The organism is Rodentibacter mrazii (genome assembly GCF_001998825.1).
GTDB lineage: Bacteria > Pseudomonadota > Gammaproteobacteria > Enterobacterales > Pasteurellaceae > Rodentibacter > Rodentibacter mrazii.
In genome coordinates this window covers 1-50,908 of sequence record NZ_MLHG01000044.1, presented here as the reverse complement: position 1 = coordinate 50,908, position 50,908 = coordinate 1, and the positions used below count along the sequence as shown (strand labels likewise).

Sequence of the window (50,908 nt, the reverse complement as noted above, 5' to 3'; positions counted from 1 at the left end):
TGAAAATCGCTTGTGAACATCCATTTGGAGCAATTTGTAGTGCTCATTAAAAGTCGACGTTGTCTTTAATAATGCTTTGGGCATCGGCACTAATTGACCAAAGTCAAGATAATATTGACCTCTTTCATCAAGTGAAAAGAGCTTTTTACAAAATAGCGCCCGTTGCTCATCAAAACATTCAATAATCAGTACATTTTGACACCAATTTGGCATAGTGTAATCTCCTATTAAGTTAAAAATAGAAGGGATACACTATGCCCACAGGGATAATGTATCCCTGTTAGGGTAAATAAAATCTTAAGCGGCAAGGCTCTCTTCTTGATTGAATTTATCAATCAGATATTGCGTTGCTTCCCGTGCCTGTGATGAGGCACGAAAAATCGCTTTCTTATCGGATTTCAATGCTTGAACCCAATGATCGATATACGCCGCATTTTGCGAAATATTGTTGCAAACATTCATATGTGCACAGGTAAATGCACTAGTCAGTTCGGCAATCAATTCCTCAAAGGCATAACGTTCAGAACCAAATTTATCAAATCTGGCGACACCATCACGATCTAACCGGTCTTTATGCCCGGTTGCATGACCACATTCATGTAAAAGTGTGGCGTAATAATCGTCAGCCGTATTGAATTTTTCAAAATCCGGCATCACGATACAATCCCGCTTAGGGATATAACAAGCCCGATCTTGTACTTTGTTATATAACTGCATCCCCATTTTAGCGGGTAACACGTCTAAATCCGGACGTGGGCTCATCGCTGATGAAGTTTCCGGTGCAGGAAAATCTTCATAGTATTCTTCTAATCCATCACACTGCTCAATATTGAACACATGATGGCCGCGAATGAACACTGAAGATTTCATTTTCGGTTCACCGTTTTCATCAAAAATCACATTACCGTCATCATCTTTTTCTTCAGACATATTTTGTTTATAGAAAATGATGACTGTACTTTTCTCACCTGAGCGAACTTGTCCGCCTAAGTGATTTGCCCCTTGAAATGTGACCCATTTACGTTGTTTGAACCCTTTTTGAAGGGAGCTCATCCAAAGTAAAAGCACGTTGATACCGGAATATTGACGCCCACTTTCGCCGTTACACGGAATCGACATTTGTGGCCAACCATTATCCCAAGGTCTTTGCCAAGGCATTGTTCCCTGTTCTAGGGCTTCCACAATTTGATCAGTGATTTGTTGGTATAAATCTTTAGGTTGAGTTTGTTTTTTCATGGCTGTTCTCCAAAATAAAGGGAACAGCCTCCCGATGGGAACTGTTCCCATCAGGGTAAAATTTGCCCAAACTTAAAAAGTGCGGTCAAAATTCATTATGAATAAAGATTTCTCTCCTAGAAACACATTCCCAAAGAGACAATGAAAAAAGCCTCTATCCCTGAATATAGCGGGATTAAAGGCTTTGGTAAAAAGTGCAGAAATTAAATCAATAATGCTTTAACTTCAACTAATGTGTTTACGCAAACCATCTTTACGCTTTTACACTTAACAAGTCCTTTCGGTTGCCATATAACGAAACAGTAAAGAAATGATAAAGCTGCCCATGCTCACTAGGAATATTCACTATAATGCGGGTAGAATTTTCATCCTTCCCCCGCTTTTCCCAGGCCTCAAGAGCTTGAGTCTGAATATCTTCGATAAACGCTTCAGGTGAGTGATGTTGGGCTAAAAAAGCGTAACAACTATTGTGTAATGTCACTTTCATCAATTATCTCCTATAATAAGGGGATACTTTCACCACTAAGGGTAAAATTCCCTTTAGGGTTGAAAATGAATGGATTATGCAAAATCAATGCATAAGATAATAAAGAGTTACCACCGTACCGACGATCCCCACAACAAGAAATAAGAGGCTAAATAACGTAGTTCGTTTTAACCACGTTTTTTGCACATCATTAATCATTGCTTCGTATTCTGCTGCTTGGCTATCTAACACCATCTGCAATTCAATGAGTCGGCGAGCCTCTTCATCTTCAATACTTTGATTGATGCCTGATGTGACCTGTTTGTATTTATCCGTTGCTTTGTTTTTAGCTGCAACGAAAAAACGTCCTAGGTATTTACCAATACGAAATGAAAATGTTGGTTTGTCGATAAGGGTACTTGATGGAACATCATATTGTTCCAAATGGGTAGATGAGGACATAATCATTCTCCTAATTGTGAAATAAAAAAATTCCTCAGAAAAATGATATGCCCCAAGGGAATCATTTTCCCTCGGAAGGTCTTTTAGGTGGCATTCCTACATATGTAGAGTATCCTTTCAGAATGCTGGATAACATTTTGGCTGTGATTCTACTTACTCAAAGGCAAGGCGTTGCTTTTCAAGAATCATGCAACTTATAAGGGCTGATTAACAGCGTCTTATTACCTCAAATCATACCTAATCACATCGTTTCCTCACCATGAAAAATTGTTTTTTGGAAATGGATAATTTATCTCAAAATCAAAAATAATTTACCCTATATTCCCGCTCATCATTTCGCTAATGTGGCAACTATCTAGATTGAATAGTAAGGGATAGTCATGCTTACAAAAAAATCGCTGTTTCTTCTCACGTTACCACTATTTGTTTTTGCTCAAGAGAACCCGACAATCATCGTGTACTCCACGCAATATTACCCTGTTTCTCACACAGACTTGGCAAGTCAGGTCTATTACCTCGATCAAGTTGAACAATGGGAAGACAAGGTTAGCCGACAGTTAAGTACGAACCCGTCCACTGCCACACGACAAGCCGAGCAATTTTTTCAATCAGCGGAATGGAAACAATCAGAAATCCAACTAAAACAGTCTTATCAAGGGCTCATAAGTGGCTGGCAAAATGGAATCCGTAAAGTTCCGGCAATTTTATTTCGGTCTCCGGGACAAGAAGATAGCGTCATTTATGGAGAAATGAATGTCTCTAAAGCAAAACAACAATGGCAACGATGGATGAAAAACGGAGGTAACGATGAACCAAAATAATTTTTTTGCTAATCCGGCTATATTCAAAGGGCAAGAAAACCGTTGTAATTGTCCCGACTGCGATGAGCCACTTTATTTTGCTTTAAAGGATAAGCACCATTCATTTAGCTTACCACTTTCAACACTTCTAGAATGTTTGAAATTTGCAGAAAATGAAGGGGCTATTCCTCCGATTGACATAACCTGGTGGTGTGAGATTTCAAACCGTTTCAAACGTTCCAATCCACTAAAAGATAACACTACGTAAATTTAAATCCGTAATCCGATGCAACACTTTGGGCAATTTCTAGTAGTGTTGCATTTTTTTGTTTATGATATTCGCTTATATTCTCTAGTATGTAATTTAGTAAGTTTTCGATATGGTTATTATCAAAATCAAGTTTCTTCTCATAAATGTCTTCACCATCATTAAAGCTGCCCTGAGTAATTTTAAAAACAATACTTTCGGAAAGGTGGTGCTCATTGAGATGGGTTTTATGCTCAAGAAAATAAAAACCGGCGTTGGAATATTGATTTGATCTAATTTGAGAATGCTCATCAATATACAGATTATCTGTCCGATTGATGTATCTTGTAAGCTCATCAGAAAAAACTTTTCTTCCAACAATACTCGTGTTCAACGAAAAGTACGCTAAAATTAACGGCATATTCCGTAATGTCGCACCATGATATAAATAGGCTTTGGCATTAAAAAAATCCCTTAACATTTGTTCAGCTAAAGTCGGGCTGATGAAGAACCCTATTTGGGATTGCAATAAGTAGATAATTTTATCAAAATAAAGCACCATTCTACGGATAATTTCAATGGCGACCTCATCCAAACTTCCCTTTCTGCTTTCTTTCGTATAATGCTTTCTTTTTGCTCGATATGGGCAATATTCATAATTAGTGTTGTTATAGCAACCAATTCCCGGAACCGGTTTCCCACAATGTTTGGCAAATGGTTTTTCGGTATGATTAAGTGATTTATATAATCCTATAACTTGTACAGGATTATTGCATTCCGGGCAGACAGCAAACTGTGACGTTTCATTGTGTTTTGTATCCTGATAAAAAGGTGAACTTTTTCTTGTTTTCCTTTCAAATAAATCCTTCTCGACCGGATAACTTTGTTTTTCAGTCACAGAAAACTTAATTCTATCCATATTAGAATAACCTCTTAACTGTCCCAATGTATTAATAATTCTCTTGAATTCTAACACAGTTTCTTCTTCATTTTGATAATCAGGTTTTGTAGTGTGTCCCTTGACTCTAAATATAAAAATGGAGAGAAAAACAATGAAAAAATACCGCACTTTATTTGCCAAATGGCTTTCTGTTGCGGCTATTGCCTCATCCTCGGTTCAGGCATCAATAAATACAGCTTCAATTATGGCATCAAGTGCATCAACCAGCTGCCTTGACTATAAAGTGGTAGGCACCTGTTTTTGGTTATTCTGCACCCAATTTGGGTGTAAAGTAAGAACCTCTACGAAAGTAAAACATTATCTTCCCGAAGTCGTGGTATCCAGCTATAACCATGAAGGACAAAATTCTTGGTCTGAAATGAATATTGTGAGCCAAGGTGTAAAAGGTGGCGATTATCAATCACCTCATAAAAATTACTCGCAAGCAACCTTTAAAAACGTCGATGTGATTGGTCATCCTCAAGGCGCAATTAGTCAACTGCTAAACAGTATCGGCTACTATTGCAAAAGCCAAACAACCCCATTTGTTCCTTATTATTTAAGTAGTCTTGATTTCCTTGCTTGGCGATTTGGCGTACCGGAAATGGTTTACCCTGAAGCATTGATCCCAGGCATGAGAGAAATTCGGGTCAATGGTGATACATGGGGAAATATTTACCCACGTGCAGGTACGGTAACCCAAGTTCATGACTACAAAGCTTCTGCCGTCACCGCACATCGTGTTGCTGATGTCGTGACAAATACGATCCAACCCCATATCTACATTCCCATTGCAAGAAAAGACAATCCAAGTAATGGAGAGTGGTTCCCATCGCCTGTAAAAGAAGGTAATGCTCAAACTCATAAATGGCAACAGCTTCATCCTCAAACATCTCAGTCCTGTGCCATATTCCCGGATAATCCGCCAAGTATGCTTTCAGAAAATGGAAGCTATGCCTGGGCATTATGGCGCCCTTATAAATGCTGTAAACGACGGGGACAAACATTTTTATATAGTGTTGATTGGTCTAACTAATAAAGGAATTGAATATGAAACTCCATCATGCTGTGAAGGCATCCTATATTGCAATATCATGCGCAATTCTATCTGCAACGATACCGGCATCTGCATCAAATGATGCATTCAGTTTCAATAAAGCCGATTCTATTTTGTCAGATAAAGTATTCTATCAAATTGGCGGCGGTGTCGGTTATATGGCTCCACCTAGCCGTGGCTCAATTCCGGCAGCCGAATTTGGTATTGGTTGGAAAGCCAATTTAATGTGCGGTAATTTTGATATTAAAACGAGTATCAAAAACCAGTTAAACGGTTTAACGGAAGGATTTAAAGATCTTTACAGTAACGTTATTGAATCTGCAACAGGCGCTGTTGCGAGCCTTCCTGCCATGGTTATTCAACGAGCTAACCCACAGCTCTACGATATTCTTACCAATGGTCTTTATCAAGGTAGAATTGACTTTAATAATCTAAAAACAAGTTGTGAAGAAATGTCGAAAAAACTGGCTGACTTGACGCTAAATGGGCGTTGGTCAGAAAGTGCGGATATGGAATCCTATAAAAAGATAACTTCTGATGAGCCGGATGCGACCCGAGCCAAGAAAAAATTGGAAGAATCACAAGGTCGAGAGGGGAAAGAATGGGTAGGCGGACAAAAACGAGGCGGTCAAGGACAAGAGCCCATCAAAATTGTTGAAGATGTCGCTAAAGCCGGCTACAACATGCAAAACAAACGTAATGTACTAGATACCGGAAGAGTATCGACAAGTAATTGTAGCGGTTTACTTTGTCAAACTTGGGATAACCCGAAAGACATGACCGATTGGCTCACAAACGTTATTGGTGAAAAACAGATTACAACCTGTAAAACCGATTGTGGTACACCAAGTAGTTCCCGTGCCGGCGTTGGGCTTACTCAAGAAATCGAGCAAGAAAACATTAAAGCAGTTACACAACTGCAAAAAGCACTCAATATGAATACGCCATCGGTTGAAGTCCTTGCTGAATTGAGTTCAACCACCGTTCCGGTGACACGAGGCTTAATTGAGTCGTTACGAGAAGATCCGGATGCACAAGTATTAGGACAACGCTTAGCCAGCGAAATTGCTGTCGCCAAAACAATGGAGAAAATGCTTCTTGCACGTCGTTCGGTATTAACCGGTATGCGTGAACCTAATGTGGCTAATAACCAAGATGCACAAGTAGAATTAGAAAAAGTATTAACATTAATTGACCGTGAAATTGGCCAAATTAGAATGGAAATTGATTTGCAAAAATCACTTACCGGGAATTCTGCTGTGGCCATTCTACAAAACAAAGAATTACGTGAATACAATGCCGGCACCTCAAATGTCGCACGTGACAGCGTCGATAAACGGATTAGCGATTTAGCCAATGGTATTAACCGCAATACAGCCGAATTAGCTGAAGCTGATAATATCCATATTCCACGAAATAATGTCATCCTTGACATTCCTCAACCATCAAACTCATACTCTTACACAGGAACCGGAGGTACCGCTAATTCTACCGGAATAGGAAATTCAACTTATCCCTCAATCTCGGCTATTGAAGGAAACGCATTTGAGCAAGCCACCGGATTGTTAAGAAAATTTGAAGGTTTTATCAGCAAAGCAGATTGGGATGTGAATGCTCATCGTGCCGGCTATGGATCAGATACAATTACAAAAGCAGATGGCACTATCGTAAAAGTGACACCGGGAATGAGTGTATCTCGAGAAGATGCAGAGCGGGATTTAGCCCGCCGTACCCAAGAATTTGCCAATCGGGTAAAACGTGATATATCACCGGAAGCCTGGGATAAATTACCACCAAAAGCGCAAGCAGTATTGACGTCATACGCCTATAATTATGGTTCCTTAACGAGAACTAAAAGTGTCATTACGGCTGCTCAAGAATCAGCGAGAACCGGTGATATGACGGCATTGGCTAACGCTATACGTAATCGTCAGGTTGATAATAATGGTGTCAATGCCAGACGTCGAAATCAGGAAGCTGATTATATTCTTGGCAAGTAAAAGCGAGTATAATTTGACGGAATCATTCAATCAAAAAAGGAGAATGTATGAATAAAAAAGCATTAAAGCTCTCGGTATTAGTTGGCACGCTTTTTAGCGCTATATCCGCACAAGCTGCCGTCAATCCTATCTTTTCGTGTACAGCCAAAAACGGTAAGCCGGTTAAGGTTGAAAAAGTGGGGGCAGATTATGTTTTATCCTATCAAGATTTAAAGGTTAGCAATGTCTTTGAAGAGATGAAAAAGCGTGACAATACTCATGTATCCAATCGTTCCGGTTACATCTTGTTTTCGCTTGAATTTACCGATAAACAAGATAGCTATTATGTTCAATATCGTGAATCAATGGGTGATGCCAAACCACTTTATGCCGGCGTATTCAAGGTAACAGGTGATGCCAATCCGAAAGAATATGTAGTATGTAACACGAAAAAACCGGTTATACGAAATTTTGAGCTTCAAATCGACGAATAAACCTGACATAGGTTATTAAAAACGAAAATAAGCGGCTTATCCCCGCTTATTTTTTTCAAAGATATGGATAAAATTATCTAAAATTTTATGTTCTTCTTCATTGCCATGGATAATATTCAGATCGTCATCGAGGCATGATATGATCTCATCAATACCGAGTTCATTAACCATTTCTTCATTTAAACCAATAAGCCATTGTTTGAATTTCCTTTTCATTTTTTCCTCCTATCCTTCTAAGAACAATCGTTAAAATAAAGAAATAATTTAAAGCTGTCAGGTGTAAGGAATAAAATTTGCGATATGGCTCGCAAAATTTCTACTTTTTATAGAAAAAACCGGGTTTTAATGGAAAAAAAATTAGAGTATACTGGGGAAAAGTTAGTATATTTATCGAACAGGAGAAAATCATGAATGCACAAAAATTTGGTCATTCTGTGGGGCGATTCTTTAAGAAAATTGACCGCACTTTGTCCTTTCTCCCGGAAAAACCACGTAAAGTTGCTGTAGCGGCAACTGCGCTGGCTGCAAGCCCTGTTTTAGCCGGGGTCATTATTTCTCAAGCAAAAACATCAAATCACACTGACTATGACATCGAAGATACTAATAAATCAGTAAAAGAAATATCGTTGTTACCCGAATTACTTAAAGATGGCGCATCACCTGAAGAAGATGGTTACAGAGATGGTGCTGAAGGCGTTGGGTTTTATGCCAATGGAACAAGAATAGATACAGAGGATGATATAGATACATTTAAATACATGGATGAGTTTTATGAGATAAAATGAGAAAGGGGATATCAATCCCCTTTTTGCTATTTTAGTTTACTTTCAATTATTCCTGCCCCTTTTCCACCAGCAGTGCTCGCCTGATTAGAACCTTGTCTTAATGCTTGAGACATTGTACCGCCCACGTTAATCCCTGCCCAAGTCATAGCCCCAAACCACAACCCGGGTAAAATAATAAATAAACTCCCCATCACAAAATTTGAGATAATGTCATCTTGTGCATTCTCTAAGAAGTGAATATTCAACATATCGTGTGAAGGTGAGCTATACATGATCTCAATCATAAACGAGTCTAGCCACCGGGCTAATTCCCACCAAAAAGAGGTGGTGACAAGCGCAAAATACACAAAACTTAACGTCACCACTGTTTTAATTGAAAAGCCACTTAAAATCGTGATAATCGGGATAAGAATGATTAATGCCATTATCATGAAGGCTTGTACCATAGGCAGTGCTTGACGCATCGCATCTAATCCGGGGAAGATTGCTAAACTGCCGACAGCCGTTCCCACTGTTGATGTTAAACGGGTAACGGCATTCCAAAATCCGGCATCAACACTCCCACCATACCCCTGATACATTTTCCCTTTTGAAATATCCATATTCTCAGCGCGCAGTAACGTTCTTAACAAGGCTTCATCTCGATTACTCACCGAATTAAAGAAATCACTGACTTGAGCTGAAAGGTTTTGACGCATATCGGTAAGTAAACGTGATTTTAACCCGGCATTACTTTCATCCCACCATTGATCACAACTTGGAAATCCACCTCTCCCGGAATCCGGTAATGCCGTATCTCGCGTGCTATCATAGGGGAACGTGCTAATAGGCTGTTGCGCGCGAAAACGTGGATACAGCTCACTGTTGGAAATAAGCAGTTTTCCGCCTAGCCAGGACGTTTCGCGAACTTGTGCCGGTGTTAATGATACTTGGCTAGTTTGTAATTTTTGACGTGCGGGAACGTAGCATTGTTGTACAAACTGTTCAACTTCAGTTAATAATGCCGGATTAGTAATTTTTTGATGTTGCACCTCAAACCGCACTTGGCGTAAATCGCGTTGGCAAGGTAGAACGGCCGTCATACCATAAGTAAAACCTTTGTCGATTTTGTGCATAAACATCCACCAAATCGGCATTCTTGCCTGTCTGTTACTAAATGTTGTGGCAAATGGTGCATAACCGGATTTTTCCGGTGACGGAACTTTATAACCACATTGAATAGAGGCTCGCTCATTATATTCAATATTGTTTAATGAGATCGTAAACATCGGGGCAAGAGTTAAAACGACAATAAACATGGCCGGGATGAGTTCCAATGACAGCCAACGAATGAGAAGATCGCCTTTCTCACCTTCATCATCCCCTTGTTTGGCCACATCACGCCATACTTTAAAAATCATCCCAACTAAAGGAATAAGCCACACGCCGGTTCCAACAAATAAAGCAAAAACACCGTTATTAAGCAGCCATCCCAATAATGTCAGGAAGTATTCCATATAACTATCAACTGAAAATGTCATATTTCCTCCTTCAGGATAGGGTAATTTGTGTAATCGCTTCGGCAAAGATTAAAACCATGGCGATTAACCATTTGGCTTTTGCCGGCATCGAACCAGGATGACGACGGGAAAGGGATAACACCATGAATCCAATCACGCCATAAAGCATCAACCGAACCGTAAACCATATCCACTGTGTTTTAATAAACCAGGCGCGAATATCCACATCTTGTAAATATTCTGCAGCGAAGACTCCGATAACGATAAGTACCAGGAATAAAAGAATCAGGAAGAACATAAAACGGAGTACATTTTTAAGCCATCCTTTTGATGGCATCTTTTCTCCTTGTGACATCACGCCTCCCTATTCATTATTAACAATGTTATCCCCAAAAACTGGGGATAAGTCGGCAGAGAGACACCACGTTGCATTAAGTTGCCAAAGCAAATACTGAATTAACCAATAGGCATCAACGTGATCGCTTAATTCGATATTCAAACGTGCCGGCCAATTTTCTGATGGGAGTGAAGGCAATTGAAAACGTCCTGAGATATTAAACAATAAATGCACCTCCCCCAAACTCCCTTCAGCGTGAAGTTTCCAACTCGACTGAGTGAAAATACGCTGAGGGAATGCACTTAACGAACAATTGGTGCCAATTCTTGCTTTAATTTGAGCGATAAAGTGCGATAAATGCGCTTTCACTTCATCTGAGGTGAAAGACAAAGATTGAATCCGTGGCCCGATCTCAAAAATACGATGAAAAACCAGATTAGGCTGCGATTGAGTTAAATTCGTCATTGACTACAATCCCCCGTTTTCTATCTAAATCTTTTGCAACCATTAATGCGGCATCCAATTCACTGCAATGATGTTCAATCATCAATTGTTTCCGTTGCGCTTTCTCATGTTTTTCCGTCATACCGAGTGCCAAGTAAAGACTTGGCGGTACGACGCGGAACAAGGCTTCCATATTGGTTGCCAATACAACGCCTTCCGTGTATTTTTTATCGGCTTTTTTCGCAGAAAGTAACATGATTTTTTGCGCTTCAGATAAACGCCGGAACCGATTGACCTGCTCCACTTCATCATTAGAAAGGTTGAGTAACTCCCACCATTCAATCATGCTCAGTAATTTATCGGATTCATCCGGGAAGTCAGTCATATTTTGTGTGGACAGCCACAACCAAATACCCAATTTACGCCACATTTTGGAACCTTTAACCAAGAATTTAGCTAAGAGCGGATTGACCGTAATAATGTGCGATTCATCGGTAATATTCACAATAGGGCGGAAACTGTGTTGATATTTTTCGCCCAATGAGTTGATATGGTTGATGAGAGAAATATACGCAATCGCTAATTCTGCCTCATAACCCTCCCGGGCAAACATGGCCAAATCCACAAGCGTAATATCCGCTTCCGGCCAAATTTCCCCCTCACGGTTAAAGAAACGACCGTTTACCCCGGTACAGAACATATCCATCGCTTCAGCCATATCCGCAAGACGAGATACACGTTCCGGACGAATATCCTCCCGACGGCTTAACTCTTCAAGAGCAGCTTTCACATCGCCGGTCAGGACTTGACGAGGCGGCATTTCTTTTGAGGTTTTTTCCGCGGCAAGTAAAATCGCTTGTCGAATGGCAGAGCGGTCAGCCCGGCTCATTTTCTCATCTTCTTTCGCCTCACCGCCGGTTATCATCAATCGTGCGGTCAACTCCATTTCCGCAAGTAAATCACGCTGCTCTTCGCCCTCATCATCGTTATCATCGTCATCTTCGACTTCAAGCTCGACATCCATCTCTAACAGGCGATGTGCTTCAGAAAAAAGTGGCAAGGCAATATTACTACTTGGCTCAAGTGACACACGATTAACAGTCAGTCCATAACGCTCTGCATAATCTGCGAATAAACCAAAAGAGTTCCCTGCTTCAACGATAAATAACCGGGGACGATGAACCGCCGTTAATTGCGCCATCTGAGCCGTCAATGTCGCTGACTTTCCCGAACCGGTCGGTCCCAAAATAAGTTTATGTGCATTTTTAGTCCGATCTTTAGGATTGAGCGGATCAAAATCAAATGGGCTCCCACCACGATTGAAATAAGTAATGCCAGGATGACCTGTTCCGGTTTCACGACCAAAGACCGGCAACATATTCGCAATATGCTGTACCCAATAGTATTTGGTGTAGAAACGTGATTTCGCATCGAGTTGGGGATTGAAATTCATCGGCAACCAGCGCAAATAACTATTCAAGGGGGCGACTTCATTTCCCTCTTTAACCGGCACAAGATTATTACTGAGTAACACCGTTCTTAATTCTCTTGAGCGGATTCTTAACTCTTGTTCATCTTGACCGCGAACATAAAAAGCGAGACCGGCTTGATATAACTTATGCCCATCTTTAAAGTATTGGGTTGCTGCTTTCGCATCTTGTTTTAAATAAATGGATTCGTAGTTATTCCCTACTGCCCGACTACTCAACGTATCCAAATGGGTTTGCAATTTATCTTGCGGATGGATCACCACCGTCATCGCCATAATGGTCGATTCCGGCAGTAAATCAAAAAGTGCATTAATATTACGACCACGTGTGACCTCACCGGTCATGTGGCCAACATCAGGCTGTTTACGAATATTATCAACGATAATCACCTCATGGGGTTGTTCATTAAAATACCAGTAGCCATTTTTACTTTCCGGTGGGGTAAAAAAAAGATTCTCACTAAAATCCTGATCTTGTAACGATAAATCCGCCGAGCGGGGAGAAAGTGATAGCAAGTCGTAACAAGCCTTATCATCTAGCCCATTAAAATAGCGTGACGGATTCGGATTAAACCATTCCAATAACCAACGATGAATCTGTGCCTCATTTTGACGCTCTAATGTTAATCCGGCGGTAATAAAGGCACTTTGAATACGATCACAGGCGGTATTTAATTTCTCAATTGTATCGGTCTCGTTATTCCCCGCATAACGGTAAATCACCATACGGGTCTTACGCACTTTACCGGCCCAAGCGGTATTGGTCACCCGATCATCAATAAAAAGCCCTCCGGGTTTTCCCACCGCTTTTAAATGCCGTTCCATTTCACGGAGCCATTGCTCAGTAAATTCGCTACCATGAGCTTCCGGCGAATTTGTTTTAATATACTGTCTCAGATTTTCGATATAACCGCTTAAATCTTTGTCATCTTGACAATAAAACTGCACCACATAAGGGTTCGTATCCAATTCATCAAAACTGTCTTGTAATGCATCTTTCACTAAAGAGCGAACACGATTAAGATAATCGCTACTCCGCCCTTCCGTTCCAATGGGCTTGACGTCAAATACCACGCCGGCACTTTTGGCATCATCAAATAGCATGACGCTTTCTTCAGTTAAATATTCCGCATAAGGAAGGTGTGTGATAAAAGACGGATCACGCCCATAAAGCGTTTTAATATGCTGTGCTTTGGTCATTTTCCGATTACGTAGAATCGGTTGAGGAATCTCGAAGTCCTCTCTCGCCTCATCTTCATCCGGTGTAGATTGTCGGTTGTCCTTTTTGACTGTTTTTTTCGCTTTAGGCTGATGAGGCGGTCTCTTTTTATTAGGCAAGAAAGCCTCTAACACATCATTAAATAATGCCATTTTCCGTTCCTCTTCTAGTACATTCTTGTCCGTTCACCGGGTTGTGCATACTGAACACGCCCATAAAATGGAATAACAGAAGAATAGCCCGGTACCGGCATTTGTTCGGAAGAATCGGTTAAGTGCGGATACACATACATGACTAAATCCGGATTAGGTAGACGAGGAAAAAGATTTTTTACCTCGTTTTCTGCGGTACGTGTATAAGTTTGCTGTTCACGCGAAGAAACATAGTTTGGCGCATCAATAAGGCGACCATCCGATGTGCGATACGCACTAATATTACGGTTATCTCCGCCCCCCTTATTCCAAATATCTTTCATTGTGGCATCACCGGTCGGCAATAAATCACGTTGAGATGTTGAACAACCCGTTAAAACACCGCTTACCGCTAAAATCATGCCCATCATCATTAATACTTTCATTATTGCTCCTTAATCCAAGTTAGCTTGTTTTGACACCTGCCCGTATTTCACTTTTCGAGAGGCACGGTCATAATCAATTTCAATTTGTTGATCAATATGAACAGCCACTTCACGACCGGGCGGAACATAAACAGCATCAAAGGTTTGACCATAACGCTGACGGAACCAGTCGGCCGTTTCTTTTAATCCGCCGCCGAGTGCCTGTCCGAGAATATATTTCCCATTATCACCGGTTACGGCACCAATGACGGCACCGCCATCAACAATCGTGGTCGATTGAGAGGAGGAAAGCCCTTGTGCAGCGGCAGACGCACCGGTGAGTAAAAAATTCGTCGTGAGGTATTCCGGTGCGTTGGTTTTACGCTCACCGGGAATACAAGGCACACCATGTGGATCAGATAACCAACCGATATCACCGTTTTCTTTACTACTATTTGCTTTCGTTGAAACAATACGCCCATCGCTGAAAACAAAGGTTAAACTTTTTACATCCCCCCGCACACAAGATAACGTCCAATCACCGCTTGCCGTACCCGATACAATCGCCCCCTCAACATCCGGAAGTTCAATCCCATTTGCGATTAAATTGTCGCGACCAATGAGTAACTTAAACGGATAAGGCTCTGTGACGTTGTTATCAATCGGGACACGACCAACCAGTGCAGTCATCGCAATCGAATTTGTTAGGGTTGAATTGGCTGCAATCGTAAAAAATGGCGTGGCTGTACTTAATCGTGAGGCATTCCCGGTATTTGTATTTAATCCCGGATTGGCCGCATTTTTAATCTCATTGACATCGTTATTGAAGGTCTTTGGGAAACCGATACCGGCTCCGGTGGATCCTATCGGTAACGGATTACCTTTATCATCAACAGTTCGCATATCGCTTGGATTGACCCAACTCATTCCACTTTGTGTTTCGGCTATTGAATTTGATGAAGCACCATTAATCGGTAAAGGCGCATTATCCGCCGGTATTTGAATATTCCCGGTCATTTGCTGGCCGGCTTGCAATACTTGATTTTTTAATGAATTAATTTCGGCTATTAATGCACCTGTTTCAGCTTGTACCGCTTGCTGAATTTGATAGTCCGTGTTGCTTGTTTGATTTTTAAGACGTTCGTTTTCTTTTGCTAAACGATTATTTTGTGAAATCACTTCATCAAATCGTCTATTATTTTCTTTCACTTTACCGATGAGTGTACGCACCGTATCTTTTGAAGTATCCCCTTCAAGCCCCATCGCACGCAACTCTTCCGGTGAAAGATCATTAAGAGAAATATCAAGTACATTTTCTTTTGTCTCTGCCGAATTTGAACTTCCGCCGGAAAAAAGAAAAACCGCCATAACTATCACAACAAAGAACGTGATCCCCCCAATAACGTAGAACGCCTTATTTGCTTTCATCTGCATACTAAGCTCCTTATTTCATTGTGGTTGTTACTGTTGTCGTAACTTTTTTCAATTTTTTAGGTTTATACGCATTTGACTGAGGAATGATAGATTGATTAGGGTATCCCTCCGTCACTAAATACAAGGTTGTGGTATCCTCCGGGGAACCGTATCCCCCTAGCCAATGATGCTGAAATGTCGCGGCATAAAAGCGACCTTGTAACTCACGTGGATCTAAATCAATGCGTGACTGACCTTGGTTTTGTAGGCGAATTGCCGTCACCACATAATTATCAAGTTGCCAACTGAGTAAAGGGGTGGCGCGAACAGGCAATGCCGGCAGTAAGGTTTTAATCGGCGTAGGAAGACGGTGAGCCACTTGACGCGCGCCCTCTAACGGCTCAACAGTTCGTAATGGTGCATAAAACATTTGGGCAGCATAACGAGTTAAGGCTGCGGGTGCCGGTAATGCAGGACGGGCATTTGGCATCGGTTCATCGCTAGGTTGTGCATCTTGGTTATAGGTGCCCCCTTGATTTTCAACCTTATTTTCATAGACCAGACGGACTGGCTCATCTGCATTCGCAACGGAGGCTTTCGCTTGCACATCTAACAAAATAATTTCATTTGTGGTGACATCCACTAAATGTAAACGTGTTTTAGGAAAATCTGCGGTTGCTTTAAGGTAAACCGCACCACCGGTTGATTGAATACGGAGTTTATTGTCTAACTCCGGCGAGTAACCTACTCTCACATTTTTATCCACAAATAGAATGCGCTCTTTTTCGATTTGTAAGTCAATCGGCAGTGGTTTACGCGCCCACTTCATGAGAATATCGGCTGAGGCAATCGGTGAGAATACAAACATTGCACTGAATAATAAGGTAAGTTTTTTCATTATTGGTTACCCTCTTTAAATTCTTTTGCTTCTAAACGTAATGGAATTGAGCTGTAACAGTTAAATCCCAATCCCCAAGGGTTGTTCTGCAAATCACTTTCCATGCGCACAACGCTAATAGGAAAGCGAGTTAAAACCCGTTTTACCGGCTCATCTTTAAAGTATTCATCCACACTCAAATCAAGATTCACCGTCCAACTGTCCGGACTATGAACAATGACACTACTGTCTTTAAATCCACGCCCCACAATCTCATAAACCCCACGTGCACGATCACGTAATTCCCCGTTGGATAAACGGTCGTAATAATCTTCTTTTAAAAACTCTTGGCAGCTTGGTGTCAGGAATGCCTTATTTTTTTCAATATTTGCTTTATATTCTTCTTCCCCATTCTCCATCCAACGATTTAACTGCTGGAATGTTTGATAGGCGAAGGCATAAACATTCGGTTTTGGAATTTCCCACCAAGGGCGCAAGCTACCGGCTTGGCCATTAGGTGGGCTATATATCATCAATCGGTTTGGGGCGGTAAAAATGATGGCACACTGTACCAAGCAAATTACCGCCAATGCCCCAATCGCAATTCGTCCGGTCATAATTTCGCGATTTTTTTGATGAACGATCCCTTTTAATCGACTCATAATACCCATAATGAATCCTCTTTTATTTACATTTAATTTGTTTATTTACCCGACGAATAGACCAAGTTCCTTGACGGAAAATAAATTGATTACCACCGAATAATCTCTCAAGTTTCACCTCAATTAATCGATTCAAATATGCCTCCGGTTTTCCTCTTTTTAGACGAGCAAATAACGATTTACCAATAACAATAAATAAAAGACACAAAAACATTGCTAACGAAGGAATGAGGGGCCAAAAATCACCGATACCAAACATAAGGCTAAAAAAAAGTCCCAATCCGGCACCGACAATAAATCCAAAGATTGCAGCCATTGTAAATTCGCTCATTGACATACCACCGAATACTGTTGACTCCCGATTGAGTCTTGTAGGTAAAAACGGTATTGTTTGATCTTCATTATCAACCATCATAGGACCTCAACATTAAAATAAACTAATAACCCATTTCACTAACCAAACATCGAAGAAAATCATGACAAAACCGATCATTAAAGCCAGTAAAAATGGTCCCCATCCTTTTTTATCATTTTCATCCGTTGCTTGGTTATACGTTCTAATCAATGCTCTTGCTACACTAAGCCCACCCCATACGATAAATACAATTGCGACGAGTGCGATACCAGATTTGAGAACAATGAAGAGAATTTGCATAGGATCGTTTGTGTTACTATCGACCCCCGGAATTTTAAAATCCGGAATTTTAGATGTATCAATACCATGGACACCTCCAGCTGCAACGGCATTGTTAACCGATAACAAAAGCAAGGTCATTAATACAGAAAAGTGACTCGAAACAGTCTGAAAATAGGGTTTAATCAAATGCATGATATATCCTTACAGGTTTAGTAAATAAAAAATGTTATGACGCAGATTAATAACCCTGCGCCCCATAGAATTAATTTCAAGTATCCCCAAAAATCACCATTCGTCTCAATCACCTTATAACCATGATTTACTGACCATATATAGGCAAGAACCAATAATGAGGCTAAAAAAATGCCAAGTAGAATTTTCAATGACGCCGGATTAATACCGCTTACCGCTGCAAAACTGGCCAAAGGAGAAACAGAAGGAAAATTCGCGTTACTCATACACTATTGACTCCGAAGATTAAGGTAATCTTCTTTCAAACTGCGAACGGCTTTAGGGTTGCGTGGAATGGCACGAGAGGGATTAATGTATTGTTTAATGCCTTCTTGCACCGTCGAAATATCTTGTCTTGCCGCGACATAATCAAAATATTCCCGACTTTTTGCCGACACCTTAGCACTCGCTGCCGCACGCTGTAATGAGAGTTTGGCCGCATCCAACTGTTTAATCGCTTGAGCTAATTGTTCTTGTTCCGTGGCATAAACGCTTGCGGCACAAAATAAAAGCCCCAATGAGAGCGGTAAACTGAAAATATTTTTAGTCATGGAAAACTCCTCACTTGAAACAAATTCCACGTCAAAGAGTGCCAAAGAAGAAGGGGAAATTTAATGAGAAACTCTTTTTGAATTCAAAACAGTTTTTACCCATAAAAAGAGGCATTTATTCTTGAAAAAAATAAATGCCCGGGTAGATTTAGAGTGGAAAAGATTAGAGGTATTTTTTAAAGCTCGCTGCTGTCACACAAATGGATAAGCCAAATAAAAATGCGGCCGGTACTAAAATAATATTCGGATAAATTGACACAGGAATTGAAAGGTATAACACCCACGCAGAGAGCATGATAGGTCCGATTAACCGGCGGGCGTGGTGATAGAGAAAACTGGATTCCCGTCCTGCACCAAATTTACGACGATCCCGCAACATCAAGCCTTCCGTAAACCCGGCAAATGCCGCCAATAAGAATAAAGGTGAGGTAAAGACAATGACAATGAGACGAATCACGAAAGTAATAAAAACGTAGATCATGGATTCAATATAGGCACGTCCATAATGATAAGCCCACAACTCCGCACCACTGTGCTCACGAGGATTGGCTAACCAATCTTTCACACCGGTTTTCACAAAAAGCCATTCATGAAGTGATAAAATAATTTGCTCAGCGAGTTCGCGAGGTGAATGATAGAAGAGCCCCCTAGTTAAACCATCAGAGAGCCAGTCTAACTCCTTAAGCATCATCTCCTGGCTATGCAAATGCCCTTGTTCTGACCACAAAAAGGTGATACCTAACCATTCAAAGATAATACTGAGTATGAGCGAGCCGAACAAAGCAGCTAAGACAACATTAATGTAATTAAGAATACGGTTAATGAGTCCTTTTTTCTTTTTTCCTGGTTCTTTTTCTGCCATTACTGCAATGTTCCTAATGGTAATAATTGACAGTGAAAGAAAAGATACCCTTTCACGTCCCCTTCTAAAAAGACTTGGATCGCGCTAAAACCACTTTCTGTTTTTTTCACCTCATTTGCCGTCCAAAGTGAAATACCTTTATCTGCGTGTTTTTTAGCAAACTCATGGATGGAATAACGATTACGATTCCACTCTTCAAGATAGGGTAAAAAATAATGAAGTAATTCATCTGCATTTTTCAGTGCACAAGAACAACTTGTTGTGACATCAAAATTCACCGCCATATCCGGCATATCTAACCAATTCATATCAGGTTGATTAATCTGTTCCATCGTCATTGTCTCCATCATCTACATCCTCCGTTTCGTCATGTGGACTTATATCATCCTCTTCCTCAATCTCCTCTGCAACCGGCATATCGACATCACCAAATTGTAACTCTTCTCCGGCATGTCCCGGTGCCCGGTTTAGCGACATAGATTGAAAAGCCACAGCAATATCACGGCTTGGGGTATAGTCAGAAAAGGCAGATTGCCACCAGTTAGGTGAAATATGGTAGTTTTTTCGCATATACGCCGTCAATTCCTGAAGAGATTCCGGCATCACATCATCTTTATCTACGGCAGGTAGCGGCATTCTGAGTTTATAAAGCGTACTCCCTTCTAACAGCGCAAATGCCTGACCTTTGGGTAAATTGGTAATGTGTGCAGGTGAAAGCATTGGCACCATTTTCTCAGAAATCCGCTCACCGGTATTTGAGGTAAAGGCTTTATCATCGTCCGGATTACTGTTATCCGTGGTACTTGAGGTCACCATACTCTGATAAATCGTCACATCATTGAGCTGGCGAGTTAAAAACTCCGCCGTAGCAGGTTCTTTCACACGGAACATTAATAAAGTATTAAAGTTACCGGTCGTTTGACCGGTCTTTGCCTTACTCCCGATTCGCGCCTCAATATCCGAAAGGGTTTGAGTATAGGCGGTCACTTGCATACCGGCACCCCGACCTTTATTGATAAGTGGAATAAATTCATCCCCCATCAACTCGTTAAATTCATCACAGTGTAAATTGATTTTAGGCGGTTTACCCTTGGTTTTGAAGGCATCCGGTAACCCCTCATCAACACCGAACTTATAGATATGTCCGGCCATCGAAACCAGATCAGCAAACATTGAATTCCCCACTGCTGCGGCAACTGTGGCATCCGATAACGCATCTAAACCGACATACACGATACCGCGTTTACGAATAATTGATTCCCAATCAAAAATTGGGCGTTCATCATGAATATCCGTATAATCCGGGGAAAGCAATTCCGCTGTTTTTCCCGTTGTCAGTTTTTCAAGGAGCGGTAAAAGTGAGGCGACGATTTTATCAAAATAGGTTTTATCATAACGTACTGCACTAGAAAGCCCTTCAAGGATTGGATCAAATATTTTGTTTTCTAAAATATATTGGTTGATTACTGCAATAAGCGGTCTGTCTTTCATTGAAAAAGGCAGGTTACGCACATCAAGATTGGCGGCAATTGTCGCCAAACTTGGCCAGATTTTTTTATCTTTTGCGTCAAAATGTACTTTGGCATAATCGAGGAAAAGTGAGTCAATATTTTGTACAAAACGGGAAATTTGCACATAATCCGGACGTTTTCCCATTTCAACCAAGGCACGAGAGACGATATTGACAAAACGCCAAGCGAACTCTTTAAATGCGGCACTATTGCCCGCCCCACTTAATTGACCGGAAATACGACCGGCGACCTCAGAGATACGGCCAAAACGCCCAACCGGGTTATAACGTGCAGAAATTTCAGGATGACCTAAGTGGAAAACATAAAACTCATTCTCACGTCCTGCACGTTTTGCTTCAGCATACATCCGTTTTAACATATCCGGATCGCCTTTCGGGTCAAAAAATACCACAACTTCACGCTCTTCCGGTGTTGCACCTCGATGAATATCCTGCGTAACCAACACTTCCGCAAAACGGGTTTTACCTACCCCGGTCGTGCCAAAAACAAGGGTATGGCCGCCCCGATCTCCTAAAGGGAGCATAATATCCCGTTCATTCGGCTCTACCCCGTGCATCACAGGAATCCCCCCGACAGGCGGCAGCGGGCGTACCGGGTTAAACGGTGAATCTTTTGAGGTTAATTTAGACAGCCAGTTATCATGAATTTTCTCATAGTCACGGGCTGCTTTAAACCACTTCCCGCTTTTCCAATAGATTTGTCCGTTTGCGGAAAAGCAGTCATAGAGTCGTTGGGTATGTTTCGGTTCCCATTCAAACCCACGTCCTAAGAATAATCCTTTTTTACTTACCGGAATTTGACGACTGGTCAACGCATAATGCGGTAACCGACGTAGATTTCGGTGATAACGGAGGATTTCCATTCCCTGACGAAAACGTATTACCCCAAGTCCGGCAAATCCTGCCCCGATGCCATAACCAATCAACGGATTGAGAGCCAATGACCAAGGTGCGGCACAACAGACTAATGCACAGGTACTATGAACGGCAGCCGGAAAAAACTCAACCGGCGGACGAAGTAGCCCTTCAAGAACGTGTTTCTGGCTCATTGTGATAGCCCCTTTGCCGTTAATAATGCCGGGTAATGCGCAAGGTTTAGCCTTGAGGCCAAATCATCCCCCGGTGTCGGCATTAAGGTGAGTTCAGGCACTAATTGTCTTAAGTCCGCCAATTCTTCTTTTGTTTTAACACTCACCACCAATCCCATCGCCCCTATTTTACGAAGGTAGTGATAATTATCCCGTAACCAATTTTGAGATAAATTATCAGTGCCTACGAGAAAAATCGGCAGCATACCCGGTAAATTCATTTGAACAGGTTGCACTTTTCCCGGCGTCATACGATGTGAAACAATCGGTAAAATATCGCTTTCAGACAAGGTGGCCGGCACGCTATTTGGATAGGCTTGAACCATTGTTTCATCCGGTTGTAACGCCTCATAAAAACGTACCGCACTTTCACCACCCAAATCCGCAATAACGTTTAACTCAGCATGACTTGATGACATGACCCCACCTATTCCGGCAAGAACAAGAAAAAGAGATTTATATTGCATCATTATTATTCCGTATTAATTCGTTGGATTTTGCCAACGTATCACTTGTTGATTGGCTTGATTTGAAGATGGCTCGACCCATCTCATGGCTGTCTCCGTTGGCGAAACCCAATGTAAATTAGCCGGTAATGGTTTATTTTCAATCCGATAAATCGGCGTATTGGTACGAGAAGAAGCACGTTGAAAATTAGCGATTTGTTTATTTTGATTAAACCGCTGACTTTGATACACCAAGAAACCTCTCACGGACATTCCGGGTTTCATTCCATTACGTTTCATATTGCGAATATCTTCAGCGGTTGCCTTTCCTTGTAATGCGCGATGCAACCCCTCAATACCGATATTATGGGCAAGATATAAATGTTCGTCAGTGAGCTTAATACCACGTTCGTAAAACTGTCCGATATGCCACCGTGCTAAAAGAGCGGTAGCCAATGTATTTAAGCGTTTATTCTTCCGTGGGTCGAACCTTGTTGTAATGGGCTGCATGCCTAATGCCCGCCCTTCATCAGTTGTCGCAAGCCAATTCCAGGTTTTTCGGGTAAATTGCCCGACACCTGTCGCACCGGTTGGTGAAATTTTGCCATACCAACCATCTTCAATTTTTACTAAACCTCGGAGCATTGATTCGCTCACCTGATAACGGACCGAGGCTTCCTGGATATAGCCATCTACCTCCGCACCGAACCCACTAAAAGCGGAAGCATACGTTGCCAATCCCAAACCGCTCACGCCCAATACAAGATTTAATAAACGATGCTTTCCCATTGCCCATCCTTTTGAATCTGAAATGCCGAGGGCATTTTGCCGCCGGCATACTGTAACCAGGCACCATTATCATGATTTAAGGTGATGAGTTTTTTATTAACCTTATTTGGATCGATGTGATGTTTTTTAGCCCAGGCATAAATTTCCTCATTGGTTTTTACCCCCACAAAATAAATATCAATGGGCGTTTTATCATTCACATGAGAAAGTATGCGGTCGGCATTTCTATCACATCGTTCACAATTATCTAAACGCGTAAAATAAATCACCCGACCGACCCGTTCAGAAATGTGAGGTTCGACTTTAAAAGGGAGCTCATCCGGGTACATCTCTTTAAATACGCGATCATAAGTGCGCTGAAATTCTAATTCACGCTGCATTCGGTCATGGAGTTTCTTCGCTAATAGCCGGGCGTAATGCTCTCTTTCCTGTTCGCTACGAGATTCCACGCCGAGCGTTGTTAAAGGATCAAGTCCCGGCGACCATACACCACGGGCACCTTTGTTGAGTTCTTCATAACGTTGCCATTCCCGTTCTGTTAAATCCCATTCTTGCGCTTTTGTTTGAAGCGCCTGTTGGTTTAATTTTTCCGTGAGGAGATTCTGTTGATTGAGTGCCTGTATTGAAAGCCTATTCGCCGTTGAAGCTGTATCAGCTAACACAATAGGCGAAAACAAACTTAACATCACCGCAACTGCAGAGAGCTTCTTAAAACTAACCATTTAATTATTCCTCAATAATTTCTGTTGTTGTGGTTGTCGTCGTTGTCGTCTCTACCTTTGGTTTTTCATTTATCCGTTCTGGTACGACTGGACGTAATTTAAAACAAACGGTACGCGTAACATCATTGATGGTGATGTCGTAAGCCGGACCCGCTAACATTTGTAAAGCATCACGTAGTGCCATCGGACCGAATTGATAATGGACTTTTGGCAAGGAACGGGAATAAAGTGTAGAAAGGGTGGATTCGTTTTGATTGAAACTTTGGCAAAGTGACAAACCGGTATCTTTTAATGTTGTACGTAAACCTTGCTCCACGGTTGCCGTTAGCGCTTGTTTTTTCTTTCCAAGCATATTGACGGAGACACTTTGGTCAAGAAGGTATTTTTGTCCTTCTTCCGGTGAAAAATTAATTAAAGTATAGCGCCCCTCACGTAAGACTTCTGTACGTTCCGGCTGATAGTCAGTGTAAATATCCGGACGGACAATGCGCTCTTCCGGTTGAACGAATTGAGGTTGAGCAGGTTGAATACTTGGGTTTTCTAATGCGAGTTGTTCATCGGTGATTGGTTTATTTACACAACCGGAAAGTGCGGATAATGTCAGCGTGGCTAGTAGTATTTTTTTCATAATGAGGCTCCAATTAAGGTTTTAAATACTGCCTTAATATGGATAACTCTCAACTGAATTTGAATAATTTATTCTTCTTGAAGTAAAGATAGAAAAATTAGCCGATAAAAAAATGTTTTATCGTCATAATAATGAGTAAATGAAGCGGGTAAAACGCATAAAAGACGATCTTTTTCATCCTTCTTATCTTAATAGCGCTGCGCCGGATACCTTGAGGGTAAAAAAGATAAAATAAGGTAAATGTAATGCTAAGTACAATGAAAGACCATAATACAGTTCCCCATAAATCCTCAAGCATACGATGATTCACGAAAAATCCCATTAAGACACACCCTATCATCGTCAAAGACTTATACCGACCGGGTTTTAGTTGAAAAAAGAAGTAGCAAGTGACGCAGTAAAGAAGCCCACATAGCGAATAATCTGCATGATATGAAATGAATAAGAAAATCGCATAAAGCATCCCCTGAAGCAAATAATGGAAGGTATAGCGGTGTTGATACACCCAAATCACACCAACAACTGCAAAAAACTGGAACAAAACATTTAAACGATCATAGTTTGGCTGAAACGCTTTGAAACAGAATTCCGAAAGTAAGGCTGTAATAAACATCCACTGAAGATAGGCGGATAAGTTGACATTATCTCGTGACAAATTTAATGCAATGATAAAACCAAATGCTAAATATGAAAAACGGCCAATGCCTCTGAATACTAAAAAAATAGGATCAATCTGTTGAAAAACGATACCGACATGATCAATCACCATTGTAATCAAAGCGAGCCACTTCAACCATTCAGTTTGAGAGGATGTTAAATAAGGCATAGGCGTAATTTCAATGAAAAAGGTTTAGCGTTCATCATACATTAAAATGAAAAAGCCTACCCACAAAAAGTAGATAGGCTTAATAGTTTATAAATTAAAATCAATACTCGTATTCGAGCATAATGGTTGTAGAACTTCGGTCAGCTTCGGTGAGCACATAAACGTATTCGTCACCAATATAATGATGACTTAATACCCGTCCACCGTTTTCTACGGCACGGTCATTTAACGTCCAATCACCGAGGCCAACCATTCCCCAATCGTAGCTGAGCTGCTTTTCAATTAATCTATGGATATGTTGCATACCCAATGATTTCTTGACTTCAGCTGTACACACGACGTTACCAAGCGTAAAAGGGCTCTTTCTTGATTGGTGTAGCATCCAGTCAAAATAACCTTTTGTTCGATCATGAGTTTCATCGGAAAAACAAACTTCCGTCCGATAAGTTTCTGAGTCCAAATCGGTTATCACTACGACGTCATGCTCACCGAATGGATAGGCGTAGTAGTTCACGACAAATTTCACATTAGGATCATAAGATATTTGACGCCATTCACCATTCTTTAACTTGATATAACCATCCCGGTGAGACGTGGTGACTTGACTAATCTCATCTGCCGTTAACTCCGCTGATATCCGACGGGAAATAATGATTTTACCTAGTTCTAAAACATAATTTTTCTGACACATGATGTTTCTCCTAAACTTAATTTTTAAGTAAAAATGTAAAGGGGATAACATCACCATTAAAGGATGTTATCCCTCAATGGGTGCAAGGTGTAAAACGTATTAATGCATTTTTTTCTGCATTCGTTGTTTATGACGTTGTAATTTTTTAAACATTTTTACCGTATCTTGAAACATACTTTCATCATTAACGGCCATACCGTTAATACAAAAATGCGTGTCAAAACCATTGATAAAAATGAATATGTTTACATCGTCTTCGTCCAGCCCGGTCAGCTCGAAAAAGAGTGACGCCAAACGATTTAAAACGAGGCTTTGATAAAGGTTACCAAAGTGCGGTATTGCTTCACTGCCTCGTACTAATGCCCAAATTTCCTCATCTTCCACACTGCAATCGTATTGATAAAGCACATTTTCCCAACCGGTTAAGGCGGGACTGATTGCGTTCATATAAAACGACGGAATAAAATTCAGCGGAAGCATGCCAAATTTGGTGCTATTCGTACGGCTATAAGGTAAAGTATTCATCGTGTTTTCCCCTAAATGATAAATCAAAGGGAAAACCCTCCATAGAGGCGGTTTTCCCCTATGGACTGGGCAAAAGTGCAGTCAAAATTGACCGCACTTGAGTATAAAGTTTATGCCCAAAGTACTTCCGCTAATTTTACTTTTTTCTCAAGCTCATTCACGGCTTTTTTAGCATAGGTGAGCGAAAAAGGATGCGCACGTTTTTCGGGATTGTCTTTCAATTCCTGATGTTTTTCTTTGGCTTTTGCCAATTCAAACTGGAAGAATTCAAGACTTTCCGGCATAGATAAATCAATTTTTCCTGCCCGATTTTCCCAATATGCGATTTTGTCATCGTAACTTTCCGCTTTTTTCATTTCCTCAACGGATTTTTCCATCCGTCGATGATTACGATCAAGCAGTGCCCGATGACGCGTTTCACTATGGTGACCAACTTTTATCGGTTCTCCCATACTCAAAAATTCCCGTCCTTCCTGGGCTGCCTCAAAATACTGATGGCTACGTTTCATCGCATTATGCGCAGCATCTTGATAGCGTTGCGCTCTTTGCTCTGCACGTTTTTGGCTATCCATCCCATCGCAGCGGGTAAAAGAATAAAAGTAGTGATCCGCACTTTGTTTAACCAAATTGTGAACTTCTACTTCAACTTCTTTACCATGTCTGCTGGTAAGAACGATAATATCGCCCTTTTTATGGGGTTCCGGGCATTTTGCAACAAAGACGTTTGGGGCAAACTTAGCATAAGTATTAGTTGTCATCGTATTTCTCCTCGATGTAAAAAAAGAAGGGAAATACGCTGCCCAAAGGGAACATATTTCCCTTTAGGGTTGTAAAAGAAAGGTAAAAGTGCGGTCAAATTTGAGCACATGTTAAAAAGTAAAAGAAAGACCAACAACATTATTGTTGGTCTTCGTCGTTTATGGGATTAATTGTCTTGTTCTGCACTTTGACGTTTTTCCAGTTGATATTTCAACTCTCCATCAACTTTAATAAAGTTGATTCGGAAGAGTCGTCCTTTCAGTGAAATGCCCGTATCCCCTTTTTTGTGATACTCACTGTCTTTGGAATAGGTGAATGTGTCATATCGCAAATCCCCCATCACAAATGAAACCAAGACTTTTTTCTTCGCCTCAACAGCTTCTTGACAGCGTTTAATCAACTGAACGGTTTCTTCCCCGGAAATATTCATATCAAAAACACGATATTCCGCTGAGTCCGCAGGGCCAACTAATGCAGCAATACGACAAGCCCAATATGAATCTCCTTTTTTCCCTTTTGTCGGTTTGATCTCGCGAATATCGCTAAGATAACCAATACCGGAAGTATGAAGATTGAAATATTTTGCTTGTTGATTGTTTTGAGTAGACATAATGTTTCTCCTAATTGTAAAAATGTAAAAAAGCGGAGAAACATCCTTGCCCACCACGGGAAAAATGTTTCCCGCTAGGGTTAAATTAAATAAGACGATGGATTAATGCCCAAGTATTAGTAGTAGTTTAAAAGCTGCAATAATTGTTACAATCATTAAAAATACTAGAACATAAGGCAATACTTCCATGGAACGTTCTTCTTCTGCAATTTTTTCCACAAAAGAAATAAATTTACGGTGTAATGAAATAAGTTTCATATTGTTTCTCCAAAGTAAAAAAAGCGGAGAAACACTCTTACCTAACACGGGAAAATGTTTCCCGCCAAGGGTTAAATTGATTAGCCTAGAATAAATGATCTTATTTTAGGTTAAGGGTGGTCTGAGGTGGCACACCTACGATAAGTCGTAGATTTTCCTCTCAGTGTGCTGGAAAAATTTTGGCTATGATTCTACTTACTCAAAGGTAAGGCGTTGCTTTTCAAGAATCGTGCAACTTTTTAAGGGCTGTTTACACAGCGTCTTAAAGAAATTGAGCTTATTAAAATCCAAATTAAATTCAAATCGTAGCAAAAACTAAAAATTGTACTTGGAGATATTTTAAGCAAAAGAAAAGGTCACCCAGAAATCTGAGTGACCTTATGTTTTTGACTATAGATTAACTAAATAAAAATTAAGTAGGCCAAACTAATTTGATTCATAAAAATACTGATACGTTCGTTACCATATACGGATTTTTATCTCTCGCCTTATCCGATTACCTTGTGGCCATTAATCGGTTATACCTGTGGCATCAATCCTGACACAAAGGGCACCCATTGTTTCACCGGTGGGCTCCGGTAAAGAGAAAGTAGCAAGTCATTGCGAATTTCTAAAATATACTTATCAATACACTTTAAAAATCCGCAATGACTGACAGGTTGAATAGTCGAGAGTGAATAAATAAGGGCGTTACTCCCGCATCACTCTGATAATTAGGTGGCACACCCCGCAAAGTGCGTTAATCAATGCAGGAAATTCCTTTCAGCGTGCTGGAATCATTTTGGCTAGGTGTGAATTGATCACCGACAATTCACAAACGGTCTTACGAAGGCTTTAGTATAACATTATTTACTTAGACTGACTATTTTCACTCGCTCAATAAATTCCGTAGCTCAGATATTTGCTCGTTTACGCTTTTATTTGGTGCTTTTTTCCCTTTCCTAGACGCTTTTTTAGCACCAATATTTTCAATATGTTGGCAGTTTGGGTAGGCTGAACATCCCCAAAAATCGCCATTTTTTCCTTTCCGTTTTGCCATTGGTGAACCACATTTAGGGCATTTACGAATTTCAATATTTCCCATTGAAATTCCCTTTTTAATACAATCATCCATTAAATGCCGCACAAAAATTTCCTGTTTTTGCATAAATACATCAAGTGAAAGGCTTCTTTCTGCAATCTGATTCAGGGCTTGCTCCCAAAGTGCGGTTAACCCCGGATCTTTCAATGTCTGTGGTAAATTATCAATTAAGGTTATCGCTTCTTCCGTTGCTAAGAGCGACTTTCCTTTCTTTTTCAGAAACCCCTTATCAATTAACCCCTGAATTGTTCCGGCCCGCGTTGCCTCCGTACCAAGCCCTTCCGTTTCACGTAACCGTTGTTTTAATCTCTCATCCGTAACAAATCTAGCCGCATTTTTCATTGCGGTGAGTAATGTCCCTTCAGTGAAATGGTTTGGCGGGGTGGTTTGTTGGGTTTTCATTTCCGTATCAACAACCCGGCAAGTTTGTCCTTGCGTTAATGTCGGGAGCGCTTGTTTAGATTCATCTTCTTCATCAAGCGTTTTGCCAAATAAGATTTTCCAGCCGGGCGCAATCAACACATTCCCCCGTGCAGCCAACACATGTTGACCGCACTTCAACACAATTTGGGTTTTATCGGTTTCACTAACCGGTAGGAACTGAGCTAAATAACGACGGCGAATCAAATCGTAGAGCCTAAACTCATCTTCCGACATTTTACTAATGTCCGCTTTTACCATAGTCGGAATAATGCCGTGGTGAGCGGTAATTTTTTTGTCGTTCCAGGCTCGAGATTTCTGATTGAGATTAAGTTTTGATGCAAGAGGCTGCAATCGGCTGTCAGATTGAATGAGACACTGAATTACCCTCGGAGCCTCCGCTAACTGTGATTCGGGCAAATAACCACAATCAGTACGCGGATAGGTAGTTGCTTTATGGGTTTCATAAAGTGATTGAGCAATATCAAGCACTTGTTGCGCTCCCAATCCATAAAGACGATTTGCTTCAGATTGTAAATCGCTTAGTGCAAATAAAAGTGGTGCACTTTGTTTTTCCCGTTTTGTCTCAACTGACTCGACTTTGGCTTGACCGATCTGACAAATTTGTTGATTAGCAGCTTGTATCACTTGAGCAGATAAACAAAGCCCATCCGCATCACAATATTGTTCAGGGATAACATATTGTGTAGCAAAAGGTTGCGTACCCTCAGAAAGAATGACTTGTAATGTAAAGTGCTGCTTTGGAATGAAATTTTTAATTTCACGGTCACGATTAACGACTAAGCTCAATGTAGGACTTTGTACACGCCCCACACTTAATGGTTTACCTTGGTAACCTTTTTGTTGGGCGAGTAGTGTAAAAAGGCGAGAAAAATTCATTCCGATAAGCCAATCTGCACGGCTACGAGCAAGTCCCGCGTAATAAAGCGGTAAGGTGTCTTCGTTATTCTTTAATGCCCCTAATGCTTTACGAATACTGGCATCATCTAATGCAGACAACCAAAGGCGTTTTATTTGACCACGAAATTTCCCTAAATCAAGCAGCTCTCGGGCAATCGTCTCACCCTCTCTATCAATATCGGTCGCAATCACAACCAATTGTGCTTGCTTGATAAGTTTCATCACAACATTGTACTGTTTTTTCGTTTCTTTTTTAGGTGAAAGCCCCCATTGTGACGGAATAATGGGTAAGGTTTCAAATGCCCATTTTTTAAAAGCGGGATCGTATTGTTCCGGATTAAACTGCTCAACCAAATGCCCAATTCCCCAGGTCACAATCAATTGACCATCCGGTGTTGATAAACAACCCTCACTGCGCTTTGTTGCCCCTAATACTTTAGCAATATCATTACCTTGAGAAGGCTTTTCACAAAGAAATAGTTTCATAAAACATTCCTCAATTTGACTATTGAGAGATATTTTCAATGCAATAAAATAAACCACAATTCAGAACTCTTTTTAAATTGAGAGTAAATAATGATAAAACGCCCCCATTTCAACTTGAGGCAAATTTTGATAACTCTCCTTTCTCATGTCGCTAAAATTTAGAAATATAAAAAAAGCCCCAACATTGTTGGGGCAAAGGAGAATGAGGTAATTATTACCTACACCATACTTTTGTTATTCTGTTACCGAACCGTTTTAAGCATTTCTTGTTTAATAAACTGGCCAAAGTCAGCTTCATTTGAGGAAGCAACCCAAGAAATTCTAACTTTCCCACTTTCTTTTGATAATGTGACATCAAGTTTTCGACCACCGGTATAACTATTAATTAAGTGGTAATAAACGCCCGGTGTCACTTCATGCGTATGACCTTCCTCATCAAGCAATTCTGCATGGCGTTGGCGTTCAAAGCCGGATAATCCGCTTAATGCTTCATCACGCGTAGAGAATTTAAAGTTTCGTTTAACTTTAACATAGAGAGTATCAATATTTTTTGATGAAACAATTGAGTCCTCAACATTATAGCGGTAAGCACGTGAACCACGAGAATATCCCCCGCTAGCACTATTTCCTCCGCCTAGTACACTACTGAGTTGACCGGCTACATTACCTACCGCATCATTCAATGAATTTAGCTCCGCGCAACCACTTACACTTAATGTTGCAGCCACAGATAAAACGAAAATTATTTTTTTCACTGGGTTTTACCTCAATTATTATGACGTAATTCAAAAAGGAATATCATCATCAAAGCCACCCATTGGAGGCTCTGGCTGTGGTTGACGAGCCTGTTGTTGAGAAGGTTGATGTTGACCTGCTGCTGAATTTGAATTTTGCGGACGAGAACCTAACATCTGCATCACATCACCCTGAATTTCGGTTGTGTAGCGATCTTGACCATTTTGGTCTTGCCATTTGCGTGTACGTAAGCGACCTTCTACATAAACTTGTGAGCCCTTCTTTAAATATTCGCCACAGATCTCGGCTTGACGACGATAGAAAACAATACGGTGCCATTCTGTTAATTCACGACGTTCACCGGTATTTTTATCCGTCCAACTTTCACTGGTTGCGACACTAATATTGGCAACGGCCTCTCCATTTGGCATCGTACGAATTTCGGGATCATTTCCAAGGTGTCCCACAATAATGACTTTGTTTACTCCAGCCATAATAACTCCTTATTTTTAAATATTATTCTTCCCAGTTTTCCGCATAGATATGATTTCGAGTTTCAAGCTGATTTAATTGGTTAAGCACATCAATCGCTAATCTTTTCTCATCGTTCTCATTGAAAGGAGATTTAACTTTTTCGTACTCTACTGACGAGTCAACCACCGACTTTCCATCAATACTGATACTAAAATGGATATTCACTTTTCCCATAATATTGTTCCCTTGTGTAATTAATGAACTGATGGAGATTGTGCATATATTATGAAGAATACTTAAGAGGAAATTCACTTGATAAATAAGAGAATTTTGAGTCGCTTATTTAGCTATGTGGTATATTGATGTCTCCGTTTTTATCCATCACAACAAAAATGGGAGATTCAATATGACAACAGGTAAAGAAGAATTAACTTTAAAAGAAGCACTAGAGCTAGCTTCTCGACTAATATCTCCTGTAGATGTTGATACCTTGAATAATATCAATTACGAGAATATGAAAAACAAGCGTCTTGCTATGTTATTCGAATATGCCTCGGACATTCAAGAAATGTACTCAACGCATTATTCTGTCAAGTTTAAAGAATCATACACATCATCGTAAGTGTAAAATGCTTTCATTTTATTAATTACCTCAATCGCAAATTCAATCTCCCTTTTATTGATAGAAATTACATTTGCTTTTGAGGTATCTTTTTCTTTAGATGTCAATTGTGAAATGATCTCTTTACCATCAACTAAAACCTTAAATTGCATTTCAATTTTTTGCATTGCCTCTCCTCCACGTTTGTAACCAACAACACTTACAGATTTTTATCCGTTTTAAAATTACCCCAAGGTCTTGCGTCGAGCCATCTTTCAGAATGAAACTCATTCATCCTATTTACAATTTCTTTCGTTAATTTACGCTCTTGAGAGAAGTAAGAGCGTTTTTCTGCCTGTTCTTCAATTTGATGCTGAACAACGGTTTCACCACCAATTTCGACTGTAAATGTCATTTTTATATTAATCATAAATTACCCCTTGAATAAATAAGACTTAAACCGCTGTAATAACGATTTTTGCACATCTTTTGTTTGTTTTTTTAGTGACAACCGGGATGTGACTTCAATGAGCTTTTCTTTGGCTTGTTCAAAATTTAGTTCCTCGAGTAATTCATGATGACTTTCTTCATCATATTCCTTCCAAATCAAATAAGGTTGAAAATAATCAATCATCCAACCAGCTGTATCTTCTCGTTTTATTAACTTTGACTCAGCTGTCAGAATAACCGGTAAACCAAAGCGTTTAATTTTATCATTCAGTTCACAATACATTTGGTAAAACATCTCATCAATATCATAATGATTGATAGTGACACCATGTAACTGGGTCTCACCTGTTTCATAAAACATAAATTTTGCAATGCAAGTTCGATGATTGCCGTCTTGACCAATGTAATAATTCATTCCATCAAAGGTATTAAAATACATTGACGGTGATTTATTCTTTGTTTCCCGATAATATTCCGGCTTCTTATCTTGCAGTGGAAGGTTGATATCCATTCGCTTACCGGATGTTAATAAATCCATCCAGGGACGATTCTGGTATTGTTGATGGGCTGTTCCTATCACTTGAAATACATTAATTGAGCCTTGAGACGTCCAATAATGACGACGAACAAATGCTCCCATAAGAGAGCGATAAGGATCTTCCCAAGGTTGAATAATATCAAATGCCCAAGGAGGCGGATTTTTAATCACACGCAAGAAAAGTGGTGTTCTCATTTCTTCATAAACCGGACTATTTAATAAAGAATCAATATCAAATTTCATAACTTATTCCAATCTAAAGGAAAGGCTCCTTTTTTCGTTAAAGTAAGGGGCTTGTCCCCTTACCTTTAAAAGGCCTTTTAGTGAGCCGATTACAAACTAGGTCAATCAGTCGATTACAAACTAGAAGATCCAACGATAGCAAATGCGATCATGACAGCGTATTTTCTATATCTTTTACTTTTTCAACTGCACTTGATACCTGTCTCATCATAAAATTTAAAACAGAAATCTGCAGATTAATTAAAATGCGCTCTTTTTCCGCTGAGACAAGTTTTTGACGTAATTCCAAGGGCAAGCAGGTATTCTCTAAAATCGGTGTCAATACAGAGTCCCCGGTTTGAGATGATCGAAAACTGCGCCAGCGAAGAAATGTTCCGCCGGATGATGACGCCTTATCCCGAATCATGTGAATGGGTAATACACCAAGATCACTTTGACGAATATTTTGGAGCATTTCGTTTTGCTGCAACATTAAAACATCCCGCACTGAAGCAAGTGATTCTGCTAAAAATTCATATTGCTGCACAGATTCCAATTCACTAAAGATCTGCTTCAATGAATCATTAAGCGGAGTGGTACGCCCTAATTGTTTATACATATCTGTCGGTATAAGCACGTTACCCATAAGCACTCCCATATTATTCCGTTTGGCTTGGTGTAATTTGAACTTCTACCGGGTTATCCTCATCCGGCACAACGGAGGGCTTTCTAATAACCGGAGCAAAAGTTGCACGTGTCGTCCCGGAAAGGACATCCGGTGTTAACGTGTATTTCATACGTTTAACTGCCGCCTGATAGCGAGCATTATTTTCAGTGGCATCTTGGCGGGTGATCCCTGAGTTTCGATAATTTTCAAGCACCCCAAAGGCACGACGTATTAATTTCGCGCCGGACTCTAGCCAATCATAGGCATCATCTTTGGTAATCAAGGCAATATGTGAGGCGGTCATCACAGTACGGGCGAGTGAATCAAAATCAGCCAAAAGGTACAACAATTGATAGCCTAATTGTGTATTCACAAAGATCGGATATTGGATCGGTGCGATATTGGCACAGCGTTCAATATGAAAATTTTCAGGGATCTTTTCACTGTAAAGTTGCACCATACGCCAAGTGATTTCCTGTATTTCGTTACGGAAAGCCAATACTTTTTGTTCAAAACGGAGTAAATAATCATCGGCATAAGGATCGTCTTGTTCAGCCGCTTGTTGAATTTGACTGAGCAAAGAAAGGGCATTGGGAATACTCAGAATAGATGAAGTCACGACTTCACCGGCATCATTTTTGACTAAATCACGCCCATTCCAAAGACGAGTAGCGTATTGCGTGTGTAGCGTAAAGGTAATTTCGCTACGTAACGGTCCAAGTTGTTGGTTATATGTTGTTGTCATGTGATGTCACCTTTTTATGATTGATTAAATTTTGTACTTTGTCCAGCCCCTGGACAGTGGTTAAATTTTGTACTTTGAGCAACCCTAGCTCACTGGTTAAATTTTGTACTTTGAAGAACCCTTCTTCACTGGTTAAAATTTGTACTTTGAATCGCCCCGCTTCACTGGTTAAAATTTGTACTTTGAAGCGCCCCGCTTCACTGGTTAAATTTTGTACTTTGAAGAACCCTTCTAAACTGATTAAATCTTGTACTTTGTTTAGCTACATATTGCAGCTTTAAACCGGCGAATCCGTTCAGAGCGGGCTTGTCGCTCTTCTAGCGATTGAACTTTTCGTGATTTCATTGAATCCGTGTTTTCCGTATTATTGAGCATTCTCATATCCTTGTGTGTCAATAATCCTTTTTTCAGCAAAGAAGATTGTTCCGTCAAATGTTGTTCATAGAGGTAGGGTTTAAATTCACTGCGATGCGCACGTTGAATAAGGGTCATCACATAACCTTGCGGTTTTTTGACTTCACCTTTTATCGTGCGTTGCTCAAGCTCAAACATAATGGCTTTGCAAAGCCCTAAATCAAGCCCACGCATAGTTTGGCTTATTGCTGTTTTTTCCAATGGCGAAAAACGGATAGTCGCCGGCCAATCTATTTCAGAAACATTTCCGGTACAGTACGTATTTATATAAATACCAGTACCTGTACTGTACGGTGATAAACCCGAGTTCCCTTTTGGAACCAAGCCTGAAATCAATGACTTATCATCATTTTGATGACTGAGTTCCCGATTGGAACTTGGCTTAATTTGGCTGAGTTCCCTTTTGGAACTCGGGCCATTTTTACTGAGTTCCCCAACTTTTTCGCCCAGTTCCCTATTGGAACTCAGTAGGTTTTCTTGAATGCGGTTTAAATTTTGATGGTATGCCGGCACATCCTCATTATCCATTTGGGGGCGCTGTTGATAATCTTGAAGACGGGCACGCATCCAATCAATGTGCGAAATATAATGCCACTGAGTATTGTCAGAGAGGAGATTTTCAACAATATGATTAGCCACCCCACGAACAAAATTATCACGATGATTGACCGCACTTTCGAGCAAAGCAATGTAATCATGGTTTAATTGAATGGTGTCAATAATGGGCATCGGCTCATCATGGAGAATATAAACATTTCCAAGTATCTGCCCTTGCTCATTGCGAACGGTTTCACAAAGGGTGAGCCAACGTGTTAAACGTAAAAGTAATAAGGTCTGACTCACTAATTTGCGCGATAATGCCGCATTGTCGTAGGGTTTATCCGACAATAATTTTGCAAGTACCTCGTAGGAAGGGAAGAGACCTGACTGAAATTCTCTTGCTTTATACTTGATAAGCTGCCACGCCAATTTTGCTCTTGACGTTAAATAAGTGTCGAATAGCAAACGGGTTGGGACGGTTTCATGCTGATTACCAAAGAAAAGCAACCCATGCTCTTGTAATTTTGTATCCATCATTTAATTCTCTTTGAGAATGTTTCATTTTTTATTGCAATGTATTTCCACATCCCTACAATAGCCAATGAACTTTAAAAACTAAGTTCCTCACTAACGATATGAATAACGCCCAACTTAACGTAACGCACTAGGTTGGGCGTTATTTTTTTATTTCGTTTTATTCCAACGGCTAACCAACTTCCAGATTTCCGTTAAATTAATTCCGGTTTCTTCAGCAATTAAAATTAACACTTCAAGTCCATCAATGGACTCAATGGTTTGCACATCATTTTTACGGCTTTGCCACAAGTCCCAAATTAATTTTTCCTCTTCTTCTGTTGCCGCCGGTTTACGACCCATCGGCTCTTGTCGACCTAATAAACTACGGCGTGCAGAAACTTTTGATGTCGTTAAGCCAAAATAGGCATTAAGCATTTGAATGGACGCACCCAGCATTAAAGCCCGATCAATAAGTCGACGCTCTTGGGAATTCATTCGTACTGTGGCGACTAATCGCCAAAATGCTTCATGATTGATTTCGACTTTGGCAAAAGGGGCTTTTGTATTGGCAAGATCGTAAATCTCTTCCATACTGAGCTTTTCAATTTCCTGTAATTCTTGTTTTGAAAAACCATAATTGCGACAAACATTAATATTGCCTTCTTGCAAATTAACCAGAATTTCACTCAGTACCACTTGGTTTAAATTATTGAACATGCTCATTGTGCATCTCCTTCAGAACGAATATAACGAACAAGGCGAATCAGACGGAATAACTTCACCAAGGTCGTGTCATCAGTCTCTTGGGTATTGAGTAAATATTCCGGTAACAAAGTAAAAGAGGTTTGGGGATGAATATCTGTCTGTAGCAGTGTTAAAAAGTCATAACACATTTGAGCGACACCGCTGACATCCTTATCTAAGGGTTTCATCCGGTAGGTATAGTCCACAGGTTGTTTAACCACATGTTCCACATAGTCAATTAAGCCTACATGCTCTGCGATATCCAACGCTAATGAATAGGCTTCGAGTTTATGCTGACGAGCCGGATAAACTTTCCAGATATCATCAACCGGTTGACGCCCGACACAGGCAAACCCCAATCCATTTTCTTCAGCACGTTGTTGGCGTTGCTCTTGAACCGTCATTCCCGGTGTAATACCAAACTGTTGCGCTAAATTTTTAGCAAAATCGAATGAAAGTCCTTCGGAGAGCTCACCACTTTCAGGTGGATCTTTATCCTCATCCTCGTGTTCGTTATTTCCTTCGGTATCCACTGAAGGAGTGGTTTCCACACAGGAAGGTGTTGATACCGGCGCAGATGTCGATGTTTTTTTCTCAGCTTTCTCAGTTTTAGGCGCATGCTCTACTTCTGAATTGGCAGAAATCTGACCCAATAAAGCCTCTTGAGGTTGATTAAAGGTTTGCACATCTTGAATGCTATCTTGCACATTTTGCTCAATCTCATGTTGTTTCTGCGCCATTTTTTTGAATTTCTGCTCATCCAAATCAATCTCAAGGAAAAGCATTTCATAACTCATGCGATCACCCAGCATAGCCGACATCTCATCAATAAGGTGATCTTGAAAAATTTTCACTTGAAAGGGCTGATCATCATTACAACGTGACAGACTATTCCCCCAAATCTCATCAAACGTCACATCAAGTTCAAACTGATAATTTTGCCAAATAGCTAAGGCGTTATTACGAATAGCAAGGAGTTTGTCGATTGGCGCATTGCCTAAACCATTAAAAAGAACATCAGGGATAAATGGATATAAATATTTGACACATAAATCCATTTTAGAAATCAATGTTTTTGAAATGATATATCCATCATTCTCTAATTCACTTGATAATTCTCGAGCTGAAAGCGCTTTTCCTAACTTTTTCTCGTAATATTCTTTGGCTTGCCGGATCCCCAAAGCTTTCTCAATGAAAGTGAGATCTGCCCGAGTATCATTTTCAATGAGGTGACCAATCAGCAAATCTAATTCAGCTTCTACACTATCTGCGGTTTCCCCTTTCCAAGGTTTATACAAGCATTCAATTGACCAGAAACGCTGATCCTGGGTTTCCGTAAAAAGTTCTTTGAGTGCTTGAATACGGGTATTTCCGCCGTCAGCAATGATATAGAAAGGTTCGCCCGGACGTTGGGTGATATTCGGTTTATGATCAAGCCCACGACGACGAATTGACTCTTTAATCATTTCAAAATTAGGGTTGCGTGTCTTACGTGGGTTATGCTCATAAGGACGCAACTTATCTAATGTAACGGTAATATATTGGGATTGCACAGGATAGTGTGTTGCCGTTGTCGCCTGATAAGTAGCAGAATGATTACTAATAGGCTGAACATTTAATCCTTTTGCAATCGCATCTAACTGATTTTGTTGTTTTTTATTTTTAGCTATAAATGGATTATTCATAATATCTATCCTGTGTCGTTAAATTCTCAAACGTGCTGTACTGACCTAAAAACCGTGTTTTTACGGTGGCAAGCGGACCATTACGCTGTTTACCGATAATGATTTCGGCAATCCCTTTATCTTCCGAATCCGGGTTATACACCTCATCACGATAAAGATGGATAATGACATCCGCATCTTGTTCGAGTGAGCCGGAATCCCTTAAATCAGAATTAATCGGTCTTTTATTCGCTCGTTGTTCAAGGCCACGATTGAGTTGAGAAAGTGCATAAATCGGACAGCCGGTTTCCTTTGCTAATTTCTTCAAATCACCGGAAATTTCAGCAAGCTCCAAATTGCGATTTTCACTTTTACTTCCACCTCTCATAAGCTGAATATAATCAATAAAAATCGCCTTGGGTTTGCCATAAAGACGTGTATTTTTACGTACTTTTGCACGTAAACGGTGAGTGGATAGAGAGGCTTCATCGTCGATTAATAAACGCCTATTCCAGTTATTTAAAATAAATGACATGGCATCGGAAAGACGTGTCCATTCGCTTTCTTCAAGTTCAGTGGCTTGACGAATAGATTGGAGACTGACTCGAGAACGCATTGCCATAAAACGTTCTAATAGCTGATCAGCCGGCATTTCTTGGCTGTAAAATTGAATCGAATCATCCGGAAATTTATCCAATGTACTTGCCGCAATTGTCTGAGCAAACGTAGTTTTTCCCATGGCAGGGCGTGCGGCAATAATAATAAGTTCCCCGGATTGCCCACCCGTTGTCGCATAATCTAATTCTAAAATACCGGTGGGTGTACCACTTACCGGATCGGCATTAAATGAAGAATTATCCATACGTGACAGAATGCGCTTAAAACTTTCGTTTAAATCAGCTACCCCCTCTGTTTGTTGTTCAATAACAATATTTGTATATTGTTTATCTACATTTTCCTCAAACGTTGTAAGATCAACTTCATCTTTTGAAGATTGCATCTCAGTAACAATAAACTGACCCAGTTTTAAAAAACGACGTTGTTTACTGTAACGTGCAACAATTTCTGCATAGGCAGAGATATTTGTTGCGGAGGGTGTGTTATGGGTTATTTCGGCGAGATACGCCAACCCACCTAATTCCTCAAGTGTCTTCTTATCTTTAAAATACTGCTCCAGCGTTAAAATATCAGCCGGTTTCCCCTGTTTCAGAAGATGACGAATTCCTTCAAATAACATTTTATGAGCGGAAACATAAAAATCATCTGTACGCAGTAATACAGCGATTTCATCAAATTTGTCATTATCAAGAATAAGCGCACCAATGACCGCACTTTCCGCCTCAACCGAAGCAATCAGTTTGTCAGTTTTGTCCATCATACTAGCGTTTCTCCCCTGGTGATTGCTCAAAAAGCGTTTTAAATTGAGGGAATAACAAACAGCACAATTCTTTAATAACCGGATATTCGTTTCGGTTGTGACGATAGACCGGTAATGCATAAGTCGCCGCTTCTCGATAGGCAACATGTGCAGGTATAGAGAAATTAAGGAATGTTTTGCTTTCATCAAAATTTGTTTCAAACAAAACATTCAATTGATTGAGTACAAACTTCACATCATTTGTATTATCCACACAGTTAGCAATGGCTTTTAAAGGAGGGAGCTTGAAACCAAAGGATTCAAAGGTTTGCAAATCCTGATACATACCTATTGTTCCGCGAATAAACTCTTTTGCGGACAGAATATGTGGAAGAATAGGACAAAATAAAACATCCGCAGCTAAAACCGACATATCCACGGTAATATCTCTTGTTCCTCGAGTATCGACTATGATGACATCATAGTGATTAATACTTTTTAATAAGTGGCTAAAACGAATTGCACCATCCGGCGCATTCCGTAGCATTGGACTCACATTATTTGATGGGTCATTTGACTGTATTAAATCTAAATTTGAGATAGCAGTTTTTGAAATGATATGAGACGGATCGACATCCCGATGTGATAAAAATTCATAAATTCCACCGGGAGCTTCTTCAGTTAAAGCATAGTAGGAACTTAAAGTAGGTTGTGTATCTGTGTCGATTAAAAGTGTTTTTAACCCATGATCAGCGCAAAACGCACCGATATTAGCAGCATTTGTACTTTTAGCAGATCCGCCTTTAGTGCAGGCAACAGTAATTACATAAGGTTTTTTTGAAAAAGAAGAGAAGTCCATAATACCTCACCTAACGATAAAAGTTAAACGTTAAGGAGTATTAGGCTTTTACAATTGAATTGGAGGAAAATAAATACTTGGTGGGTCGTGAAGGATTCGAACCTTCGACCAACGGATTAAAAGTCCGCTGCTCTACCGACTGAGCTAACGACCCTAATAATAGGATATTGAAGAGTTTTTTCAGCGAATAGTTAGCAGCTATCATGGTGCCCGAAGCCAGACTTGAACTGGCACGCCTCGAAAGGCGAGGGATTTTAAATCCCTTGTGTCTACCGATTCCACCACTCGGGCAATGGAGCGGGAAACGAGGCTCGAACTCGCGACCCCGACCTTGGCAAGGTCGTGCTCTACCAACTGAGCTATTCCCGCTTTGTCATTGAGACAACGGAGCGTATTTTACTGATTTATGAAATACTGTCAAATAGAAATGGTAAAAAACGGATTGATTGATTAAAAAAAATTCAAAAATAAAGTGCGGCTTATATGACCGCACTTTTATGCTATTTCAAACTATTTACTCGGCGTTTGCATAAAGCGGAAGAAATCGCTGTCCGGCTTCAAGATCATCATATTATCCGAATTTGCAAAGCTCTCCTCATAGGCTTTTAAGCTACGAACAAAGCTAAAAAATTGTGGTTCTTGTGAAAATGCATCGGAATAAAGTTTTGCCGCCGTCGCATCGCCCGAACCGCGTAATTCTTGCGCCGTTTTATTGGCATTTGCTAAAATAAGAGTGACTTTACGATCTACATCAGCTTGAATAAAAGCCGCTTTTTCTTTACCTTGTGAACGATGTTCCCGTGCGACTGCATCACGTTCTGCACGCATACGTTGGTAAATTGAAGAAGAAACTTCATCCGGTAAGTTGATCTGTTTTACACGCACATCAACCACCTCAATGCCAAGTTCAGCCGTACTGTCTTGTCCCGAATTCAAGGCTTTTTTCGCCCCTTCCATTAATTCGCCTCGAGTACCTGAAACAATGTCTTTAATGGTACGCGAACCGATTTCAGAACGCAGACGGTCGTTCACTTTACGGCTCAATAAACTCGCAGCTTGGCTGTAATCTCCGCCGCCGGTTGAAGTATAAAAACGACCAAAATCACTGATTTTCCATTTCACGTAGGAATCTACCAGTAAATCTTTTTTCTCTACGGTTACAAAACGTGTCGCAGAACCGTCTAAAGTGCGGATACGTGCATCCAGTACCTTAATGCTATCAATAAGCGGTACTTTAAAATGTAGACCGGGTTCATAAACAACGACTTTATTATCCGCATCACGCTGCACTTTGTTAAAACGCAGCATAATGCCTCTTGTACCTTCGGCGACAACAATCACACTTGAATAAATCACCGCAGCGATGACTAAAATAACGGGTAATAAAAATTTACGCATTAATTGAATCTCCCTTGGCGAACAGGTTCAACAGTATTATTGTTTTTAGAATGATTTGATTGATTTTCAGATTGCGTTAAAACCGGTGTAGAATCAACCGCACTTTGTACTTTTGATTCATTTCTCTTTCCCATAATTTGTTCAAGAGGTAATACCGTTAAATTATTGCCGTTATTTCCATCCAACATAATTTTCGGTGTATTAGCCATCACTTTTTCCATCGTTTGAATATATAAACGCTCACGCAATAAATTAGGTGCCGCTTTAAATTCCGGCAATAAGCGTTGCAGGCGCTCTACTTCCCCTTTGGCGTCTAGAACGATACGATCCTTATAAGCCGTTGCTTCTTCCAAAATACGTTGTGCATCACCACGCGCAATTGGTTCTCTTTCACGGGCATAGGCCTCCGCTTCACGAATAAAACGTTGCTCATCTTCTTGCGCCTTAATCGCATCATCAAATGCGTCTTTGACCTCTTCCGGCGGACGTGCTGATTGGAAGTTCACATCAATAACATCAAGCCCCATATCATAAGGCTTGATGATTTCATTCAAGGCTTTCCACGTATTTTCACGCACGACCGCGCGACCGGTTGTAAGAATATCATTCATCGTCATATGACCGATTACATAGCGTAACGCACTGTCCGTTGCTTGATTTAAGCTATCATCAGCATTGGTTACGCTAAAACGATATTTCGCCGGATCTTGAACACGGTATTGCACGGTCATTTCCACTTTTACCATGTTCTCATCTTGGGTGAGCATTGCCCCTTGAGTTCTTAACTCTTTTACTTGTTCTACATTGACCGGCAAGACTTTATCCACAAAAGTCGGTTTCCAGTTTAAGCCGGGTTGAACAATAGAGTGCAATTCTCCAAAACGCAGCACCACGCCACGCTCGGCTTCTTTAATAGTATAGAAACCGCTAGCCGCCCAAACAATTACGCCTAAAGCAGTGGCAATCGGCAACGCTTTACCCCAGTCAAGTGGAGTTGAAGGCGTATTGTTAGAACTACCATTATTTTGACCGCCCTTTTTACCGCCACCGAGTTTTTTCAGCAAATTATTAAAAATTTCCTCAATATCCGGTGGAGACTGCTCTTGATTTCCACGGTTTTGATTTGAATCCCATCCGTTATTCGATGAGTTTCCAGGCTTTTGCTCATTACTCTGTCCCGGCTTGCCCCAAGGATCCTGTCCTGAATTCTGCGACATGTCGTTTGATTCTCCATTTGTCAAAAAATTGTTACGAGTTTATCGGAATAATGGGGGCTAGTCTATCAAAATACAAGGCATTTCCGGAATAAAATTTCCTGTGATTATTCAGGTGGTTCTCTATTTAATTTACGTCATAATGAATAAGATGCTTGAGTATTTTTTGCTCAAGTTTTTTCCCATTCCACTGTAAAAAGTGCGGTTGATTTTTAAGCTGATTTGTAAAGGCAGCCAAGTAAAAAGGCAATTCATTAGTAAAAAAAAGTTTACCCTGTGGACAATAATCCGAAAAAATTTTTAACTTGTCGGGTAAATGGCGTACTTCTGATAATTTCACAATACCCACGCCTTGTGATTTTAATATGGCTTCACGTAAGCACCAACTCTGATAAAATGCCCCTTCAGCATCCGATTGTTGGCTAAACCATATGACCTCATCTTCCGGTGCGAAATGCTGCATTAATCCAAGAAAATATCGCTGTTTTGGAAATTCGATGTCAATGCCAACCGTACTTTTCTTTTCCGCTTTGTTCTGCAAAATAACCGCGACCCAATCAGCCGAATGGCTAATATTAAAATCAATGCTTTCATTTGGAAAATAAGGTCTTCCGCTCTCTGTACGCTCAATTTTTCCTAAAAGTGCGGTATTTTTTCCTGTTGTTTTTAATAGCTGACAGAGTAGGAAATGGGCTAATTTCTGGCATTGATGGCGTTGCCGCACTCGGGAATTTTCAGATTGAAAGGTAAGCAAACTTTCCGACACAATTTCGGGTGGAATTTCATCAAAAGGAAAAGGTTGTTGAATATTGGCGTAAGCAATTAATGTTGTCATAAAACAATTAAAAAGTGAAAGTGCGGTCATATTAACCGCACTTTTTTATCATTTTAGAAAATAAGCACGTAGTTTCGCAAAATCATTTTCCATTTCATCAGAAAGTAGTGGCAGCCTATTATGCTTATCTAATGTTTCCGGCAAAGGTAATTCGATATTCAAAATGCGCTCAACAGATTCTTTAAATTTTGCCGGATGTGCCGTGCAAAGGAAAATTCCTGCTTCATCATCGTTAAGCTGATCTTTCAATACTTGATAAGCTATCGCACCATGAGGTTCGCAAGTATATCCCACGGCATACAATGCTTTTAAGGTTTCTTCCGTTTGTGCATCAGTCAGCATAGCCGAACCTAAATCAGATAGATTCCAACTATTACGCTTAAATAACTCTTCCACGCGTGGCCAGTTATTTGGACGACTGACGTCCATCGCATTAGAAAGTGTCGCAACAGTCGCATTCGGTTCCCATTTGCCGGATTTTAAATAACGCGGTACAGTATCGTTGGCATTAGTAGAAGCAATAAAACGCTTAATCGGTAAACCTAAGGTTTTTGCAATTAATCCTGCAGTTAAATTACCGAAATTCCCGCTTGGTACGGAAACAACCACATTATTGCGTTTTTCTTTTGGCAGCTGAGCCACCGCCTCAAAATAATAACAAATTTGAGCCAGTAAACGGCTGATATTAATGGAATTAGCAGAGTTTAATCCGATAGCCTCACGCAATTCTACATCGTCAAAGGCTTGTTTAACCAATGCTTGACAAGCATCAAAATCACCGTTAATGGCAACAGTGCGAATATTGCCCCCAAGGGTACAGAATAATTTTTCTTGTAATGGACTAATTTTTCCTTTCGGGTATAGAATCACTACATTAATATTTTCTAAACCATAAAAGGCGTGAGCCACCGCCGCACCGGTATCCCCCGATGTTGCCGTTAAAATCGTAATTTTGCCATCGCCACGCACATTAGCAAGCGCTTGAGCCATAAAACGCCCGCCAAAGTCTTTGAACGCTAAGGTTGGTCCGTGGAAAAGCTCAAGTGCATAAATATTCTCTTCGACTTTTTCTAAAGGTGCAGGAAAAGTAAAGGCATTTTTTACCATACTATTTAACTTGTTTGCGGGCAATTCTTCACCAATTAAAGCGGAAAGAATTTTTTGGCTGCGTTCAACCAACGGCAAATCCAATAATTCATTGATATTGTTTAATGTTGGGATAGTTTCCGGAAAAAATAAGCCCTGATCTTTCCCAAGCCCTTGACGCACAGCTTGGGCAAAATTAATTTGTTCTTCCGGGTGTTTGATGTTGTATAAATTCATTGTTAAACCGTTTATAAATGATAAATAAAATAGATTAAAAATTATCTCGTTTTGAAATTGTGCCTAACGCTCTCCCGCACTAGGCTAAATTTCTTGCCCCTTGATTATCAACCTTACACACATGCACAAACCCCTCATTATTTTGCAAATAATGATTTTCCAGATAAGTGGCAAGTTTCGTTGCAGTCTGTAAATCTGAGCCGATAGAAAAAATCGTTGGTCCTGATCCTGAAATTCCCGTTACTAATGCACCTAAATCATGCGTAGCCTGTTTTACTTCCGCAAAATTAGGCAATAATGATTCACGATAAGGCTCTGCGATGACATCTTTCATCATAATCGCTGCAAGGTTTTCCTGTTGTGTATGGCAAGCATGAACAAAACCGCCTAAATGGCGACCATGGGAAACCACATCTTGTCGGGTATAACTTTTCGGTAGAATCGCCCGAGCTTCAGCAGTAGAAACTTCAATTCCCGGATAAGCCAACACCCAATACCAGTGATCGAAAAACGGCAATTTTTGGCAAATATTACCGAGAGACTGCACCATAAACTGTACGCCGCCAAGATAACAAGGCGCAACGTTATCATAGTGAATAGAGCCTGAAATTCGCCCCTCTAATTCCCCCATCATTTCAAGCAATTCCATTTTAGAAAAGGGTTCATCATGAAACTGATTCAATGCCACTAATGCCGCGACAATTGAACAGGCGCTTGATCCTAACCCCGATCCAATAGGCATATTTTTTTCGAGCGTTAAACGTAGCGATTTCACTTGAATTCCACGTAGCTTCAAGCGCTCACTAAATAATACATACGCCTGATAGACGATATTTTTTTGCGGTTCTTTTGGTAATTTACGGACAAAGTAACCCGCACTTTCCAATTCAAAACCACTTGGGATTTCCTCAATTTGAACAACATCACCTAATAATGAACCATCAATGGGAGAAATTGCAGCTCCCAACGTGTCAAAGCCTACACTAATGTTTGCGCTGGATGCCGGTGCATAGATTCTTAACATCGGGACTCCTGTTAATGTTGTAATGTTCTTAAAATATCAGCAAAAATACCCGCTGCGGTAACAGCATTACCAGCACCATAACCACGTAATAATAACGGAATCGGTTGATAATAGCGTGTATAGAATGCAAGAGCATTTTCACCGTCTTTCACTTTGTAAAGCGGATTGTTTTGATCCACTGCGACAATCGAAACTTTGCATTTTCCTTCGCTGATTTGCCCCACATAACGTAATACTTTGCCTTCTGATTTTGCTGCCTCTACTCGAGCATTAAAATCATCGTCAAGCTGTGGCAGCATTGCCATAAATTCGTCGGTAGATTTCCCCTCGGCAAAACCTTTCGGCAAGACGCCTTCTACTTCTACATCTGACAGCTCTAACTCTAATCCTGCTTCTCGGGCTAAAATTAAAAGTTTACGGGCGACGTCCTGCCCAGACAAATCATCACGCGGATCAGGCTCAGTAAATCCTTTTTCACGAGCAAGTGCGGTCACTTTTGACAGAGAAATACCTTCTTCCAATTTTCCGAAAATGAAAGAGAGCGAACCTGACAAAATCCCTTCGAAACGTTCCAATTCATCGCCGGCAGCCAATAAATTTTGTAGGTTTTCAATTACCGGTAATCCCGCTCCTACATTTGTTTCATAGAGGAATTTATGCTGGCCAGCTTGGGCGTTTTTACGTAACTCGTGGTAGTATTCCAATTCACGCGTGTTCGCTTTTTTGTTTGGTGTCACGACGTGGAAACCTTCTCTTAAAGCTCGAGCATAAAGCCCCGCCACAGATTCTGCCGATGTACAATCTACAAATACCGGATTCACCACGTGATGTAATTTGATGAAAGAAAGCAATACATCAAAATCGGAAGGCTGTGTCGCATTTTCAAGATCGGTTTTCCAATTATCCAAATTTAAGCCGTGTTCATTAAGCATCATTTTATTGGAGTTTGCAATGGCACAAACCCGAATTTCAATGTCCTTCTTTTCCAAATATTCCTTCTGACGTTTTACCTGCTCAATGAGTTCGCCACCTACACCACCTACACCAACTAAAAACATATCCACGACTTTCTTATTGTTAAAAAGTGCCTGATGAGTGGCTTTCACTGCCTCAATTGCTTTATTTTGTGGCACAACCGCTGAGATAGAACGTTCGCTGGAACCTTGTGCAATTGCAACAATGCTAATATTTGCTTGTGCTAATGCCGAGAAGAAACGGGCAGCAATACCTTTGGCTTGCTTCATACCATCTCCTACGACAGAGATGATTGACATATCTTTAATCACTTCAATCGGCTCTAATTGATTAGCTTTCAGCTCACTCGAAAACTCACTTTCAAGTGCAGATAGAGCAGCTTCGGCAGATTTTACCGGCACACAAAAACTAATACTGTATTCTGAGGAAGATTGAGTGATAAGAATCACTGAAATACCGGCTCCGGACATGGCGGAGAAGATTCGAGATGCCATACCAACCATACCTTGCATTCCAGGTCCAGAAATATTAAACATTGCCAAATTATCTAAATTAGTAATGCCTTTTACCTGCAAACCTTCAGATTTCACATTACCATCAATAATCGATCCCGGTGCGGACGGATTACCGGTATTCTTAATGACACAAGGAATATTCTTCGGTAATAATGGACCAATAGTTCGTGGGTGAATCACTTTTGCACCAAAATAAGAAAGCTCCATTGCTTCACGGTAAGATAGAGTTGGTAACAAGCGTGCATCCGGCACTAAACGGGGATCACAAGTATAAACACCATCAACATCTGTCCAAATTTCACAGACACTAGCATCTAAACAGGCGGCTAGACAGGCTGCGGAATAATCAGAGCCATTACGTCCCAAAAGCACTAACTCGCCTTTTTCATTACCAGCGGTGAAGCCTGCCATTAATACGACTTTATCTTTTTCAATGCTTGCCGCATTCACACGCTTGGTCGATTCTGTAATTTCCACGGAAGATTCTAAATAGCTTCCTCTTGCTAATAATTGTTTTACAGGATCAATAACATGAACCTCATAGCCACGAGCTTCAAACCAAGCTTTCATCATAGCAATTGAAAGCTTTTCACCACGGCAATCAATGATTGCTTTCACGGCGTCTTCCACTTTACCCGCTTGACGAATTTCTTCTAATAATCCCTTAATTTGAGAAAATTCAGCATCAATTAAGGCTTTCATACCATCTAAATCAAATTGATTATTTTCGGCATACAATCCATTAATAATATTATAGAAAATCTCAAGGGATTCATTGAAATGCGTATCAGTGGGTTGATTTAAAGCAGCTTTTTCGGAAAGGGCAACAAGATGGTTAGTAATTTTAGCAGGGGCTGATAATACACCTGCAGCCTGCTCCGCTAAATGAGCCTGCTCAATAAGTTTTGCAGCTTGAGAAAAACGCTGCGGATTTGCAAGGGAAGTGCCGCCAAATTTGAGTACTCGCATAATTGATTCTCCTAGAAATATTTTATTTAAACTGATAAAAAAACCCGCACTCAATTGAATTGCGGGTTTTCGATATTCCGTTTTTCGTGCATTAACCCGCCCCATTAAACATCGTAATGGTCATCATAATAATGATAGTGGCAAAAGTGCGGTTAATTTTCATTGTGTTTTATTTTTCAAAACAAGTGCGCTAAGAAATACCGAAATTTCATAAAGTTGTCAAACATAAAATAACAATTTAACTGAATTTTTTTCAAGTCATTAAATTTCGTGTAAACTAGCCGCACTTTGAATAAGGAGAATCCAATGAATATTCAACATAACTTACGAGACATTCAGAAAAGTATTCATACGGAATGTGTTCAAGCTCATCGCCCTTCAAATGGGGTAAAACTACTGGCTGTTTCTAAAACCAAACCTGTTTCCGATATTTTAGAAGCTTATCAAGCGGGACAAATTGCCTTTGGTGAAAATTACGTGCAAGAAGGTGTGGAAAAAATTCAATATTTTGAACAGCAAAAGATTAAGCTTGAGTGGCATTTTATTGGACCTTTACAATCCAATAAAAGCCGTTTGGTAGCAGAGTATTTTGACTGGATACAAACGCTTGATCGTGTGAAAATTGCCGAACGATTGAATGAACAAAGACCCCCAAATAAAGCACCACTAAATGTGCTGATTCAAATTAATATCAGCGATGAAGAAAGTAAATCCGGAATTCAAGCTGAATCAATGCTCGATCTTGCCAAACACATTGAAAATCTACCGCACTTACGCCTGCGCGGTTTAATGGCAATTCCCGCCCCAACTCCAAATGTTGCCGAGCAAGAAAATACTTTCAAAAAAATGGCTGAGCTATTTGGACAACTCAAACAAACCTTTCCAAACAGACAAATCGATACACTTTCAATGGGAATGACAGATAATATGTCAAGCGCTATAAAATGTGGTTCAACAATGGTTAGAATTGGTACGGCAATTTTTGGTGCACGAGATTATTCCTCCAAATAATTCCAATCAATCAGCACTTACAAGGGATTTTATCCCTTTATAAAGCTCTTAGCCCAAAGCAAAATCCCCCGAACCGTTCGATTCAGGGGATTTC

Annotated in this window: 58 protein-coding genes and 3 tRNA genes; 7 read left to right on the top strand and 54 right to left on the bottom strand. The window is 40.4% G+C overall.

What is annotated here, in order from left to right; translation table 11 throughout:
• From BKK47_RS07525 to BKK47_RS07510, 4 genes are all read right to left on the bottom strand, one after another.
• Positions 1-213, bottom strand: a 213-nt coding sequence (locus BKK47_RS07525) for a hypothetical protein (RefSeq protein ID WP_143529598.1), incomplete at its 3' end; no start/stop codon positions are given.
• Positions 214-297: 84 nt separating this feature from the next.
• Entirely contained in the window at positions 298-1,236 is a 939-nt protein-coding gene (locus BKK47_RS07520) for an ArdC family protein (RefSeq protein WP_077494246.1), read from the bottom strand.
• A gap of 253 nt (positions 1,237-1,489) precedes the next feature.
• Entirely contained in the window at positions 1,490-1,723 is a 234-nt protein-coding gene (locus BKK47_RS07515) for a hypothetical protein (protein ID WP_077494245.1), read from the bottom strand.
• An 84-nt stretch (positions 1,724-1,807) separates the two neighbouring features.
• Positions 1,808-2,164, bottom strand: coding sequence for a hypothetical protein (locus BKK47_RS07510; RefSeq protein ID WP_077494244.1), 357 nt, complete (start codon positions 2,162-2,164; stop codon positions 1,808-1,810).
• Positions 2,165-2,544: 380 nt separating this feature from the next.
• Between BKK47_RS07510 and BKK47_RS07505 the strand changes: the two genes are divergently transcribed.
• Both BKK47_RS07505 and BKK47_RS07500 read left to right on the top strand, forming a co-directional pair.
• Entirely contained in the window at positions 2,545-2,985 is a 441-nt protein-coding gene (locus tag BKK47_RS07505; protein WP_077494243.1) for a TIGR03757 family integrating conjugative element protein, read from the top strand.
• The gene (locus BKK47_RS07500) at positions 2,972-3,232 is read left to right on the top strand and encodes a hypothetical protein (RefSeq protein WP_077494242.1); all 261 of its coding nucleotides are present in this window, start codon (positions 2,972-2,974) and stop codon (positions 3,230-3,232) included. Before BKK47_RS07505 ends, BKK47_RS07500 begins: the two co-directional genes overlap by 14 nt.
• Here BKK47_RS07500 and BKK47_RS07495 read toward each other — a convergent pair.
• Positions 3,225-4,130: a hypothetical protein gene (locus BKK47_RS07495; RefSeq protein WP_158074756.1), complete on the bottom strand. Its 906-nt coding sequence runs from the start codon at positions 4,128-4,130 to the stop codon at positions 3,225-3,227. The two genes, BKK47_RS07500 and BKK47_RS07495, sit on opposite strands and share 8 nt — an antisense overlap.
• Positions 4,131-4,263: 133 nt before the next feature.
• Between BKK47_RS07495 and BKK47_RS07490 the strand changes: the two genes are divergently transcribed.
• The 3 genes from BKK47_RS07490 to BKK47_RS07480 are packed head-to-tail and all read left to right on the top strand — an operon-like array spanning position 4,264 to position 7,681.
• The gene (locus tag BKK47_RS07490) at positions 4,264-5,187 is read left to right on the top strand and encodes a TIGR03756 family integrating conjugative element protein (RefSeq protein WP_077494240.1); all 924 of its coding nucleotides are present in this window, start codon (positions 4,264-4,266) and stop codon (positions 5,185-5,187) included.
• 14 nt (positions 5,188-5,201) lie between these two features.
• Entirely contained in the window at positions 5,202-7,208 is a 2,007-nt protein-coding gene (locus BKK47_RS07485) for an integrating conjugative element protein (protein ID WP_077494239.1), read from the top strand.
• Positions 7,209-7,255: 47 nt separating this feature from the next.
• Positions 7,256-7,681, top strand: coding sequence for a hypothetical protein (locus BKK47_RS07480; protein ID WP_077494238.1), 426 nt, complete (start codon positions 7,256-7,258; stop codon positions 7,679-7,681).
• A 36-nt stretch (positions 7,682-7,717) separates the two neighbouring features.
• On the opposite strand, the gene BKK47_RS07475 is transcribed toward BKK47_RS07480, so the two are convergent.
• Positions 7,718-7,897, bottom strand: a complete 180-nt coding sequence (locus tag BKK47_RS07475; protein ID WP_077494237.1) for a hypothetical protein — start codon at positions 7,895-7,897, stop codon at positions 7,718-7,720.
• Between the two features lie 191 nt (positions 7,898-8,088).
• On the opposite strand from BKK47_RS07475, the gene BKK47_RS07470 reads away from it, so the two are divergent.
• The gene (locus BKK47_RS07470) at positions 8,089-8,466 is read left to right on the top strand and encodes a hypothetical protein (RefSeq protein ID WP_077494236.1); all 378 of its coding nucleotides are present in this window, start codon (positions 8,089-8,091) and stop codon (positions 8,464-8,466) included.
• 26 nt (positions 8,467-8,492) lie between these two features.
• Here BKK47_RS07470 and BKK47_RS07465 read toward each other — a convergent pair whose 3' ends face one another.
• The 48 genes from BKK47_RS07465 to thrA all read right to left on the bottom strand — a co-directional run bounded on the left by BKK47_RS07465 (position 8,493) and on the right by thrA (position 49,803).
• Entirely contained in the window at positions 8,493-9,986 is a 1,494-nt protein-coding gene (locus BKK47_RS07465; RefSeq protein ID WP_077494235.1) for a conjugal transfer protein TraG N-terminal domain-containing protein, read from the bottom strand.
• A gap of 10 nt (positions 9,987-9,996) precedes the next feature.
• Positions 9,997-10,302 (bottom strand): hypothetical protein, encoded by a 306-nt coding sequence (locus tag BKK47_RS07460; RefSeq protein ID WP_244149123.1) that lies wholly within the window; start codon positions 10,300-10,302, stop codon positions 9,997-9,999.
• A gap of 27 nt (positions 10,303-10,329) precedes the next feature.
• Positions 10,330-10,767, bottom strand: coding sequence for a hypothetical protein (locus tag BKK47_RS07455; RefSeq protein WP_077494233.1), 438 nt, complete (start codon positions 10,765-10,767; stop codon positions 10,330-10,332).
• On the bottom strand, positions 10,739-13,606 hold the full coding sequence (locus BKK47_RS07450; RefSeq protein ID WP_077494232.1) for a conjugative transfer ATPase: 2,868 nt from the start codon (positions 13,604-13,606) through the stop codon (positions 10,739-10,741). Before BKK47_RS07450 ends, BKK47_RS07455 begins: the two co-directional genes overlap by 29 nt.
• A 14-nt stretch (positions 13,607-13,620) precedes the next feature.
• Positions 13,621-14,031: a TIGR03751 family conjugal transfer lipoprotein gene (locus tag BKK47_RS07445; RefSeq protein WP_077494231.1), complete on the bottom strand. Its 411-nt coding sequence runs from the start codon at positions 14,029-14,031 to the stop codon at positions 13,621-13,623.
• A gap of 9 nt (positions 14,032-14,040) precedes the next feature.
• Positions 14,041-15,444 (bottom strand): TIGR03752 family integrating conjugative element protein, encoded by a 1,404-nt coding sequence (locus BKK47_RS07440; protein ID WP_077494230.1) that lies wholly within the window; start codon positions 15,442-15,444, stop codon positions 14,041-14,043.
• Positions 15,445-15,454: 10 nt separating this feature from the next.
• A complete protein-coding gene (locus BKK47_RS07435; protein ID WP_077494229.1) occupies positions 15,455-16,321 on the bottom strand; it encodes a TIGR03749 family integrating conjugative element protein in 867 nt (288 codons plus the stop codon).
• On the bottom strand, positions 16,321-16,962 hold the full coding sequence (locus BKK47_RS07430) for a PFL_4703 family integrating conjugative element protein (protein WP_077494253.1): 642 nt from the start codon (positions 16,960-16,962) through the stop codon (positions 16,321-16,323). The genes BKK47_RS07435 and BKK47_RS07430 overlap by 1 nt, the downstream gene beginning before the upstream one ends.
• A 22-nt stretch (positions 16,963-16,984) precedes the next feature.
• Positions 16,985-17,374 (bottom strand): TIGR03750 family conjugal transfer protein, encoded by a 390-nt coding sequence (locus BKK47_RS07425; protein WP_077494228.1) that lies wholly within the window; start codon positions 17,372-17,374, stop codon positions 16,985-16,987.
• A gap of 15 nt (positions 17,375-17,389) precedes the next feature.
• Positions 17,390-17,791: a DUF2976 domain-containing protein gene (locus BKK47_RS07420; protein WP_077494227.1), complete on the bottom strand. Its 402-nt coding sequence runs from the start codon at positions 17,789-17,791 to the stop codon at positions 17,390-17,392.
• A 17-nt stretch (positions 17,792-17,808) separates the two neighbouring features.
• Positions 17,809-18,057 carry a DUF3262 family protein gene (locus BKK47_RS07415; RefSeq protein ID WP_077494226.1) on the bottom strand — a complete coding sequence of 83 codons (249 nt, stop codon included), beginning with the start codon at positions 18,055-18,057 and terminating at the stop codon, positions 17,809-17,811.
• A gap of 3 nt (positions 18,058-18,060) precedes the next feature.
• Entirely contained in the window at positions 18,061-18,381 is a 321-nt protein-coding gene (locus BKK47_RS07410; RefSeq protein ID WP_077494225.1) for an integrative conjugative element protein, RAQPRD family, read from the bottom strand.
• Positions 18,382-18,544: 163 nt separating this feature from the next.
• Positions 18,545-19,243, bottom strand: a complete 699-nt coding sequence (locus BKK47_RS07405) for a TIGR03747 family integrating conjugative element membrane protein (protein WP_077494224.1) — start codon at positions 19,241-19,243, stop codon at positions 18,545-18,547.
• Positions 19,243-19,593: a hypothetical protein gene (locus BKK47_RS07400; protein ID WP_244149122.1), complete on the bottom strand. Its 351-nt coding sequence runs from the start codon at positions 19,591-19,593 to the stop codon at positions 19,243-19,245. The genes BKK47_RS07405 and BKK47_RS07400 overlap by 1 nt, the downstream gene beginning before the upstream one ends.
• Positions 19,562-21,823 (bottom strand): type IV conjugative transfer system coupling protein TraD, encoded by a 2,262-nt coding sequence (traD, locus tag BKK47_RS07395; protein ID WP_077494223.1) that lies wholly within the window; start codon positions 21,821-21,823, stop codon positions 19,562-19,564. The genes BKK47_RS07400 and traD overlap by 32 nt, the downstream gene beginning before the upstream one ends.
• Positions 21,820-22,329 carry an integrating conjugative element protein gene (locus tag BKK47_RS07390; RefSeq protein WP_077494251.1) on the bottom strand — a complete coding sequence of 170 codons (510 nt, stop codon included), beginning with the start codon at positions 22,327-22,329 and terminating at the stop codon, positions 21,820-21,822. Before BKK47_RS07390 ends, traD begins: the two co-directional genes overlap by 4 nt.
• Before the next feature lie 15 nt (positions 22,330-22,344).
• Complete coding sequence (locus tag BKK47_RS07385; protein WP_077494222.1) at positions 22,345-23,097, bottom strand: transglycosylase SLT domain-containing protein; 753 nt, start codon at positions 23,095-23,097, stop codon at positions 22,345-22,347.
• On the bottom strand, positions 23,076-23,819 hold the full coding sequence (locus BKK47_RS07380) for a TIGR03759 family integrating conjugative element protein (protein WP_077494221.1): 744 nt from the start codon (positions 23,817-23,819) through the stop codon (positions 23,076-23,078). Before BKK47_RS07380 ends, BKK47_RS07385 begins: the two co-directional genes overlap by 22 nt.
• Positions 23,820-23,823: 4 nt before the next feature.
• Positions 23,824-24,447 carry a PFGI-1 class ICE element type IV pilus protein PilL2 gene (gene pilL2 / locus BKK47_RS07375; protein ID WP_077494220.1) on the bottom strand — a complete coding sequence of 208 codons (624 nt, stop codon included), beginning with the start codon at positions 24,445-24,447 and terminating at the stop codon, positions 23,824-23,826.
• 97 nt (positions 24,448-24,544) lie between these two features.
• The gene (locus tag BKK47_RS07370; protein ID WP_244149121.1) at positions 24,545-25,273 is read right to left on the bottom strand and encodes a TraX family protein; all 729 of its coding nucleotides are present in this window, start codon (positions 25,271-25,273) and stop codon (positions 24,545-24,547) included.
• A gap of 100 nt (positions 25,274-25,373) precedes the next feature.
• Positions 25,374-25,964, bottom strand: coding sequence for a hypothetical protein (locus BKK47_RS07365; protein ID WP_077494219.1), 591 nt, complete (start codon positions 25,962-25,964; stop codon positions 25,374-25,376).
• A gap of 99 nt (positions 25,965-26,063) precedes the next feature.
• Positions 26,064-26,489: a hypothetical protein gene (locus tag BKK47_RS07360; RefSeq protein ID WP_077494218.1), complete on the bottom strand. Its 426-nt coding sequence runs from the start codon at positions 26,487-26,489 to the stop codon at positions 26,064-26,066.
• 110 nt (positions 26,490-26,599) lie between these two features.
• Entirely contained in the window at positions 26,600-27,247 is a 648-nt protein-coding gene (locus BKK47_RS07355; RefSeq protein WP_077494217.1) for a DUF3560 domain-containing protein, read from the bottom strand.
• 167 nt (positions 27,248-27,414) lie between these two features.
• The gene (locus tag BKK47_RS07350) at positions 27,415-27,858 is read right to left on the bottom strand and encodes an STY4534 family ICE replication protein (RefSeq protein ID WP_077494216.1); all 444 of its coding nucleotides are present in this window, start codon (positions 27,856-27,858) and stop codon (positions 27,415-27,417) included.
• 102 nt (positions 27,859-27,960) lie between these two features.
• On the bottom strand, positions 27,961-28,116 hold the full coding sequence (locus BKK47_RS12455; RefSeq protein WP_158074755.1) for a hypothetical protein: 156 nt from the start codon (positions 28,114-28,116) through the stop codon (positions 27,961-27,963).
• Between the two features lie 868 nt (positions 28,117-28,984).
• Entirely contained in the window at positions 28,985-31,024 is a 2,040-nt protein-coding gene (locus BKK47_RS07345; protein ID WP_077494215.1) for a DNA topoisomerase III, read from the bottom strand.
• A 242-nt stretch (positions 31,025-31,266) separates the two neighbouring features.
• Entirely contained in the window at positions 31,267-31,779 is a 513-nt protein-coding gene (locus tag BKK47_RS07340; RefSeq protein ID WP_077494214.1) for a hypothetical protein, read from the bottom strand.
• 30 nt (positions 31,780-31,809) lie between these two features.
• A complete protein-coding gene (locus tag BKK47_RS07335) occupies positions 31,810-32,253 on the bottom strand; it encodes a single-stranded DNA-binding protein (RefSeq protein ID WP_077494213.1) in 444 nt (147 codons plus the stop codon).
• A gap of 22 nt (positions 32,254-32,275) precedes the next feature.
• Positions 32,276-32,467, bottom strand: a complete 192-nt coding sequence (locus tag BKK47_RS07330) for a hypothetical protein (RefSeq protein ID WP_077494212.1) — start codon at positions 32,465-32,467, stop codon at positions 32,276-32,278.
• Positions 32,468-32,815: 348 nt separating this feature from the next.
• A complete protein-coding gene (locus tag BKK47_RS07325) occupies positions 32,816-33,022 on the bottom strand; it encodes a hypothetical protein (RefSeq protein WP_077494211.1) in 207 nt (68 codons plus the stop codon).
• Between the two features lie 32 nt (positions 33,023-33,054).
• A complete protein-coding gene (locus BKK47_RS07320) occupies positions 33,055-33,249 on the bottom strand; it encodes a hypothetical protein (protein WP_244149120.1) in 195 nt (64 codons plus the stop codon).
• Between the two features lie 18 nt (positions 33,250-33,267).
• Entirely contained in the window at positions 33,268-34,065 is a 798-nt protein-coding gene (locus BKK47_RS07315) for a hypothetical protein (RefSeq protein ID WP_077494209.1), read from the bottom strand.
• A 148-nt stretch (positions 34,066-34,213) separates the two neighbouring features.
• A complete protein-coding gene (locus tag BKK47_RS07310; RefSeq protein WP_077494250.1) occupies positions 34,214-34,690 on the bottom strand; it encodes a DUF3158 family protein in 477 nt (158 codons plus the stop codon).
• Between the two features lie 13 nt (positions 34,691-34,703).
• On the bottom strand, positions 34,704-35,456 hold the full coding sequence (locus BKK47_RS07305; RefSeq protein WP_077494208.1) for a PFL_4669 family integrating conjugative element protein: 753 nt from the start codon (positions 35,454-35,456) through the stop codon (positions 34,704-34,706).
• 258 nt (positions 35,457-35,714) lie between these two features.
• Entirely contained in the window at positions 35,715-36,944 is a 1,230-nt protein-coding gene (locus tag BKK47_RS07295; RefSeq protein WP_077494249.1) for an STY4528 family pathogenicity island replication protein, read from the bottom strand.
• A gap of 150 nt (positions 36,945-37,094) precedes the next feature.
• Positions 37,095-37,649, bottom strand: coding sequence for a DUF2857 domain-containing protein (locus BKK47_RS07290; RefSeq protein WP_077494206.1), 555 nt, complete (start codon positions 37,647-37,649; stop codon positions 37,095-37,097).
• Complete coding sequence (locus BKK47_RS07285; protein WP_077494205.1) at positions 37,646-39,355, bottom strand: ParB family protein; 1,710 nt, start codon at positions 39,353-39,355, stop codon at positions 37,646-37,648. Before BKK47_RS07285 ends, BKK47_RS07290 begins: the two co-directional genes overlap by 4 nt.
• Entirely contained in the window at positions 39,348-40,712 is a 1,365-nt protein-coding gene (gene dnaB, locus BKK47_RS07280; protein ID WP_077494204.1) for a replicative DNA helicase, read from the bottom strand. Before dnaB ends, BKK47_RS07285 begins: the two co-directional genes overlap by 8 nt.
• 1 nt (position 40,713) lies before the next feature.
• Positions 40,714-41,550 (bottom strand): ParA family protein, encoded by an 837-nt coding sequence (locus BKK47_RS07275; RefSeq protein ID WP_077494203.1) that lies wholly within the window; start codon positions 41,548-41,550, stop codon positions 40,714-40,716.
• A 78-nt stretch (positions 41,551-41,628) separates the two neighbouring features.
• Positions 41,629-41,704 (bottom strand) — tRNA-Lys (locus BKK47_RS07270).
• 50 nt (positions 41,705-41,754) lie between these two features.
• A tRNA-Leu gene (locus tag BKK47_RS07265) sits at positions 41,755-41,841 on the bottom strand.
• 2 nt (positions 41,842-41,843) lie between these two features.
• Positions 41,844-41,919: transfer RNA gene (locus BKK47_RS07260), tRNA-Gly, on the bottom strand.
• Positions 41,920-42,060: 141 nt separating this feature from the next.
• On the bottom strand, positions 42,061-42,948 hold the full coding sequence (hflC, locus tag BKK47_RS07255) for a protease modulator HflC (RefSeq protein WP_077494202.1): 888 nt from the start codon (positions 42,946-42,948) through the stop codon (positions 42,061-42,063).
• On the bottom strand, positions 42,948-44,165 hold the full coding sequence (hflK, locus tag BKK47_RS07250; protein ID WP_077494201.1) for an FtsH protease activity modulator HflK: 1,218 nt from the start codon (positions 44,163-44,165) through the stop codon (positions 42,948-42,950). Before hflK ends, hflC begins: the two co-directional genes overlap by 1 nt.
• 124 nt (positions 44,166-44,289) lie before the next feature.
• Positions 44,290-44,997, bottom strand: a complete 708-nt coding sequence (locus tag BKK47_RS07245; RefSeq protein ID WP_077494248.1) for a 4'-phosphopantetheinyl transferase family protein — start codon at positions 44,995-44,997, stop codon at positions 44,290-44,292.
• A gap of 48 nt (positions 44,998-45,045) precedes the next feature.
• Positions 45,046-46,320 carry a threonine synthase gene (gene thrC / locus BKK47_RS07240; RefSeq protein ID WP_077494200.1) on the bottom strand — a complete coding sequence of 425 codons (1,275 nt, stop codon included), beginning with the start codon at positions 46,318-46,320 and terminating at the stop codon, positions 45,046-45,048.
• 79 nt (positions 46,321-46,399) lie between these two features.
• Complete coding sequence (gene thrB / locus BKK47_RS07235) at positions 46,400-47,344, bottom strand: homoserine kinase (RefSeq protein WP_077494199.1); 945 nt, start codon at positions 47,342-47,344, stop codon at positions 46,400-46,402.
• Positions 47,345-47,355: 11 nt separating this feature from the next.
• The gene (gene thrA, locus BKK47_RS07230) at positions 47,356-49,803 is read right to left on the bottom strand and encodes a bifunctional aspartate kinase/homoserine dehydrogenase I (protein ID WP_077494247.1); all 2,448 of its coding nucleotides are present in this window, start codon (positions 49,801-49,803) and stop codon (positions 47,356-47,358) included.
• Between the two features lie 306 nt (positions 49,804-50,109).
• On the opposite strand from thrA, the gene BKK47_RS07225 reads away from it, so the two are divergent.
• Positions 50,110-50,814 carry a YggS family pyridoxal phosphate-dependent enzyme gene (locus BKK47_RS07225; RefSeq protein WP_077494198.1) on the top strand — a complete coding sequence of 235 codons (705 nt, stop codon included), beginning with the start codon at positions 50,110-50,112 and terminating at the stop codon, positions 50,812-50,814.
• The last annotated feature ends 94 nt before the right edge of the window (positions 50,815-50,908 follow it).

What these genes read in the sequence shown, in the direction of transcription:
- BKK47_RS07520 (WP_077494246.1), bottom strand. Translation starts at nt 1,236, where the DNA reads ATGAAAAAACAAACTCAACCTAAAGATTTATACCAACAAATCACTGAT.
- BKK47_RS07515 (WP_077494245.1), bottom strand. Translation starts at nt 1,723, where the DNA reads ATGAAAGTGACATTACACAATAGTTGTTACGCTTTTTTAGCCCAACAT.
- BKK47_RS07510 (WP_077494244.1), bottom strand. Translation starts at nt 2,164, where the DNA reads ATGTCCTCATCTACCCATTTGGAACAATATGATGTTCCATCAAGTACC.
- BKK47_RS07505 (WP_077494243.1), top strand. Translation starts at nt 2,545, where the DNA reads ATGCTTACAAAAAAATCGCTGTTTCTTCTCACGTTACCACTATTTGTT.
- BKK47_RS07500 (WP_077494242.1), top strand. Translation starts at nt 2,972, where the DNA reads ATGAACCAAAATAATTTTTTTGCTAATCCGGCTATATTCAAAGGGCAA.
- BKK47_RS07495 (WP_158074756.1), bottom strand. Translation starts at nt 4,130, where the DNA reads ATGGATAGAATTAAGTTTTCTGTGACTGAAAAACAAAGTTATCCGGTC.
- BKK47_RS07490 (WP_077494240.1), top strand. Translation starts at nt 4,264, where the DNA reads ATGAAAAAATACCGCACTTTATTTGCCAAATGGCTTTCTGTTGCGGCT.
- BKK47_RS07485 (WP_077494239.1), top strand. Translation starts at nt 5,202, where the DNA reads ATGAAACTCCATCATGCTGTGAAGGCATCCTATATTGCAATATCATGC.
- BKK47_RS07480 (WP_077494238.1), top strand. Translation starts at nt 7,256, where the DNA reads ATGAATAAAAAAGCATTAAAGCTCTCGGTATTAGTTGGCACGCTTTTT.
- BKK47_RS07475 (WP_077494237.1), bottom strand. Translation starts at nt 7,897, where the DNA reads ATGAAAAGGAAATTCAAACAATGGCTTATTGGTTTAAATGAAGAAATG.
- BKK47_RS07470 (WP_077494236.1), top strand. Translation starts at nt 8,089, where the DNA reads ATGAATGCACAAAAATTTGGTCATTCTGTGGGGCGATTCTTTAAGAAA.
- BKK47_RS07465 (WP_077494235.1), bottom strand. Translation starts at nt 9,986, where the DNA reads ATGACATTTTCAGTTGATAGTTATATGGAATACTTCCTGACATTATTG.
- BKK47_RS07460 (WP_244149123.1), bottom strand. Translation starts at nt 10,302, where the DNA reads ATGCCATCAAAAGGATGGCTTAAAAATGTACTCCGTTTTATGTTCTTC.
- BKK47_RS07455 (WP_077494233.1), bottom strand. Translation starts at nt 10,767, where the DNA reads ATGACGAATTTAACTCAATCGCAGCCTAATCTGGTTTTTCATCGTATT.
- BKK47_RS07450 (WP_077494232.1), bottom strand. Translation starts at nt 13,606, where the DNA reads ATGGCATTATTTAATGATGTGTTAGAGGCTTTCTTGCCTAATAAAAAG.
- BKK47_RS07445 (WP_077494231.1), bottom strand. Translation starts at nt 14,031, where the DNA reads ATGAAAGTATTAATGATGATGGGCATGATTTTAGCGGTAAGCGGTGTT.
- BKK47_RS07440 (WP_077494230.1), bottom strand. Translation starts at nt 15,444, where the DNA reads ATGCAGATGAAAGCAAATAAGGCGTTCTACGTTATTGGGGGGATCACG.
- BKK47_RS07435 (WP_077494229.1), bottom strand. Translation starts at nt 16,321, where the DNA reads ATGAAAAAACTTACCTTATTATTCAGTGCAATGTTTGTATTCTCACCG.
- BKK47_RS07430 (WP_077494253.1), bottom strand. Translation starts at nt 16,962, where the DNA reads ATGAGTCGATTAAAAGGGATCGTTCATCAAAAAAATCGCGAAATTATG.
- BKK47_RS07425 (WP_077494228.1), bottom strand. Translation starts at nt 17,374, where the DNA reads ATGGTTGATAATGAAGATCAAACAATACCGTTTTTACCTACAAGACTC.
- BKK47_RS07420 (WP_077494227.1), bottom strand. Translation starts at nt 17,791, where the DNA reads ATGCATTTGATTAAACCCTATTTTCAGACTGTTTCGAGTCACTTTTCT.
- BKK47_RS07415 (WP_077494226.1), bottom strand. Translation starts at nt 18,057, where the DNA reads ATGAGTAACGCGAATTTTCCTTCTGTTTCTCCTTTGGCCAGTTTTGCA.
- BKK47_RS07410 (WP_077494225.1), bottom strand. Translation starts at nt 18,381, where the DNA reads ATGACTAAAAATATTTTCAGTTTACCGCTCTCATTGGGGCTTTTATTT.
- BKK47_RS07405 (WP_077494224.1), bottom strand. Translation starts at nt 19,243, where the DNA reads ATGGCAGAAAAAGAACCAGGAAAAAAGAAAAAAGGACTCATTAACCGT.
- BKK47_RS07400 (WP_244149122.1), bottom strand. Translation starts at nt 19,593, where the DNA reads ATGATGGAGACAATGACGATGGAACAGATTAATCAACCTGATATGAAT.
- traD (WP_077494223.1), bottom strand. Translation starts at nt 21,823, where the DNA reads ATGAGCCAGAAACACGTTCTTGAAGGGCTACTTCGTCCGCCGGTTGAG.
- BKK47_RS07390 (WP_077494251.1), bottom strand. Translation starts at nt 22,329, where the DNA reads ATGCAATATAAATCTCTTTTTCTTGTTCTTGCCGGAATAGGTGGGGTC.
- BKK47_RS07385 (WP_077494222.1), bottom strand. Translation starts at nt 23,097, where the DNA reads ATGGGAAAGCATCGTTTATTAAATCTTGTATTGGGCGTGAGCGGTTTG.
- BKK47_RS07380 (WP_077494221.1), bottom strand. Translation starts at nt 23,819, where the DNA reads ATGGTTAGTTTTAAGAAGCTCTCTGCAGTTGCGGTGATGTTAAGTTTG.
- pilL2 (WP_077494220.1), bottom strand. Translation starts at nt 24,447, where the DNA reads ATGAAAAAAATACTACTAGCCACGCTGACATTATCCGCACTTTCCGGT.
- BKK47_RS07370 (WP_244149121.1), bottom strand. Translation starts at nt 25,273, where the DNA reads ATGCCTTATTTAACATCCTCTCAAACTGAATGGTTGAAGTGGCTCGCT.
- BKK47_RS07365 (WP_077494219.1), bottom strand. Translation starts at nt 25,964, where the DNA reads ATGTGTCAGAAAAATTATGTTTTAGAACTAGGTAAAATCATTATTTCC.
- BKK47_RS07360 (WP_077494218.1), bottom strand. Translation starts at nt 26,489, where the DNA reads ATGAATACTTTACCTTATAGCCGTACGAATAGCACCAAATTTGGCATG.
- BKK47_RS07355 (WP_077494217.1), bottom strand. Translation starts at nt 27,247, where the DNA reads ATGACAACTAATACTTATGCTAAGTTTGCCCCAAACGTCTTTGTTGCA.
- BKK47_RS07350 (WP_077494216.1), bottom strand. Translation starts at nt 27,858, where the DNA reads ATGTCTACTCAAAACAATCAACAAGCAAAATATTTCAATCTTCATACT.
- BKK47_RS12455 (WP_158074755.1), bottom strand. Translation starts at nt 28,116, where the DNA reads ATGAAACTTATTTCATTACACCGTAAATTTATTTCTTTTGTGGAAAAA.
- BKK47_RS07345 (WP_077494215.1), bottom strand. Translation starts at nt 31,024, where the DNA reads ATGAAACTATTTCTTTGTGAAAAGCCTTCTCAAGGTAATGATATTGCT.
- BKK47_RS07335 (WP_077494213.1), bottom strand. Translation starts at nt 32,253, where the DNA reads ATGGCTGGAGTAAACAAAGTCATTATTGTGGGACACCTTGGAAATGAT.
- BKK47_RS07330 (WP_077494212.1), bottom strand. Translation starts at nt 32,467, where the DNA reads ATGGGAAAAGTGAATATCCATTTTAGTATCAGTATTGATGGAAAGTCG.
- BKK47_RS07325 (WP_077494211.1), bottom strand. Translation starts at nt 33,022, where the DNA reads ATGCAAAAAATTGAAATGCAATTTAAGGTTTTAGTTGATGGTAAAGAG.
- BKK47_RS07320 (WP_244149120.1), bottom strand. Translation starts at nt 33,249, where the DNA reads ATGACATTTACAGTCGAAATTGGTGGTGAAACCGTTGTTCAGCATCAA.
- BKK47_RS07315 (WP_077494209.1), bottom strand. Translation starts at nt 34,065, where the DNA reads ATGAAATTTGATATTGATTCTTTATTAAATAGTCCGGTTTATGAAGAA.
- BKK47_RS07310 (WP_077494250.1), bottom strand. Translation starts at nt 34,690, where the DNA reads ATGGGTAACGTGCTTATACCGACAGATATGTATAAACAATTAGGGCGT.
- BKK47_RS07305 (WP_077494208.1), bottom strand. Translation starts at nt 35,456, where the DNA reads ATGACAACAACATATAACCAACAACTTGGACCGTTACGTAGCGAAATT.
- BKK47_RS07295 (WP_077494249.1), bottom strand. Translation starts at nt 36,944, where the DNA reads ATGGATACAAAATTACAAGAGCATGGGTTGCTTTTCTTTGGTAATCAG.
- BKK47_RS07290 (WP_077494206.1), bottom strand. Translation starts at nt 37,649, where the DNA reads ATGAGCATGTTCAATAATTTAAACCAAGTGGTACTGAGTGAAATTCTG.
- BKK47_RS07285 (WP_077494205.1), bottom strand. Translation starts at nt 39,355, where the DNA reads ATGAATAATCCATTTATAGCTAAAAATAAAAAACAACAAAATCAGTTA.
- dnaB (WP_077494204.1), bottom strand. Translation starts at nt 40,712, where the DNA reads ATGATGGACAAAACTGACAAACTGATTGCTTCGGTTGAGGCGGAAAGT.
- BKK47_RS07275 (WP_077494203.1), bottom strand. Translation starts at nt 41,550, where the DNA reads ATGGACTTCTCTTCTTTTTCAAAAAAACCTTATGTAATTACTGTTGCC.
- hflC (WP_077494202.1), bottom strand. Translation starts at nt 42,948, where the DNA reads ATGCGTAAATTTTTATTACCCGTTATTTTAGTCATCGCTGCGGTGATT.
- hflK (WP_077494201.1), bottom strand. Translation starts at nt 44,165, where the DNA reads ATGTCGCAGAATTCAGGACAGGATCCTTGGGGCAAGCCGGGACAGAGT.
- BKK47_RS07245 (WP_077494248.1), bottom strand. Translation starts at nt 44,997, where the DNA reads ATGACAACATTAATTGCTTACGCCAATATTCAACAACCTTTTCCTTTT.
- thrC (WP_077494200.1), bottom strand. Translation starts at nt 46,320, where the DNA reads ATGAATTTATACAACATCAAACACCCGGAAGAACAAATTAATTTTGCC.
- thrB (WP_077494199.1), bottom strand. Translation starts at nt 47,344, where the DNA reads ATGTTAAGAATCTATGCACCGGCATCCAGCGCAAACATTAGTGTAGGC.
- thrA (WP_077494247.1), bottom strand. Translation starts at nt 49,803, where the DNA reads ATGCGAGTACTCAAATTTGGCGGCACTTCCCTTGCAAATCCGCAGCGT.
- BKK47_RS07225 (WP_077494198.1), top strand. Translation starts at nt 50,110, where the DNA reads ATGAATATTCAACATAACTTACGAGACATTCAGAAAAGTATTCATACG.